The following is a 57,671-nucleotide window of genomic DNA, read 5'->3' on the forward strand; positions in this document are numbered from 1 at the left end:
AGCGGATCAAAACAAAACTGGCCGGGAAAACTCCGGTTCAATACCGAAATCTTTCCGACCAGTTAGCTACTTAAATTCCACTCCAATTTTTGGGGTTCAGTTCAGAGAGACTTTTTAACTATTATTAACTTTTAGGCCCATCATCATACTCGTCTGTCCAAAGGACTACTTTTTCATTAGCCAATGAAGCTGGTACATCAATCATACGTTGATTAGATGATCCCCGAAAACGGAGCTTTAAATCCATTAATGCTTGTATGAATCGACCGTCCACTAACACGTCTATTTCATTCAAAAGTGCCTTTTTGTCGTCAGTTTCATTTAATAATTCATCCCAAGTATAGCCAGTCCACGACCAAATATCCTTAGTTGTACCAAATTCCGCTCTCACACGTCGAGTTAATCGCAAAGCAACCTCAGTATTCAGGAAAGGTTCCCCACCTAATAGTGTCAGCCCTTGAACATATGAATGACTTAAATCCTCAATAATTTTATCTTCTAACTCAGATGTATATTCAAAACCATAATGGAAATTTTGAGCAACAACATTATAACAACCTGGACATAGAAACTTACATCCTGATAAATATATTGAGCAACGTACACCTGGCCCATCTACCATAATAAATGGTTTATAGTCCGAAACGTAGTTAAGTGACAAGTCTGATGCTTGCCATTCCTTACTCTCTGGTACTGTGATGCCATTGGCTAGCTTTTTTGCCATTTGTGTTATTAACCTCCGATTGTGACATATTTTTTACACGTGATGTAATCTCAACATGACGCCCATGAATCATTGGACGTGCCTGAGGATTTCCAAGGTAACCACATGTTCTCTTAACAACATCACAAGTTTTTGGATCATGATTTCCACATTCAGGACAACAAAATCCACGAGCTGTTGGTTTAAAATCACCTTCAAAACCACATTTGAAACATTTATCAATCGGCGTATTGGTACCTAAATAACCAACATGATCATATGCAAAATCCCATACTGCTTCTAAAGCCGCTGGATTTTGACGCAAGTTCGGATATTCGCAATAATGAATGAAACCGCCACTTGCATATTTAGGATAATCCTCTTCAAACAATAGCTTTTCAAATGGATTAGGATGTTTACGGACATCGTAATGGAATGAATTCGTATAATAATCTTTATCCGTTATATCAGGAATTGCTCCAAAACGAGCTTTATCCAGTTCACAGAAACGATCTGTTAAGGATTCAGCGGGTGTTGAATAAACGGAATAATGATAGCCATCTTCTGATTTCCATTGCTTACAAGCATCATTTAAACGACGAACAATTTCCACTGTAAAATCATGCGCTTCCTGATTTTGTTCCCAATCTGGACCAAAGAAATAAGTGCCTACTTCATACAAACCAATATATCCTAATGATATCGTTGCCCGACCATTTTTAAACAGCTCATCAACGTTTTCATTGTCTGTCATCATTTTTCCAAATGCCCCATTTTTGTACAAAATAGGTGCATTTGCGGGAATTGCCTCTTTTGTCCGTGCCAATTTAAATTGTAACGCTTGTTTAGCTAAATCTAAACGTTCATTTAGTATTTTCCAAAATAATGCTTTGTCGCCATGAGATTGCAATGCGATACGTGGAATGTTCAAGGTCACAACACCTAAATTCATACGTCCTTCATTCACCTCAACACCTTGATCATTGCGCCATCCCTGCAAAAATGATCGACATCCCATCGGCGCTTTAAATGAACCAGTTAATTCAACAATTTTTTCATAATTTAAGACATCAGGATACATGCGTTTTGAAGAACATTCAACTGCTAACTTTTTGATATCATAATTCGGATCTGTTGCAGCCATATTAACCCCACGTTTTAGAGAAAAAACCAGTTTTGGGAAAATAGCAGTTCGGTGATCCGGACCAATACCTTGAATCCGAATCTTAAATATTGATTTTTGTATTTCTCGTTGAATCCAATTGGTTCCTAGACCAAATCCAAGTGTCGTAAACGGTGTTTGTCCTTGTGCTGATGCCAATGTATTAACTTCATATTCCAACGCTTGCATGGCATCATAAATATCTTTTTTAGTGGCAGCTTCTGCATATGCTACGCGCCGATCCGCTTGCACATAAATCTCAGCATTTTTGAGATGTTTTTGATAATTCATTTCAGCATACGGTGCTAACAATTCATCAGCACGGTTAATTGATGTGCCGCCATATTGAGAGGATGCAACATTTGCTATAATTTGTGCCATTTGTGCTGTGGCAGTGCCAATAGACTTCGGTGTTTCGACCTGAGCATTGCCCATTGTGTAGCCGTTTTTAAACATGTAATCAAAATCAACTAAACAACAATTTGTCATTGGTCCAAGCGGTGTATAGTCTAAATCATGCCAATGTAGATCGCCACGCATATGTGCTTTGGCAACTATCTCAGGCATCATTGTTAAACCTTTTGATTTACCAACCATGCCAGCTGTTAAATCACGAAAAGTATTAAATACCTGTGAATCTTTGTTAGCATTTTCATGCATGGTTTTATCTTCTTGATTAACTAGTGAACTTAGTTTATTTTCTGGGTCGATTGCCCATTCCCATGCCTGTTTGTTTGTTTCATGCACAGACTTAAAAGATTGTGCAGCTTCTGGTGCTAAACTTTCTAGCTGAGACAAAATAGTCTCATAAACATCTGCCGTAGTTAAATTAAGTTCTTCAGATTGAGATGTGACTGTCGCTATAATGGCCTCATATGTCTCATGATCAATATTGAGCATGTCGAGGACTAATTTAACCTTATACGGCTGAAAATCTACTGTTTTTCCGGAATTTTTTATAATGGTTGTTGTTAAATTAACTGTACTCATATTAATGATATACTTCCCCTTTTTAATACAAAATATGTGGATTTTAAAAAGATAAATTGACATGAATTGTATGGCTGTATTTAGAATTATGCGCGCTTTATGCTATTCTTGTCAAACACCTGTTCTGTGTATAAACATACATTGATAACGACCCTTTTCAAAAAAAATTAGGTAACTAAATACTACAAGGACTATGTTTATTTCAATAATTGATTTCAAACATAATTATTCATTATTTTTTGTAAGCATGAGCAACAGTGTTGTACTAACAGTATTTTAAAATTCATTACTATGTTCAGTAGTGCATAAGCAAAAATATGTCATTTTCTTTACAATTACAGAGAAAATCATATTTAACAAAAAAAGAGCAAGCTTATACATAAGCTTGCTCTTTTTTAAAGTTTGGATACAAAAACAATAGTTAAATTGAGCGTTTAACCTTCTGACTCAATCAATTGTGAAGCTAATTCGTAATTGTGGGAATAATCAACTGGAATGTCGACAACCACGGGACCCTGAGTCGCAAATGCCTCATCTAATACAGCGTCAAGTTCAGCTGGTGTATTTACACGCAATCCCTTGGCACCAAAGCTTTCAGCATATTTTACTAAATCAATATTTCCAAAATCAACACCGGCTGATGCACCATCATACTTCAGTTCTTCTTGGAATTTAACCATATCATAATGTGCATTATCATTCCATACAATATGAACGGTGTTTAGGTTGAGACGGACAGCTGTTTCTAATTCCATTGCTGAAAAGAAAAATCCACCATCACCAGATACAGAAACTGATTTCACATTGGGACGCACCATCGCTGCTGTTAAAGACCATGGTAAACCAACACCAAGTGTCTGCATACCATTTGAAATTAAGAAATGGCGCGCAACATATGACTTGAAATGACGAGCCATCCAAATATAATGTGATCCAATATCAGTTGAAACCGTCATATCATCTGTTACATGTGCTTGAATTGACTTAATAACACTCAAAGGATGATTAAGATTACCTTCGGCTGGTGTATATTTAGGTTCATCTGATAACTTCAAATCTGCTTTTAGAGCACGCAATATTCCTTGGCTAACCTCAGGCAATTGGTACCCTGCAATCCGACTTGTTAACAAACTGATACTTTGTGCTATATCACCAACTAATTGTCGTTGTGGTACGAAATTATTATCTATTTGTACTGGGAATGTATCTAACGCTACAATGTTAAGATTATTTTCTTTATTCCAATTACGTGGCTCATATTCGATGGCATCATAACCTAATGTAATAACCAAATCAGATTGTTGAAGCAACTTATCACCTGTTTGATTACGGAATAGCCCAATTCTTCCAAAGAATGCTGTTTCTTCCAATTCGCGAGGAATAACCCCTGCACCTTGGAAAGTTTCTACAACAGGCAAATTCACTTGATCTAATAACGTGTGCAATGCAGCAACAGATTGATCATCTGAAGCACGCGCACCAACCAATAATACTGGTAACTTAGCTTGCTTAATTTGCTCAGCTAACCAATCCAAATCAGTAATCGCAGCTGCGCCCTGCTTTGCGGCAGGCACCTGCTCTAATGCCTCAATATCAACAGGTGCATCATCGATATCTTGTGGCAATGACACAAATGCCGCACCCCTTTTAACGCCATTAGCAGCAGAAAAAGCATTGGCTAAAATTTCTGAAATATTATTAGGATCTTGTATTTCTGAACTAAAGTTTGTAATTGGACTAAACAACGCAACTGAATTTGTTGATTGATGTGTCAGACGATAAAGGTCTTTACGTGGTACTTGTCCGCCAATGGCTACAACTGCATCACTTTCAGCACTTGCTGTCATCAATCCAGTGACAAGATTACCAACACCAGGACCAGATGTTGCGATGACAACACCGGTTTTACCTGTAATACGTGCAAAAGCTTGTGCCATAAAAGCAGCATTTTGTTCATGACGTGTCACAATTAATTTAGGGACTTTTTGTCCTAAGCTAGGATGTTCCAATGCTTCAAATAAGCGATCTATTTTAGCACCAGGAATACCAAAGACTAAGTCAACACCATGGTTAACCAAACTATTGACGACAATATCTGCACCATATTTTTGTTCTGACATATTACATTAAGAGCGGACGTTTCGTGTGTGATGACAAGACAAGAACGCGTTGCGTCGCTCATTTCCTCCATACTTTATTCAATAAACATATCATAGCACTTTTTAGTATCTTATTGCCAACTAAACATTGTGAAACTTGTCTTTATATCAGCACTTAAAAATTCACAACGCTTCTAAACAATATTTCCGACACAAAAAAAGTTCACTTCAAAGTGAACTTTTTAATTATTTAAATTGCTTAATCACTGAATTCAAAAACAAAATCTGAATCGCTAATACGCACATCGTCGCCATCTTTAGCGCCTGCTTTACGCAATGCATCATCTACACCCATATGTCGTAATTGTCGACCAAAACGCATAATGGTAGCATCACGTTGGATGTTAGTCATCAAGAATAGTTTCTCAACTTCTGCACCACCAACAATCCATTGTTCACTCTCTTCAGACCATTCAACAGTGAAATCATGCTTTTCTGGTTTAAAGCCATATGTCTTTTCGCTAGCAACAGTTTCATCAACCACACGATAGCTTTCAGGAGCTGGTGCAGTTGCTAACATGTCTGCTGTTAATCTCATCAAATCTTGTATACCATCTCGCGTTAGTGCTGAAATAGGCATTATTTCAGGTTGCGCTGGCAAACCAGACTCAGCAGCAACTTCCTCACGGAATTTAACTAAGTTTTCATCAGAATCAGGCATATCCATTTTTGTTGGAACCACAATTTGTGGACGATTCAAAATTGTTTCATCATACTGCTTTAATTCCGCTAATATTTTACGATACTGAGTATATGGATCAGTCCCTTCAATACCTGACATGTCAACTAAATGCAGCACAACTTTTGTTCGTTCAACGTGTCGTAAAAATTGGAATCCTAAACCGATACCTTGTGACGCGCCCTCAATTAATCCAGGCAAATCAGCGACCACAAAATCACGTTCATCATCCAAACGTACCATCCCAATATTTGGCGACAACGTTGTAAAATGATAAGCTGCTACTTTTGGCTTAGCATTTGAAATAACTGATAGTAATGTTGACTTACCCGCTGATGGGAAACCAACTAAACCAACGTCCGCCAGTACTTTTAATTCTAATTTCAAGTTGCGAACAATACCTGGCTCACCATTTTCTGATAGTTCAGGTGCTGGGTTAGCCGATGTCGCAAAATGAATATTTCCGCGGCCACCACGACCACCTTTGGCAACTAAAAGTTCTTGCCCATTTTCAAGTAAATCACCTAAAATTTCGCCTGTATCTGCGTCCTTAACAGTTGTTCCTTGTGGCACTTTGATATAACGATCGTCAGATGATGCACCTGTCATGCCTTTAGTGCCACCGTTACCGCCTGGTTGTGCTTTAAAATGGCGATTATATCGAAAGTCCATTAAAGTACGTAGTCCTTCATCTACCTTAAAGATGATTGAACCACCATTGCCGCCATCACCACCAAAGGGTCCCCCCATTGCAACGAACTTTTCATGACGAAACGATACAATACCGTCGCCACCTTTTCCAGCTTTTACTTCAATTTCTGCTTGATCTACGAATGCCATAGTAGTTAGAGTTCGATATGATTTTAAATCATATCAAACACGTTTCTCCTTGTCTGCTCACACATATGAGCTTGCGATGATTAATACTCTAGTTTACCATATAAACGGTGTTATGCCAATAGAAGCCATATTCGACTAATTACCCGTTATTAAACTCATATGAATTACACGTGCTAGTTTTTCATTAATGCCTATCGCTTGTAACTCAGCTGTTGAGGCAGAAGCAATTTTTGGTAATGAGCCAAACTCACGTAATAATTTTTGACGGGTTTTTGGTCCAACACCACTAATCGTGTCTAACCTTGATGCAAGTGAGTTTTTGCTTCGTAATTGTCTATGGAAATTAATCGCAAATCTGTGCACTTCTTCCTGAACGCGTTGAATTAAAAAGAATCCTTCAGATTGTTTGTTAAGACTGACAATTTCCGCTGTTTTACCATCAATTAAATCAGCCGTTTTATGTTTGTCATTTTTAACCATAGCTGCTATTGGTACACGTGTTAAGCCTAATTCATCAATTAAAACCTCTTTGGCAGCATGCAACTGAATTTCGCCACCATCCATTAAAATCAAATCAGGCATCGTTCCGCCTTCTTTCAAAATACGTGAATAACGACGGCGTATGACTTCTTGTGTTTCAGTCCATTCATCCGCATGATCAACTGATTTTATTTTATATTTACGATACAAATCTTTATTGGGTACACCATCATCAAATACAACCATGGCACTAACAATTTCTGTGCCTTGTGTATGCGAATGATCAAATGCTTCAATACGTTTTCCCATAGGAATGTGCAATGCATCTGTAATTTCTCGCATCGCTCCAGTTGTTTTTTTCTCATTAAGTTGCATTAAACGAAACTTTTCTTCCAACGCAATACGTGCATTTTTCTTAGCCAAATCCATCAAATCTTTCTTTTCCCCACGAACTGGCGTTCGAACAGGTACTTCTAGTATTTCAGTTAAAGCAGCTATATTAATGCCATGCGGCACAAGTACCTCATGTGGTTTTTGAATATTTCGTTGTGCATAAAATTGTTGGATAAAATTCATAACTTCTTCATCTTCTGAACCAACAACTGAAAAAGTTTGTTTGAATTGACGAATTAATCGTGCCTGACGTAGAAAAAACACTTCTACTGTCATCCACCCTTTATCTAAATAGTAATTAAACAAGTCTCTTGGTGTTGTATCTTTAGATAATACACGTTGACTTTCAACTGTTTCATCAATGTACTTCAATTGATCTCTTAAATCTGCAGCACGCTCAAATTCCAATGTTTCTGCAGCACGTTGCATTTTTTCAGTAATAATTTTTTTTACTGCTGCCGTATTACCATCCAAAAAATGTTTGATACGGTTAATCTGTTCGTCATATGTGCTTGTTGGTACTTCGTGCCAACAAGGACCTAAACATTGTCCCATATTATAATACAAACAAGGGCGACCTTGAAAGCCATTACAACGTCGCAAAGGATAATTTTTTTCTAAAAAGCGTAGCGTCTCTTGCGCGGCATAAACGTTAGGATATGGTCCAAAGTAAAAGCCACCATCTTTTTTGACTTCATTAACTAACGCCATTTTAGGATTACGCTCTTTCGTAATCTTAATATAAGGATATCCGGTACCATATTTCAAACGAATATTATAGTATGGCTTATATTTTTTGATCAGCTCATTTTCTAGCAAAAAGGCTTCTTTATCAGAATTTGTAACTATAAAATCAAAATCAACAATGTTTTGAACGAGCTCAGCTGTTTTGCCATTATGGTCTTGCTTAAAATAAGATCGCACACGATTTTTAAGATTTTTTGCCTTACCAACATAAATAATCTTACCGTTGTGATCTTTCATTTGATATGACCCAGGTTCTGCAGGGAGTAACGCGAGTTTTTGTTCAATGTGTTGTGAGGGATTTGCTAACATAATTACATTATACCAAGCTATAGAGATAATTTGTTCGAAAATAAAAACACGCGTTTGCGTGTTTTTAAAATTAACTTTTATGCCTTGTGCTTTAGAGCAGCACCAACAAAGTCACGATACAAGCCTTCTGGTCGCTCTGGACGAGATAAGAATTCTGGATGATACTGTGCTGCCACAAAGAAATCATTTTTTGGATATTCAATAACTTCCATCAAACGATCATCTGGTGATGTTGCTGCAAACACCATACCGGCTGCTTCAAATTCTTCACGATAAGCTGTGTTAAATTCATAACGATGACGATGACGTTGTTGTATTTCTGCCACGTTATCATATGCTTTTGCTGTGACAGTGTTTGGTGCTAACACTGCAGGATAAAGACCTAATCTTAACGTACCACCTAAGTTTTCAACGTTTGCTTGATCCTTCATTAAATCAATGATTGGTGTTGTTGTTTCTGGGTGTAATTCTGTTGAATTAGCATCTGAATAACCCAAAACATGACGCGCAAATTCGACAGATGCCAACTGCATACCTAAGCAAACACCTAAGAATGGCACATTGGATTCACGTGCAAAACGAATTGCTTCAATTTTACCTTCTGTACCACGCTCACCAAATCCGCCTGGTACGATGATGCCATCTGACTCAGAAAGAAGTGATGCAACATTTTCACGAGTGACTGTTTCAGATTTAATATGCTTTATTTTCACTTCAGATTCTTGAGCATATCCAGCATGCTTAAGCGCTTCATTAACAGAAATATAAGCATCTGGTAAGTCTGTATATTTTCCAACCAAAGCAATATTGACAACTTTTTTAGGATTTTTAATATTAGCAACCATCTTTGACCAATCTTTCATATCGGCCTTTGGTGCATCAATTTTCAATTTATTTAAAACAACATCATCCATACCTTGCGCTTGCAAGTTCAATGGAATATCATATAAAGTTTCAACATCGCGGGATTCGATAACTGCATCGGAATTGACATCAGTAAATGTTGAAATTTTCTTTTTCAAGCTATCTTCTAATGGTTCTGATGTTCGTAGAACAATCATGTCAGGTTGAATTCCAAGTGAGCGTAATTGCGCCACAGAATGTTGTGTTGGCTTAGTTTTTGCCTCACCGGCCGCTGTTAAGTAAACAATCAAGCTTGTATGAATATAAAAGACATTTTCACTACCAAGGTCTGATTTCATTTGGCGTAAAGCTTCAATGAACGGCAAGCTCTCAATATCACCAACAGTGCCACCAACTTCAACAATAACAACATCGGCATCAGTTGACTGTGCGGCCTTTTCCATTTTTTCTTTAATGGCATCGGTAATGTGTGGAATAACTTGAACAGTTCCACCATTATAATCACCACGTCGTTCTTTAGCCAACACTTCAGAATAGATACGACCCGTTGTAACGTTAGAATACATATTAGTATTAATATCCATAAAACGTTCGTAGTGTCCCATATCTAAATCAGTTTCTAGACCATCGCCTGTAACGAACGTTTCACCATGCTGATATGGTGACATTGTACCTGGATCAATATTAATGTATGGATCCAACTTCTGGATAGCGAGCTTTAACCCGCGATTTTTAAGCAAACGACCAAGGGATGCGGCCACAATTCCTTTTCCCAAAGATGACACAACGCCACCTGTAACGAAAATATACTTAACTTGTTTATTTACCATGCTGTCTCCTCATGATTTTCAGCGCAGGCGCGCTTGCAACGTTTTAGGGGTAAAAATAAATTAGAAAAGCCCCCAAGAACAACTTGGGAGCTTTTAACGTCTGTCCCATTAAATGGGAGCCCTAATATATAATACAGATTTAACCTGTTTTTGTCAAACTTTTTAATTATTCCGCTACACGCTTGAAAACTGTAATCGTTTCAACATGTGTTGTCTGTGGGAATTGATCAATTGGTTGAATAGCCCCATCAATTTTAAAGCCTTCTGCCAAAATTTGCACAGCATCTCGTGCCAATGTTGCTGGGTTACAACTAATATAAACAAAAGTCTCTGGCTTCATTGCACTAACAGCAGAAATTAATTCACTGGTCAAACCTTTACGTGGCGGATCAACGAAAACAACATTTGGTTTCAAACCATCTTCTGCCCATTGTACCATTTGCTCAGGCGCATCAGCAATGACAAATTCAGCGTTATCAATATGATTATTTTTAGCATTTTTTTCAGCGTCAGCTACTGCGTTTTCAACAACCTCAACGCCATAAATCTTCTTAACTTGATCAGCAATTGACAACGTAATTGTGCCAATACCTGAATAAGCATCAACAACAGTATCTGTTGCTTTTAATCCTGCTTTTTCAGCTGCCAAACGATACAAAGTGGCCGTTGTTTGTGGATTAACTTGGTAAAAAGAATTTGGTCCAATCACAAAATCCTTACCCATTAACTGGTCATGAATTTCATCAGCGCCCCAAATTGTTTCGTTCCATTGACCCATAATAACATTTGTATCACGATTATTGATATTGTGGATAAAGCTCTTTAATTCTGGTAGTTTTACCTGTAATTGTTTTGCAATTTCTTCCGCTTCAGGTAATCGTTTGGTATTTGTCACAATCACAACCATTAACTCATGTGAATAATAGCCACGACGTGCCATGATATGACGAACAACTCCCTTGTTGGACTCTTCGTCATACGCAGACAAGCCTAAGTCACGTAAAACATCACGTGTCGCAATCACGGCTTCATCAACTTTTGGATCTTGAATGTAAAAATCATCCGTAGGTATCAACTTATGAGACCCACGTCGATAAAATCCCGTCTCTAAGCGACCATTAATATTTTGTACCGGTACTTGTGCTTTATTACGATATTTTGTTGGATTTTCCATGCCCAGCGTTGGACTAACTTCAACGTCGAGATTGACCTTTTTAAACATCTGTTCAACTTGATGCTGTTTAAAAGTCAATTGTGCATCATATTTTAAGTTTGCTAAGGGCGCAATTCCTGTTGTTATTGCGACTTTATCCACATTTTTAGCACGATTTGGTGATTCTTGTATGCGAGATAAAACACGTCCAAACGCATAATTTTTAAGAACTTTAGTAATACCTATTTTAACAATTTCACCAGGAATTGCATCAACCACAAAAATGGGGAAATTATCAATTTTAATGACACCCATGCCTTGATAAGTGATATCAATAACTTCACCTTCAAGTTCCTGATTCTTGTTGACGGGTACTGCTGTTTTGTAAATACGGTTAGCTTTTGCCATATATTTATAAATCACGCAACGTTCTAGTCAATACTAGCCATTGTGCGACATATTTCCTTTCTTGGGTCTTTCGACACCCACTATAAAACTTATTTAACGTCGAGTTTTTCGACGTCTGCTACGAATTTTGCCTTATTTTTATCAGAAACTGTCGCTTTCTTTTGCATACCAGAACGATTCGCAACAAATTCAATGTGTTGTTGTAAATCAGTAAATACCATTGGTGCATCCCCACCATATTCGCCATCCAAATTAACTTTTAACTGATCTTCATCAAGAGGCAAAATTTCTACCTGACTTGTTTTTTTATAAATCATTTGTGGATTATCAATATGCTTGCCACCATTTAGCATTTGCGCAACAATTTGCAAAATTTGAGCCAAATTTGATTCCTTAATGATCAACAAGGTAAACTTACCATCATCCAATTTAGCATCTGGAACAATTGATTCAAAACCGCCAACTGAGTTTGTTAAAGCTAAAAATATCATCGAAATTTTTCCAGAATATTCACCACCATCATAGCTAACTTTAGCGTTAACTGGCTTTATTCGTGTGATTAACTCAGCGCCTTTAACAAGATATGCAAGGTATCCGTAAAGAGATTTCATCAGAGATGGCACAGCATAGGTCACTTCACTAACAGTACCAAGCGCTGCAATATTCATAAAATATTTTGTTTCTTTCGCTTGATCAATTTTACCAATGTCCATTTTAATTGTTTCATGTTGGAAAATAATTTTAGCAGATTCTAGCGGTTCGTCGCGAGGTAATTTTAATGCACGTGCGTAGTCATTGGTTGTACCTGCTGGGATAACTGCCATCATTGGGCGCTTTTTTAAAGGTGCTAGTCCATTAACAACTTCGTTAATCGTGCCATCTCCTCCTGCAGCTATAATCAAGTCAAAGCCTGCCTCAGCTGCACGTTTTGCCTCTTTTGCTGCAGACATTGGTTCCGGTGTCGTTGCAAAAGCTGATGTTTCGTAACCAGCCAATTCATATACATGAAGAATATCAAGCATTTCACGTTTAACTGCTTCACGTCCAGACGTTGGGTTATAGATAATTCTCGCTCTCATGTTAGAGTGTGTAGTAATGATTAATGGTACCAATCATTGCAAAACACGTTATCGTGCCACACTTTCCTTTCATAAAAATTATGTACACAGGCGTAACCCTGCATAGATTTACGCTTTATATTGATTTGCACTTTTCAACTAGAAGAATTAACGTTTAGCTAATTCCTCTAGAAGCATTTTATTCATAATACCTGGATTTGCTTGTCCTTTGGACATCTTCATTAACTGGCCAATTAGGTATCCTGTAGCACGATCCTTACCACCCTTGAAATCTTCAATAGACTGTGGATTATTGTCCAAGACTTCAGTAATCCAGCCTAATAAAATAGCAGGATCACTAATTTGTACTAACCCATTCTTTTTAGCAAAAGCTTCTGGATCTTCTCCAACCATAATTGCCTCAAACACTTGCTTAGCTTGCTTTGTAGAAATCGTACCAGCTTCAATTAATTTAATCATACCAGCCAAATGTTCTGGTGTTAACTGTGTTTCTTGTAACTCTATTTGGTGTTTATTCATAAACGCATTAACATCGCCAATCAAATAGTTTGCTGCACGTTTAGCGTCTGCACCAGCTGCAACGGTTGCATCATAAAAATCAGACATCGCAAGTGTCTGCGTCAATACTTCAGCATCATATGCTGCAATACCAAAATCTGATACATACTCATTTTGTCGCTCGCCAGCTGATTTTGGTAATTCATTGGCAACCTTATTTATCCAAGATTGATCAATCACAATTGGTGCTAAATCTGGTTCAGGGAAATAACGGTAGTCATCTGCCCCTTCCTTAACACGCATCAAAATTGTTGATTTCGTTGGTTCATTATATCGACGTGTTTCTTGTTGAATAATGCCACCAGCACGCAATACTTCAGCTTGTCGCTTCTCTTCAAAAATCAATGCGTTACGCACATAGTTGAAGGAATTAATATTCTTCATTTCAACTTTTGTACCATACTCAGAAGATCCAAAAGGTCGAATTGAAATATTGACATCGGCACGCATTTGACCTTCTTGCATTTTAGCTTCTGAAATACCAGTAAACAAAATAGCTTGACGTAATTGTTCCAAGTAAGCATACGCTTCATCAGGTGATGCAATGTCTGGTTCAGAAACAATTTCAATCAGTGGCGTTCCTTGTCGATTTAAATCAACATAAGAATACCCATCAGTACCGTGTGTATTTTTACCGGCATCTTCTTCAACGTGCATTTCTTTAATACGCACACGTTTCACATTACCATCCGGCAATGTCACATCCAAATAACCATTTGTACCCAAAGGTGTTTGCGACTGTGTTGTCTGATAAGCCTTTGGATTATCAGGATAGAAATAATTTTTACGATCCCAACGAATAAATGGTGAGACGGTTGCATGCAAAGCCAACGCAGCACGCATACCAAACTCTATTGCACCCTTGTTAGCTACTGGTAAAACACCTGGATAACCAAAGTCAATGACGTTGGTATTTTCATTTGGTTTGTCACCATAATGCACCGGTGAAGGTGACATAAGCTTTGAGTTTGTCTGCATTTCGACGTGGACTTCAAGTCCAATAGTCGTTTCAAAGTTTCCTGTTGCCATAATTTTTAGCGCGTGAATGGATACAGCTTTTAATTACTGATGTACAAATTAGACATTGTAGTAACCAAACTGTATCTAGAAACGCATTTCCTCCCTCTTAGCTTAATATTGCTTAGCGATATCTGGTAATTGTTCAAATAAACGACTAGCTTGTTCAAATGCATAGCCTGTTTGATAGACTGTTGCTTCATCGAATGGTTTACCAATAATTTGTAATCCAACTGGCAAGCCATCAACAAAACCAGCATTAACTGACAAGCCAGGTAATCCAGCCAAGTTAACTGGAATGGTCAACACATCTGCTAGATACATAGCAGTAGGATCGTCAATTTCTTCTCCTAAACCGTAAGCAACAGTTGGTGCTGTTGGTCCAACAATAACATCATAATCAGCAAAAACCTTGTTAAAGTCTTCTATTAATAATGTTCTGATTTTTGCTGCCTTCTTGAAGAAGGCATCATAAGCACCTGCAGATAATGAGAAAGTACCAAGCATAATACGGCGCTTAACTTCGTCGCCAAATCCTTCTGAACGTGTTTTAATATATAAATCTTCTAGATTTTTAACATCGTCTGCTCTAAAGCCATAACGTACACCATCATAACGTTGCAAGTTTGATGAGGCTTCAGAAGACATAATAATATAGTATGCAGCAACACCGTATTTCGTATGTGGCAAGCTCACTTCGTCAACAATTGCCCCTAATGCTTCAAGCTGAGCAATTGCTGCCTTAACCGTTTTGGCAACTTTAGGATCAATACCTTCTCCAAAATATTCTTTTGGTACTGCAATTTTTAAGCCTTTAACATCCCCTGTCAACTTCGACGTAAAATCAGGGACTTCACGCGTAGATGACGTTGAATCTTTGGCATCAAATCCAGCAATTGTGTTCAATACGAGAGCATTATCTTTGACTGTACGTGTAAATGGCCCAACCTGATCTAAAGATGAAGCCATAGCAAACAATCCCCAACGAGAAACACGACCATATGTTGGTTTCAATCCAACAATACCATTGAAGGCTGCTGGCTGACGAATTGAACCACCAGTATCAGAACCTAAAGCAAACGGTACCAGTCCACCAGCAACAGCTGCTGCTGATCCACCAGATGATCCACCTGGTACTTTTGTTTGATCCCATGCATTCGTTGTTGTTTTGTAATATGATGTCTCTGTTGAACCACCCATAGCGAACTCATCCATGTTAGTTTTTCCAACAGATATCGCACCAACTGTGTTTAATTTATCAACAACTGTGGCATCATAAACAGGCTTAAAATTTTCCAAAATGCGTGAAGCACCAGTAGTTTGAATACCATTTGTAGCTAAATTATCTTTTAATGCCACCGGTAAACCAGATAAAATATTTGTAAAATCACTCTGCTCATCAATTTTTTTAGCTTGTACCAATGCCTCTTCAGGGTTAGTTGTGATAAAAGCATTTAATTTATCGTCAGTTTTGTCAATATTATCCAATGTTGATTGTGCCAAATCGACAGCCGTAATATCTTTGTTAATTAGTTGTTCATGCAAAGAAGTTAAGTCATTATCAAAAAAGTTAATTGTCATGATTATTCTCCCTCACCATCTAAAATCGCTGGTACTTTTATTAAATCAGCGGCCTCTAGTGGTGCATTTTTTAATAATGCTTGTTTCTGATGCCAATTATCCGCCACATCTTCACGTAAATGGTTCACATTTTCAGTAACCGAGTATGTTGGTTCAACATCTTCAGTATTTACCTCACCCAATGTTTCAAAAATATTTAAAATACTATCCAACTGTGTTGTAAACTGTTTGAGATCAGAATCATTAAATGCCAGTTTAGCCAAACTGGCAACGTGTGCAACTTCTTGTTGTGAAATTGTTGTTTCAGACATTTATTTACTCCTTTAAACATGCTTATTATTTGACGACTTGTACAATGAACGCTTTATATATACTCATTCATTTTACCATAAGTTTGAGCTAGTCTACGCTTGCATTTTAGTAATATTAGCGTATAATTAATCTTGTTGTAAAAACAACATGACCGATCACTTTGTTTAGCGTCTCACCGTCGCTTCACACAGTTTTCGGCGACATTTTAGAAAGGTGGATATGATTATGGCCCTTACACAAGAACGTAAGAACGAAATCATCAAGGAATATGCACGCCACGAAGGCGATACAGGTTCAGCTGAAGTACAAATCGCAGTTTTGACTGCTGATATTAACGAGTTGAACACACACATGGCAATTCACAAGCATGATTTCCACTCACAACGTGGTTTGATGAAGAAGATTGGTAGCCGTCGTAACTTATTACGTTACCTCCGCAATACTGACATTCAACGTTACCGTGAATTAATCCAACGCTTAGGTTTGCGTCGTTAATCTTCGGATTACATGAAAGCCTCGTATCAAATTTAAGGAGAAAAGACATATGCCTGTTATTGAATCAGCAATTCAACGTGTTCGTCTTACGAAAAAGCAACACGATCGTAACGAACCTCAACTCAGTGCCTACCGTACAGCTGTTAAGCGTTTTGAAAAAGCCGCAGCTGCTGGTGAAGACAATTTAGCAGAATTATACAAGACTGCTTCTTCAGCAATTGACCACGCCTATTCAAAGGGTTTGATCAAGAAGAACAAAGCTTCACGTGAGAAGTCACGTTTAGCAAAGTATGTTAAGTAATTAAAAATAAAAACGACTGAAGAAATTTCAGTCGTTTTTATTTTTAATTACTTAACTATTGCTTTTTAATATAAATCGTTCAAATAGTAACTCTGGTTCTTGAGTTGTGGACTTCAACTTAACTTCAATGTCTAACATATTCAAATAGTTATCCCGTAATGCCACTAATGCGTATTGTCTTAACATTTGACGCGCTAGCTTAATGCGATAAGGATGCACACCAAGTTGCTTACTGATATCCTGATCCGTACCTTGTAACCCAGCAATCTGTAATAATAATCTGAATTGATTAGTTAACACCGCATTAACTCTTAGTGCTGGTTCACCATTTTGTAATAAATTCCTATATATTGTTAACGCAATTTTATTGCGGCCTGTCATCACTGCATCCACCAAATCAAAAACATTAGCAGTCAACGTTTTAGGTACCAAAGCAATCACATCATTTAATTGAATGCGTTTGATTTGTCTTGCATATGAAATGAGTTTTGGTAATTCATGTTTCATAGCAGTATAGTGTGCATTGGTTCGAAGCGTGAGTTCTTGTAGCGCATCTTGGTCAATACTATAATCTCGGTACTGAAGTTCTGATGAAATTGCCTGTCGTGCTTGAGACTCATTTAACGCAGGTAAGGCAATATTTTCCGCCTTTTTTAAAAGTGCCTTCGTAATTTTTTTACGTTTATCTATTTTTAAATCATTAATAAAAATAACCACAATATTCTCTGAAACTGGATTATCTAGCAATTTTAATAATTGGTCTTGATTTTGTTCAGAAATTTTCCCCTTAGCAGTCAAAAAATCAGGATTTTGAACTAGGACAACACGGCGGTCACCAAAAAAAGGCATAGACATTGCGTCACTAATAACAGCGTCCAAACTCTGTGTCATCATATCAAACTGCGCATAGTTCATATCTCGATCTTCTGGTTGGATCAACTGTCCAAACTCTAACTGCGCACGTTGGATTAAGACTTCCTCATCACCAGTGACGACATAAAAATTAGCTAATGCGTTATTTTCTATTTGTTGTTGCAGCTGCTGTAAATTCATGGATTGACTTTTACCTCAAAATGCCCTTTTTTGTTTTTATACACATATTTTATCATACCATGTGTCTGTGTATTGAGAAGTGTCATATGATTATCTTGTGCTGTTTTTAAAGTTTCAATACTTGGATGATTATAATGATTGTGCCTTCCGGCTGAAACAATACCAATTTTAGGTTGCCACTGCCTGATGACATCAGCATTAGAAGATGTTTTAGAACCATGATGTCCTAATTTTAAAATATCCACTGACATTTTTGGGTATTTAGCAGCAATTGCTGCTTCGCCAACTTGATCTAAATCACCTGCTGTAAAAAAATTTTGTCCACCAATATTACCATACAATGCAATTGAATTTTCATTTTCGGCCTTGCCCGATTGAAAAGGATGAACAATAGTTAATGGTAATTTTGGAATTTTAACGCCTTGTATCACTTCAAAGACTCGAGTATTATTATCGAGGTAAGGCTTCAATTCTCTTGCAAATGCCGGTTGTAGTGACATACCTGCTGGTATCACAACATTACGAACTGTCATTTTCTGTAAAATTATTTTCGCATCCCCAATATGATCATAGTCCTGATGCGTTAAAACAAGATTATCTATTTGACCAATACCACGACTATGCAAATAGTTGACAATAACTGTTTCGCCAGTAGTACGCTGAAAAGCTGTTTCCTGCCATGGTTCTTTTTTCTTAAATACCATTTTCCCACCAGTATCAATTAATGTGACTGTACGATTAAATGGTTCACGAATCAGTGCTGCATCCCCTTGACCAACGTCAAAAGTCGTCAATTCCCCTGTTACCGGGAAATGTGTCCAAATAACAGCTATGCCGATTAAACCAATCCAAACAATCCGTGCCCAATAAGCCAGTCGTTTCTCTGATGCAAACAGTAGTAATGCTGCCAAGAAAAGTAGAATAGTTAACCATGGTGGTATTTTTCCTATAATCACATTCCCAGGTAACAATGCCAAATAATCGACTATTTGAGCAAATAAATCTATCACTGCATTTGTCATATTGGTAATAAATAATATTTTTTGACCAATAAATCCAATCATCACACACGGCACGATTACCACACTAAATAATGGTATAGCAGCAAAATTAACAAATGTTTGCAACACATGCCAAGTATACTGTTGTGCCACAATCAGCGGTAAACTTACTGCACTAAGTAACAAATTGACTTGCCAAAAATTTAACCGTTTAGCAAATAGTAAACAAAATGTCATCACAAAAGATAATTGTCCACCCAAAGTTAATAAAATTCCAGGTTCATAAATTAAACTGCCAAGTAGACTAATCGACCAAATACTCAAAGCATGCACCCGACGAAATCCTGCTAGATTAACCATAGTAAATAATCCGGTAATTAATGCACGTACAAGAACTGCTGGTTCACCGGCAAATACAAAATAAACAATGAGGAGTATTCCCCCAACCCAGGCTGATATTTCCTGTGGTACATAAAGACGGCGAAGCACTGCCATAATAAGCATTAAAACATACGATACATGGAATCCTGATACACTAAACAAATGTATGAGGCCTAAAGTTTGTACACCAGGATTATTACCATAAAGCGATTGTGGCGTGACTCCTAAAATCAGTGCTTGGGCATAATCACTTAATGGTTGCGGTAATTTGGTCGTATTGTGAATCCCCTGTGCATGCCAAGTGTGTAATTGATCCCGCCATTGTTGCCAAATATGTGTTCTTTTTACGGGTACTATTCGCCAAGATGCAACATTTATTTGATGCGTTATATGTTTTGTTTCATAATATTTTTGTGCATCAAATTGATTGAAGTTAGTTGGTGCACTGATACGTGAAAATTCACCTGTTGCATGAAAACGAACAACACGTGTTTCTGCTAACCAATTTTTTTTATCTTTTTCAGAAGTTAATTTGGCGTACAAACGCACTATCTGACCATTATCATCTAATCGTGCATTAGTACGCAGATTATCACCATCAATCATTAAATCATCCGGTAAAATGACACCACTAATTTGCATTGCTTTTTGATTTGGTTGTAATGCTTGTTCACGTAACGCGCCTGCATCAAAAATAAAATATAATAAAAACGGTACGCTTAAAACAAACGTCAGTACTAAACATTTTTTAGTGATATTAAAACATAAAATAATAATGATTAATATCAGTAATGTGATCGTTATAGGATTAAAGCGGTAAATACAAATACCCATGGTCGCAATAAACAAACTTATGATTAATAAATAGCGACTATTCATTATACTATAATATTATCTTTTAACGCATCAAACCGCTTTGTACCAATACCTGAGACTGCTTTGAGTTCGTCTACTTTTTTAAACCCACCGTGCGCTTCTCTATAAGCAATTATTTGATCGGCTTTTTTCTCGCCAACACCATCCAATGTCTGTAGCTCTTCAGAAGTAGCTGTATTTAAATTAACTTTATCATTCTTAGCTTCTACTTCTGATTTTTGCGTCTCAGAGTGATTGGCTGAAACTATCTCACCTTTCACAGGTATATAAATCATTTGCCCATCTGTTAATTTTTGTGCTAAATTAATCTGCATGGCATCTGCTTCGTTAGTTAAACCACCGGCTTTCGCAATGACTGTTTGCGTGCGTGGTTCATTTGTAATATCATAAACACCAGGGTTCTTAATTGCACCTTTTATATCAATCATAATTGCAGATGATGAGGTGCTACTATCAGGCTGCGTAGTTGAAGAGGCACTACTTATTGCATCACTCGTTGTGTATGCAACCGGTATATGCGGTGCCTTCGACTGTTTTAATAAAACAATCATCACACAGGCAACCAGAAAAATACTGCCAACGATTAACCACATTTTATAAGTGGCTACCTTTTCTTTAACTAAATCAAATATATCTATCACACACCTTACCTCCGCTGTTATGATACGTTGTCTGGTGTGAAATCACTAAAAAACACCTAACAAAATGTTAGGTGTTAGTTTGGCATGTAGGATTCGCTCCTACGGGCGACTAATGGTTGTCACACCAATAGTAAAGTCGCGTCACCTCAGTGCAAGCACTGTTAGTCATGGTGAGAAAATGGGGTTCCACAACCACCATTTACATCTGCATCTATACGAGATTCGTGACTGAACACGGCAGACCGCCTTCGGCGCTAATTTTTCAAGCGCTTCGACTCATCGCATAAAGATATTATATCAAATAATTTTATCATAGTCAAAGTTAATCTAATATTGCGTACAATATCATGAAAAAAACGAGAACCTGCTATAATAGATACATGATAAAATTAATAAATTTAACAAAACATGAAATTGCTCGGACTGCTAACCCGAAGTATATAGCGTTGGCTGATATTTTTGTACCAGATTCTAACACCGAAACTAAACAAATGATTGCCAAATACGTTATTGAAACTTACGATTTAGGTGAATTAGATGGTGTTAAGGGACATGTATCGCGACATATACTTGATTTTACCTATCTCGTCGCAGGACAAAGATCACGTGTAACCGGACAAATTGAATATGATGCATAAAAAACAGCCAATAATATGAATTATTGGCTGTTTTTTATGTTATTCGTTTGTATCTGTTGTATTTTGTGCATCTACGATATGAGCTAATTGTTCATTAAACCATTGTGAAATTTTGGCCTTGACACTGTCAGAATCGTCTAGATATGTATCAACAGAGCTTGCAAGGCTAATTTTTAAATTGGATTGACTAACATCAGCATTTTCAATAATCATGTACAAATTAACATCATTATCTTCTTTTTCCGGCCAAATTAATTTTTTCAACTGGTTAGTATACCGTAGTGGTAAATTAATAACATTGGTCTCTAAAGCAATTGTCGTCCCGCCTTCGGCTACGCCACCATTGATATTAATGTCAATATGCATAAATGTGCCATCTGAAATATGCTTGTCTAACTCGGAAAAAAGATTATCTAAGGCAATGTCTTCACCATCGGATAAGACATCTGTATGATAATAAATACTATCATCTGTAATATTAGTTAATGCTTTTTCACCTGTAATTTGCATGTTTTCATCCCTTTTGGCCTTTTTGAAACACTTAATACAATTTGATTTCATTCTAAAAATTATCTATGCTGACTTACTTTTTATGAGGCATTCGCTCCCAAAAATCAGTCTTGTTAATTTGGCGTGTTCTAGCAATTGCCATTGCGTGTGAAGGTACGTCATCTGTAATTGTTGAACCAGCTGCAGTAATAGCCTCAGTGGCAATATCAACTGGTGCAATGATTTTTGTATTCGAACCAATGAATGCATGATCGCCAATAGTTGACGTGAATTTGTTAACACCATCATAATTAACAAAAATAGTGCCTGCCCCAATATTGACATCTTTTCCAACTACCGCATTGCCAATATATGTTAAATGACCAGCCTTTGTATTTGAGCCCAAAGTTGCTTGTTTAATTTCAACAAAATTACCGACATGGACATCATCACCCAAGTTCGCTTGTGGACGTAGATGAGCATAGGGTCCAACTGTTACATTATTTTGTAAAATAGCTGTCTCTACATGTGATGCTGTAATTACGTTATCATTTCCAATTGTACTATCTACAATACGTGATCCTTGTGTAATCACATTGTTTTGGCCAATAACTGTTCGACCTAATATTGTTACGCCACCTTCAATTATGGTATCTGGTCCAATCACCACATCCGCATCAATGTATGTACTCTCCGGATCTAATAATTCAACACCTGCAACCATTAATTGATGATTAATACGTTGATGCATCACACGATTTGCTATAGATAATGCTACACGATCATTGACACCCAAAGATTCAGTAAAGTTTTGTAATGTATATGCGCCAATTTGCATCCCAGCTTGTCGTAAAATATCCAATGTGTCTGGCAAATAATATTCACCTTGCACATTGTTATTTTTAACTAGTGCTAAAGCCTCAAACAATAATTTATTATCGAATATATAGACACCAGTATTAATCTCTTGGATACGACGTTCGGTAATACTAGCATCCTTTTGTTCCACAATCTTTATTACTGTGTCATCATCAGCACGTACGATACGCCCATATCCAGTTGGATCGTCAGTAACAGCGGTTAAAACTGTTACAGCATTATTGGATCGGTTGTGTTCCAAAACAAACTCTGCTAATGTCTCAGGTTGAAACATTGGTGTATCACCTGACATAATCAGTGTCACACCTGTACTTTCTGCCAAATGCTCCTTTGCCTGTTGAACCGCATGACCAGTACCTAACTGCTCTGCTTGTAAAACAAACTCACTACGTGACCCAACATGCTCTTGAACACGTTGTGCACCAACACCAACAATCATAATCGGTTTATTTTTTGAAAGTGGTTCAACCGCATCCAATACCCAATCTATCATCACTTTACCAGCAACATTATGTAACACTTTTGGTGTTTTTGACTTCATACGTGAGCCATTACCTGCGGCCAATACTATAACATTTACTTCATCACTCATTAAAAATTATGCCTCGCGTTTATAAATTTCTTGTAAATAGTTCCCGGCTGTCACTAAAATAGGATCCCCATTTTTGAGATTGGTATCAACATGTAATAGTGATGTAAAACGATCTAATAATCGTGTTGCTGATCGTCCTTCAGCAAATACTGCTGTACCCACAACTGTTCCATCGAACTCACTGACAAGTGTTTGCATGCCTTGAATGGTGCCACCAGCTTTCATAAAATCATCAACGATTAAAACACGTGACCCCGTACGCAAGGAACGACGAGATAATTCCATTTTTTCAACACGTTTGGATGATCCTGTTAAATAGTTCACTGAGACAGTTGGGCCTTCTGTAACTTTAGCATCGTCTCGAACAATTACGAAGGGCACATTGAGTTGTTCAGCAACAGCTTGTGCCAAAGGAACCCCTTTTGTAGCTGCTGTCATAACCGCATCAATATTGTCTCGTAAGTACTGAGTTGCGATTAACCGACCTGCTTGCCGCAAAACATCTGGACGTCCTAACAAATCTGACAAATAAACATAGCCACCTGGTAATACCCGTGTTTCATCATTAACATCTCGACTGATTTCTTCAATAAACGTTTTAGCTTCATCCTCAGTCATATAGGGAACAAAACGCGCACCACCAGCCGCACCAGGGACTGTTTCTAATAAACCAGTACCGCGTTCTCGAAAAGTTCGTTTTAAAATTGACAAATCCTCAGAAATAGATGACTTAGCAGAATCATATCGCTTAGCAAAATATGACAAAGAAATGAGTGTGCGAGGGCGCTCAAGCATATAGCGCGCCATATCGACAAGACGGTCAGAGCGACGTGTTTTCATGATGTATAGACGTGCTAAAAGCATATTAGCACGTACTCTCCTTTATAAATATTAATATTTAACAATAATTATACCACTTTAAAATGGTCAATGTTCGGTATTTAAGCGTTTTTTTGGAATTGCCAGACTGAAAATAAATAAATCAAAACTTCAATAACTGCAATAAAAAAACTTGTAGGTAAATTAGTAAGATAGGCAAGCGATAAGCCAGACCAAGTACCAAACAAAGCAAACAGTATGGCTAATCCCATGAGTTTAGGTGGCGTTGTCATATAATATTTAGCGCTTGCAGCAGGTAATGTCACCAACACAAATATCAATAATGATCCGACAAGTTGAGATGAAATACTAACTGATAAGGCAATCATGACTAAAAAGATATAACGAACCATTTTTTGTCGTGAATTTTGTAAAAAAATACCCGCTTCATCAAATGCCAACTGTCGCAATGCCCGATAATTAATCAATAACGTGACAATAACTACTAGTGCTAAAGTCAACAGCAGCAATAGATTTTGCCGGCTAATCCCTAACACTGATCCAAACAAGATACCTGTTGCTGCTGTTGTACTGGTATGTCCAAGTGCTAAAAATAAGATGCCCAATCCAATAGCCAGCGCTGAAATTGCACTGGTCACATTATCACGTTTGGTGTAACTAGACTCCAGCGCTCCGATTGCTATTGATGCCCCACTCGTTGCTAGCATCATGCCAAGTAATGCTGGCCAACCGGCAAACAAACCAAATGCTGCACCTGCAAAACCAATTTCACTTAAACTATGTGTCAAAAATGCATAGTTACGTGCAACGACAAATGTACCGACAATACCAGCTACAATACTGACCACTGTTCCAGCTATAAAAGCATTTTGCATAAAATCATAACTAAACATGACGCACCTCGTCTTCTTCATGAATATGTGTTATTTTCATAGTTAACGATTGCAGTTCATCTGTATCACCTTGAGTCACCCGACCATTTTCAAAAAATAAGTAACCATCTGCAAATTGTGACACAAGCTTAAGTTCATGTGTAATAAATAATACGGTTAAATTTTGTGTCTTTTGTAATTGTTTAATCGTTTTTAATAACTGTACTTTATGTTCGTGATCCAAACTAGCTGTCGACTCATCTAAAATAAGCAGATTAGGTCGTTGCACTAATGCTTGCGCAACAAATGCACGTTGTTTTTGACCACCTGAAGCTAATCCTAAACGTTTTTCAGCAATGTTAGAAAGATCCATTAGGCGTAATGCTTCTTGGACATCTAATTTTTCCTGTGGATTCAGCCACAATCGCCAACCTTTATTATAGTTTAACGCTACAAATTCATTTATGCTCAACGGATAATCACGTGTGATATCACGAAACTGTGGTACAAAACCAACACGCGTCGTATTTAAATGTAACTCGCCAGTAGTTTGATGATTTTGATGAATAAGCGATTTTACAAAACTTGTCTTTCCCGCACCATTTTCTCCCAATACAGCAAAAAAACGTCCTGCCGGTACGTCAATGTTGGCTTGTGACAATATAATCTTTTCTCCGTAGCGGATTCCAAAGTCTTTTGTATGGATTATGCCCATTATTTATCACTTTCTACTGGTTCTAAAGCATACCGCAGTTGATTCACAAAAGTGAGCTGCCATTGCCATATTTTTTGATCAGAGGGTAGTACTTGATTGAAGGTTATGATTGGTATTTTAGCCGCCCTAGCTAAAGCTACCACGTGTTGGTCTTTTTGTGACTGATCTTGACTCGCTGTCAACACAAAACTAATTTTTTTATCTTGAAAACGTTTTTCTAATGTTTTAAAATCTATTTCCGAGGCAGATTCAACGTCTGATATGTCAGATTTATAGCCTAATTGTGACATAAATAATTGTTGTGCATTATTTGTAGCAATATAGTGCACATCTTTTTTGGCTTTTAATGTCCCAATACCCTCAGATAACGATTTTGTTTGTGCCAGTAAATTTTGGCTATTGTTGATATATTCATTGCGATTACTAGGGTCCAAATCGCTTAATAAGTCTGATAACCGTGTGATTGTTGTTACAGTGATATCAGGGCTTAACCAATAATTAACATAATTTTGATTTTTAATAACATCACTAGCAATCAAAATTTTTGAATGTAACTTCATTTTACGTCGTTGTGTTAGTAGTTGGTTTTGATGGCTGTCAGTAATGACAACCTCAGCTTTTTTGAAAATAGCTTTTTCATTCGCATATGTCAATCCACCAGATAGTAGAGACACATGTCCACTTTTACCAGCAATTGCCTGAGCAAGCTGTTGATAAGCAACATTATCGGTCACAATCTGAACAGGTGTATGTTGTGGCGTCTTTGTTTCGACCGTCATTTTAATACCAATTAAAAATAAACCAATCGGTATTAAAGAAATTGTTAAAATGGCGTACAGGGATTGTTTGTTCATTATTAAATTATCTCATAAATACAAAAAAAGCCCAATAGGGCATTTTATTTATTCGGCAAAAGTAATATCAATATTATTTGTTAAAACATCTGTGTAACTATATGATGCACGTTCAAAATTCGCATCCTCATCTAATTCTACAACAAATAGTGATGGGAACGTCGAACGCAGAACTCCAGTTCGTTCTGTAATTTTTTTGCGACCAGCTTGTGCGACTACAGTCACAGCTTCCCCAACATGGGCATCAAGCTTGGTTTTAATGTCTTGTAAACTACTTGGCATTTTTATACCACCTTTCGTGAAAAACTTATTTAAGTATATCACAAATAGGCATTAATTGCAAATAGCACTGTATACTATGCGCAATTAATGAAAAAATATACAATTAATTGGTTAAACCTTGAGCGCGTAAAGCCAAATATAATGCGGTTAATTCAGTTAAATTTAGCCGTTCAGCACGTATTGACGGTGCAATGTCAGCAGCTTCTAAAGCAGCTTTGATCTTATCCTTAACATCTAAATCTTTACCATATGTTTGTAACATATTGTTCCATAAACTTTTACGTCGATGAGAAAAACTTCCCTTAATGACACCAAATAATCGCTCTGGTTGGTCGACAAGTATTTCTGGTGTCGATGGTGTTAGTTTGACAACTGCTGAATCGACTTTGGGCGCTGGATTAAACGATTCTGCTGGCACTTCTATCGCTAGTTTTGCCTTAGCAAAATATTCTGTTGTTAACGTCAATACACCATACGCTTTTGTTCCGACAGCAGCATTCAAACGATCAGCCACCTCGCGTTGCATCATAACAACTATATTATCCCACGCAATGTTAGTACGTAATAACTGCATCAAAATAGGTGTCGTAATGTAATAAGGTAAATTAGCAACAACTTTAACATGAGCACCTTCGCCGAACTCTTTAGTGATGATTTCTGACAAATGCACTTCTAATATATCAGCTGCAATAATTTTAACATTATCATAGTTTTGCATTGTTTCACTTAATACATGAACCATCTCTGTATCAATTTCAAATGCCACAACTTTTTTTGCCACACGAGCCAATTGTTCCGTTAACGAACCAATTCCTGGACCAATTTCAATGACATAATCATCAGCAGTCACTTCGGCAGCGTCCACAATACCATGTAAAACATTTAAATCTGTTAAAAAATTCTGTCCGAATTTTTTCTTGGCGTGTAAGCCATATGTATTTAAAATTGCTTGTGTCCGCATTGGATCTGCAATATCAATTATGTCTACCATGAATCATTTCCTTCCAATATTTTTAATATTTGTTCCTGCATAATACCAAACTGTTCTACGCGTTTTAATAATTGTTTGCCATTCGTATATCCTATGTGTAATGATTCACCAATTAACTCACGTCGGTATTTTGCATTTTTTCCACTTAACAAGCCATTTTGCAACAAAAAATGCTGATCAACATCAGTCATAACGTCAATTTTTGGCGTTATGACATGCTTCAAAGCTGCACGTAATACATCTGGGGTGGCATGTTCCACACCTAATGATTTATGCGGATTATCTTTATTAGCACGACCTTCGTTTTGTGTGATATATGCTTGTTTCGCGGTAGGTACGGCAGAAGTTACAATTTGACGGATACGTTGTCCATTGAAATCTGGATCCGTTAAAATAATAATTCCTCGCGTCTTTTCAGCATATTTTGCACGTAAAACAACATCCTTGTCTATGGCACTACCGCCAGTTTCAATCGTATCAGCAATGACTGCGCGCGCCAAATTTTGTGTATCGGAACGTCCTTCAACAACAATTAATTCATTAATACGTGGTAGATCATTCATGATTTAAAAAAAGACGATGCGCATTTTTACGCGTTGCATCAGCCACCTCTGTTGCGCTCAAACTAAGCGTTTCGGCCAATGAATCAACAATATATTTTACAAGTGCTGGTTCATTATCTCTACCGCGAAAAGGTGTCGGTGTTAAGTATGGTGCATCAGTTTCAACCAGAATACGATCCAAAGGTACAGCTTTAGCAGCATCACGGACATCTTCAGCCTTTTTAAAGGTGACAACACCACTAAATGAAATATGCATGCCTAACTCGACAAAAGCCATAGCTTGTTCAGGTGTACCGGAAAAACTATGCATAACACCCTTCGTGACACCACTTTCTTTTAAAATAGCATATACATCGTCAAATGCATCACGATTATGAATAATAACAGGTAGATCATATTTTTTGGCTAATGCCAAATGTTTTTTAAAGGCTGATACTTGAACATCGCGTGGTACAGTGTCCCAATAATAATCTAAACCTGTCTCTCCAACACCAACAACTTGTTGCTGTTGTAGCTGTTCTTCGAGTTTTTCGGCGGCTGCAGCATCAAATTCAGCTGTATCTTCTGGTTGAAAACCAAGTACCGCATAAATATTATCATATGCTTGTGCAATTTCTAGTGCACGCTCATTGCCTTGTGCATCATAACCAACAATATTCATCTCCATGACACGAAATTCATGCGCACGACCAATATAAGCTGGTACATCGTGAAATAATTTATCATCGTTCAAATGCGTATGTGTATCATAACTATCCGCAGGTGTTTTTGTTAAATCATAAATTGCCATATTTTTAAGCGTACAAAGGACCGTGTATTACCGACACATCTAGATAATTAACATTATTCATTCTAGACGTTATCTCATACGCAACACTTAGCACTTTTCCTCCAATTTAAACTATCCTATTATTATGAAAAAAAGCCGCCTAGCGACTTTTAACTATTTACTCGACTTTATTTTCAGATGATGGGGTGAAATTCTTTAATACACCATTAATAAATTTGCGACTTTCTTCGTCGGAAAAAGTTTTTGCCAATATCAAAGATTCATCAATTGCAACTTTATAGGGAACCAAGCGATTTAACAATTCATAAATTGCTAACCGCAAGATAATCAAATCAGCTTTATTAATACGATTAATTGCCCAACTTTCAGCTAAATGTGCCGAAATTTGTTCATCTAAATCTGATTTTGTACCTAAAATACCATTAACTAAACGCGGTAAATAGTCATCATATTCTTTACCCTCTAAAACAATATCATAAAGTCTATCAATATTATTATTTTGCGGGTCTTTTTCTAAGGCAAACAGAACTTGAAAAGCTGCTTGACGAGATTCGTGCCTAGTCAATTGAGACATTAATCGTCCACCTCTGCTGTTTGTGTCTCTCCAAAGAGATTATCTGGGTCAATTTTATTCGTAACTTTTTCTGGTACAATGCCAGTTACATGCACATTGATTTGTGAGAGATGTAAGTCTGTCATTGATGAAATCTGAGATTGAATCGCGTTTTGAATTTCAAGAGCGACTTTTGGTACAACAACACCGTACTGTAGGAAGACATAGGCATCAATTACCAAGCCTTCATCACTATGCGTTAATTCAACACCTTTTCCACGTGCGCTAGATCCAAAAGCATTTGTAAAACGATCGGATAATGTGCCACGCATCGAATAAACACCTGACACTTCTTGCGTTGCAATTTGTGCAACTACTTCTATGACTTCAGGCGTAACTTGGGTTGTACCACCAACAACTGAATTACCAGTTGCCAAGATAATGTTTTTTGTAGCTTGTTTACTATGCTTCGTTTCTCTGGGCATTATTTAATCCTCGAAAATATTCCTTAAAAATAAAAAGTTCCACAAGGGAACTTTTTGAAATATGTTCCCTACCACTCAAACAGCTAAAGTTCGCATGAGTTCACACTTATTATTACGCGCGGCCTTTGTACGAACCGTCTTCTGAGTTCACAATGATAGTTTCACCTTCATTAATAAAATCTGGTACTGTAATCGTTGCGCCTGTTTCAACAATAGCTGGCTTTCCTGAACCTGTGGCAGTTGCACCTTTAATTCCAGGCTGTGTTTCAGTTACTTTTAATTGTACAGTTGATGGTAATTCAGCACCTAAAATTTCGTTACCATACATAGTAATTTTTACTTCCATACCTTCAAGCAAAAACTTCAACGCTGAGGCAATCTTATCATCTGGCAAATTCACTTGTTCGTATGTTTCAACATCCATGAATACACGACCATCGTTTTCAGCAAACAAGTAAGACATAGGACGTGTTGTAATATCAGCTTGTTCAAACTTGTCACCAGGACGGAATGTTACTTCGTTGACAGCACCAGTACGTAGGTTCTTCAACTTTGAGCGAACAAAGGCTCCGCCCTTTCCAGGCTTAACATGTTGGAAGTCCAAAACACGCCAAATTGAGTTCGAATACTCAATTGTCAAACCATTTTTTAAATCATTCATGCCAATTGCCATGATTAATATCCTCTTTTATTAATAATATAGTTTATTATACCAGAAAACCACCATATATGCAGTCTTCACACAAGATAATATTCTATCACAAATCATGATTAAACTCAATATGCTTTTTATTGAGTTCTGGTTGAACGATTAATTCTTGAAAGCGCCTTAACGTTACTAGAAAAGCTTTTCCTTCCTCCACACCAAAAACCTCTAACCACTTATTAAAACGTTGATGAACTTTCTCAGTCATTTGTTTTTCAATTTGCAAACCTTCCGGCGTCAAAACTAACAGCACGCGTCGATGGTCCTTTTCATCCGTTAAATGTCTCAAATACCCACAGGTAAACAATGGTTTTAATTGACGAGCAACTGCACCTTTTGTGACACCACGTTCTTTTGCTATTTGTGTCATCGTGAGTGGTTGCTCACTTTGTGCTACTGCAGACATAATCAACCACTGCTCAAAAGATGCCCCATATTCACTTGTTGGCTGTGAAATTAATTTTTCAAGGTTTTTTAATGCTGACATATAAACATTAATAGACTCATTTAATAATTCTGGATCTTTCATTTTTTAACCTTCACCATCCCTCAAATATTCAAAAATACCATTGATTGAATCAAAATGTGTATACATCTCACGTTATTTCAATATCGAGTCAGTATGTCCCCAGGTTATTATGATTTTTATAATCATATCCACCTAAAAATTACTGTAATAATGGTCTATTCTTCCATATCTTATCATGATTTATTTTAGTCATCAAGTTATGAGGCCTGTTAAATTTACCATCTTAAAAAATTAAAATATTCAACTTCTTAATATCTTAGAACGATTTTTTATATTTTATGGATATCTTTTACTGAAGTAAAATGAAACAAAGCTTTTTATTAGTATAATATTTGATATTTTTAATAAAACACCCAAGGAGGTTTTAAATGGGCCAAGAGGATTATAAATTTAACGATTACGGCGATGCTGGTGTATTAATTGAGTTTTCAAAAACATTCACGATGGCGGCATGGCAAAAGGTTCACTATTTGGCAAACCAGTTTCTTGAAGAATCTATCCCCGGAATTTTAAGTATCATTCCAACTTATACCACACTATTCATAAGTTATGACTATCTTATTATTGAACGAAATGAGCTTAAAAAAATAATTGATAGTTACATCAAAAAAAGTACACAACAACAAATAAATATAACTGGGCGCACTTTTAAAATCCCAGTTGTTTTCGGTGATGAATACGGTCCTGACTTAGAATTTATTGCACAAAGCCAACAACTATCTGAAGCAGATATTATCAATCAGTTTTGTTCAAAACCGCTACCAATTATGGTTATAAATCGTGGACCAATGTTTGGTACCAATTTTAAAAAAGAAGTACCTCGTTTAGAAACACCACGAACAGAGGTACCAGCAGGTGCAATAACTGCGGCTGGAGAACAGATTTCTATCATGATACAAAAATCACCAGGTGGCTGGCGTATTTTTGGGCAAACACCCATTCAAATGAACATGACATTTGAAGAAAATCCGCCAGTATATTATAAACCCGGTGATATGATGCTTTTTTACCCTATCAATAAATCTGAGTACTCTAAATTTGAAGGCCTAACAATTAGTGATACGGAGCTTAAATTATGAAAGAACCTCAAATTACGATTAATTCCGCTAAACTCTCTAATATTCAAGATAGCGGTCGTTATGGTTTTGAACAGTTTGGTATTTCTGCCAATGGCGCAATCGATATGTATGCTTATTTGAAAGCAAATGAATTAGTTGGCAACAAAACGTCACAGCCTACCATAGAAGTAACGGCTTTTGGTCTATCCTTAACAAGCAACGTCGATATTCCAATCGCAATTACCGGCGGTGAAGCAGATCTTAAAATCGACAATCAGACAATTAAGTCATGGCAAACTGTTATTTTGCCGGCAAAAAAAGAATTGACCATCGGCATGATAAAAAAAGGGTTACGTGTTTATGTTGCATTTGCTGGAGGCATTCACGCAAAAACAACTTTGAATAGTACTTCTCGAGATACAATTCTTGATTTAGGAACACAATTAACCGATGGCATGATACTCCCATTAAACGGTTCAACTGAAGCAACAGATATGAAAATAACTCAACTAGAAGATCGACCTACTTATGGCTCACCTTGGCATATCAGAGTTTGTGATGGACCTGACACCAATATTTTTACAGAAAGCACGGCACAATTTTATAAGAATAAATATCGTGTTTCGCCTGTTAGTAACCATGTTGGCATTCGATTAAAAGGACCAGCCGTTGAAAATTTCAAAACACCAGAAATATTATCACGTGGGGTTGGCGTTGGTTCAATAGAAATATTTCCAACAGGACAGGCGGTTGTTTTGCACCGCGGTCGCACAGTGACTGCAGGTTATCCAATTATTGGTGTTGTCTCGTTAATTGACTTAGATATGATTGGTCAGGCACGACCTGGAGACGAAATACATTTTGAACACATTAGTATCGATGAGGCACGTGAACTATACAAGCAACATTTTAATAAATTACCATACAGACGCTAACTAGGAGGATAAGGCATGTTTAATAAAGTATTAATCATTAACCGCGGTGATTCAGCAAGCCGTGTTATTCGAACACTAAATAAAATGAAAATCGCATCCGTAGTGGTTTATTCAGAGATTGATGCCGATTTACCTTATATAAAAGAAGCAACAGAATCTTATGCAATTGGTCCATCACCTGCCCAGAAAAGCTATTTAAATCAGGATGTATTATTAGATGTACTTCAAAAATCCGGTGCAGATGCGGTTCATCCTGGATTTGGATTTTTATCAGAAAATGCAGATTTCGCCCAAAAGGTAGAAAATACTGGTGCTAAATTTATTGGTCCATCCCCAAAATGGTTATCCAAAATGGCTAATAAAAATGTTGCCCGCGCAATCATGTCAAAATATGGCTTACCCATTGGCAAAGGTTCAGGCAAACTATCTGACAACCCAGATGAAATCAAAAAAGCTGGACGTGACATTGGTTTTCCCGTTTTGGTCAAACCTGCTGGTGGTGGTGGCGGTATTGGTATGCTACCAGCCTATAACGAAGAAGAATTACTCAAAGTAGTTCAAGAAGCTCGAACAATGGCGCAACGAGCGTTTGACGATGGTGAACTTTACTTAGAAAAATATTTCGAAAAACCGCGTCATATTGAATTTCAAGTATTAGCTGATCAGCACGGCCATGTAACGCATTTTTTTGAACGAGATTGCTCAATTCAACGTCGGCATCAAAAGCTCATCGAAGAATCCCCTGCCGTTGGTCTTGATCGCAACGAAATCAATCAATTAGCTGATAAAATTACTGAAATTTTAGCCGATATAGGCTATGACAATATTGGCACAGTCGAGATGTTACGCGATTCTCAAGGCCATTATAGTTTTCTTGAAATGAACACTCGATTACAAGTTGAACATGGTGTTAGTGAAGAAATTAATGGCATAGACCTGGTTGAAGCACAAATTCGTTGTGCAGCCGGTGAGCAATTAGAGACCATCGTTGATAACCAAAAAGCACCTAATGGTCATGCCATTGAAGTGCGTATATATGCCGAAGATCCAAAAACTTTTTTCCCGTCACCTGGCAAACTACTCAAATTTTCAGCACCAACAATAGACGGTATTAGGATTGAAACTGGCTTTGCACAGGGCACTACAGTATCACCATTTTATGATCCCATGGTTGCAAAAGTCATTGCCCATGCAGAAACAAGACAAGAGGCTATTGCAAAACTATTAATCGCATTAAAACATTTTGAAATTGTTGGTATTAAAACTAATATCCCATTCTTAATCGATGTCTTAAATTCAGACAAATATCAACTCGGTCAACTAGACACCGGCTTTGTGAAAGAATTTTTAAACACAATAGGAGAAAAACATGCCCATTCATAAAGTAATATCCCCATTAACAGGTTCGATTTGGAAAATTGAGCTTACAGTTGGACAAGCTGTTACAGCCGGTCAATCTGCTGTCATTTTAGAATCAATGAAGGCTGAGTTTTCAATTGATGCGCCAGTTACTGGAATAGTTCAGGAAATAGTGTTATCTGAGGGTGATGAAGTTTACGAAGATGATGTTATTTTCACAATTGAAGCAGACGACTGAAAGGTGACTAGCTATGACTGAAAAACAAACAGATGAAAGCGAACTAAACGCAGTTGCCGTCAAAATAAATTCCGGCATTAAACATGAAAATCCTTATGTTTATGACATGCTTTCAACGTATGGCCGTGAAGTTTATTTTTCAAAAGACGGTAATGTTAAACAAATTGCTGACGCAAAAAAATACTCCGAGGAATTCAACGCCACTTCTGGATTTGCAACAGAACATGGTCAACCCATGTACCTACCACTTTTAGCAGAAACATTATCCACATATGATCCCGCTGACATTTTTCTCTACTCATCAACCCTGGGTACACCTGAATTACGTGACAAATGGCAAGAAAAAATGTACATTGAAAATCCAAGTCTAACAGGTAAAAAGATATCTAAACCTATCGCAACAATAGGTTTAACACATGGTTTAAACTTGGCTGCAAACCTCTTTGTAGACGAAGGAGATACATACATTCTGCCCGATAAGCAGTGGGAAAATTACAAAATGATTTTCAGTGAAACAAAAAAGGCTCATATGATTACGTACCCTATGTATGATAATGATTTTAAATTCAATACTAGTGCTTTCAGAGAAACCTTACTATCTCAACGTGATAAGAAAAAGATAATTATTATTTTGAATTTTCCAAATAATCCGACCGGCTATACACCGTTAGCCCATGAAGCTGATGAACTCGCAGCAGCAATCAAAGAAGTTGCTGACATTGGTGTCAATGTTGTTGTCATTTCCGATGATGCATACTTTGGTCTGTTTTATAAAGACTCCATCACAGAGTCACTATTTGGGCGGTTAGCAAATATTCATCCACGCGTTTTGGCAATTAAAGTCGATGGTGCAACAAAAGAAGAATACACTTGGGGATTTCGTGTTGGTTTTTTAACTTTTGGCATTAATAGCGATGCTATGAACACCTATTTGGAAGAAAAAGTGATGGGCGTTATTCGCACAACCATCTCTAACGGGCCGACCCCATCGCAAACATTCATTTTACATGCTCTTAAGTCTCCTGAATTAGCTAAACAAAAAGCCGATAAATACGAAATTATGCACCAGAGAGCTAACAAAATCGACACGATTCTGTCATCAGGAAAATATGATGATGCCTGGGATTTATATCCCTTTAACTCTGGCTATTTTTTTGCTATTAAAGTTAAAGGTGTTGATGCGGACACTGCAAGAATACACTTACTTCAAAAATATCATGTTGGCACAATCGCACTCGGTAATACGGATTTACGCGTTGCATTTTCTCGTGTGGATATTGAACATTTAGAAGAATTGATTAAACGATTATATGAAGGTATTAAAGACCTTCAATAGCATTAGAGCTAAATTGCAACAAATTTAGCTCTTTTTCAGAGGGGTTATTTTGTGATAAATAATAAGAAAAAACAAATATATTTCGTAGTTTTACTTGCCTTGTTGTTTCAAACTGCATATCAAGGCAATATTATGTTAACAACACTTTATGCTGTTCATTTACATGCACATTCTGCATTTTTGGGTGTTATCGTGGCACTAAGTGCACTGTTTCCAATGTTTTTAGCCATATATTCTGGCAAAGCAACTGATAGAGTGGGTTTTAAACTACCTTTAGCACTTGGCATGATTGGCTGTGGTACAGCTCTTCTACTACCCTTTATCGTTCACAATCAACTTTGGATACTATTAGTATCCCAATCACTTTTTGGTTTGTTTCAAATTTTTACTATTGTCACAATTCAAAACTTAGTCGGCGCACTAAGTGATACAAAAAACTACTCTAAAAATTATGCTATTTTATCGCAAGGTACTTCTATTGGTGAATTACTTGGAAATGTTTTAACTGGCTTCGCTATTGATCATATAGGTTATGGTTTCACGTACGTTCTTTTAGCTACTTTAGCCGTTATATCTGGATTAGCATTTTTATTTAACTTCGTCAAAGTACCAAAATATAAGAAGAAAAAACAAGTTCAATCTGATAAGTTTATTGATTTATTAGCTTCAAGAAATTTACGTAAAACATTTATTACGTCAGGAATCATATTAACTGGTGTATTCTTATTTTCGTTTTATTTTCCAGTATATGGTCGTAGTATTCATCTTTCAACATCATTAATTGGATTAGTTTTAGGTGCCAATACAGCAGCCTATTTCATTATTCGTTTAGTGATGCCACGTTTGAATGCCGCATTTAGTGATATGCATTTACTAGGTATATGTTTGCTACTTTCTTCGATTGGATTTATTTTAATACCACTTATTACTAATTTTTATTTCTTAGTAAGTTTGTCATTTGTTATGGGCCTTGGTCTTGGTTGTTGTCAACCACTCTCAATGTCAATGGCCTATCTTTTCTCCCCTAAAAACAGAACCGGGGAAGTTCTTGGTATCCGCTTAGCTGTCAACAAGTTTGCTCAAGTGATTGTCCCAATTATTTCTGGTCCATTAGGTGGCACATTGGGAACTTTACCAGTTTTTTGGACAAACGCAGCACTATTTATATATGGTGGTGTATCAATGTTTACACCTGAATTGACTGACAAAAACAAAAAACCAAACCAAACATCTTAATAGTAAAAACATAAGTAAATTGCTAATTAGCCGTTCGATTGGTAAATAATTCATATATTTCTGAATTAACCTGTTCTCGACGAAGAAAGTCAACACAAGCGTCAAAAATTTGTAATCCTTCAGCAGCAGAACTTGTTGGATCTTTCTTTCTAATTTGATAAGTAATGCGATTTGGTGGCATATTTTGCAGATAATAAATATGACACTGACTCGTTTCTTTCAGGTGGTTAGCAATTGAAAATGGCACAATAGCCCATTTCTTGTCATCATCTAAAAAAGTATTTAATAGGTTTGCCGTGTCAATTTGAATTGTTGGATACGGACGATTTTCGATCCAACGATCATACCATGATTGAAAAAAAACATTAAAACCAAAGAAAACTTGTTCTGTTGTATCTAATTCAGCATCAACAAGTTTATTATTTTCTTCTTTCAGTACACCCTTGCAAACAACAACCATTTTTTCTCCAGAAAATTTATTATTAATCATCCCCTGGTCAGGTTGTTCAAAATGGCCAATAGCAATATCAATTTTCCGACTATTCAAGGCATTATAAAGATCTGTAGATTGACCAGTAATGATATGCATATCAATCGTTTCTTTAAACTGCTTAATCATAGAATAGATTGGCGGCAAAATATAGGACTGAGCTGAATCAATAGCCCCAATTGATAATGTTATTTTTTGTTGTTTGTATTTAATTGCCCTCGTTTCATGAACTAAATCTACCCAATGACGCGCAATATTTAAAAACTTTTGCCCATCGGGTGTTAAATTTAAGGTTCTAAATCCCCTACCTCGTTCAATCAAATCCATACCAACATCCTTTTCAAGTTTCGCAATATGATAACTTAATGTTGACTGGGAAATAAACAACGTATCGGCTGCCTCTGTTAATGTACCAGCATTAACTACTGCTAAAAATATCTCAATATCTACTGAATTCATGAATTCCTCTTTCTCTTTTATGAAAACTACATATTGGAAAATTAGTCATCATTCACATTTTTTGTGCATACATCATAAAAAAGAACCACAATTTGTATACTTAGAACTATTTTACACAATAAAATAAGAAATATATTGCAATTTGTTAATTAATCTGACATTTAAATAAAAATCTATTTTGTTGATATTTATTATCAGTTCATTGAATTTTATTTTTTAAATAATAAGATGTAGTGTATTTCATAAGAAAGTTTGTCTATTAATAAGCAAATCATTATAAAACAGCGTGCTTTTTATAATGATTAACAAATTTTCATGAAAACTATGGAGGATATGTCATCATGAATGCTTTAACACGGTATGGTATTGAAATTGGCGGATTTAAATTTGAAAGGGGTCTACCAGAACCTGAAATCACTGAAAATGATATTTTAATCGAAATAAAAGCAGCTGGTATATGTGGTGCTGACTTCAAACATTTTGGCATTGAAAATGGCGCAACCGATAACAAACGTATTGCTGGACATGAGTTTGCTGGTGTTATCGTCAAGGCAGGAAAAAACATCACCGACTGGCATGTTGGCCAACGTGTTGTTTCAGAAAACACAGCTTACGCTTGTGGAAAATGTCACGCCTGTGAAATTGGAAATTTTCTAGTTTGCCCATATAAACGTTCATTTGGTTTAAGTCCACATACTGATGGTGGTTTTACCAAATATGTCAAAGTACCTGGTTACATTCTGAATCTTTACAAAAACTGTTTGTTTGAAATTCCAGACAATGTTTCATTTGAAGAAGCCTCAATGTTAGATCCCATCGGAAACGCCTACATGGCAGTAGCTCAACGTTCAAATTTATTACCTGGAGATAATATTGTTGTATTCGGGGCTGGTACTTTAGGCCTAGGTTGTGTGCAAATGGCAAAAATTATGGGCGCCGCAGAAATTATTGTTATTGCCTCTAGTGCCAACGAAGCTGTTCGATTCCCCGTGGCCAAAAAATTTGGTGCCACACACTGTATTTCTTACGATAAAGAAAATGTCGAAGACAAAATTATTGAACTCGTTGGCGAAAATAATATCCCCATTGTTTTTGATTGTGCCGGATCCCCTTCAGTTCTAAACCAATCACTTAATATTTTACGAACAAATGGACAAATTATTCGTGTTGGTATGAGTTTCTTACCGTTAAATTTTTCAATCAATGATTTATCTATGAAAGCCATTGATTTAGTTGGTCACATGGCATACAACACCGTTTCATTGAAACATGTATTGACCCTGCTAGAACGAAAAATGTTTGATGCAAAATCTATGATTACACATACTTTACCTTTATCAGAATGGCAAGAAGGCTTTGAACTCATGAAAAGCCGACAAGGTATCAAAGTAATTTTGAAGTATGACGAATAACAAATATCAACGTTCAGACCTCAAAACAAATCACATTGTACATGCAAGAGGAGATTTCAATGGTTATTAAAAATTACGAAATAGGTGCTCGCCTTGACAGACTACCAGTATCAAAATGGCATCGTAAATTACTATGGCTAATCGGATTAGGATTAATCATAGATGGTTTTGACAACTATATTGGTGGCGTAGTTCTCGCCCAATTAACCAAAATTGGTTGGTCAAATGATTATTATAATGCTGCCTTTTCATCCGCAACATTAGCTGGTTTATTTATAGGTAGTTTATTAGCAGGGTTTTTAGGTGACAAATTCGGTCGTAAAACAACTTATCAAATTAACTTATTAATCTTTGGAATTGGATCAATCATTGCTGCTTTCTCTGTAAACATGACAATGTTAATTGTTATGCGTGCCATTATTGGTATCGGTTTAGGCGCTGAAATTGTTGTCGGATTTTCAACTTTTACTGAATTTTTGCCATCAAAAACACGCGGAAAATGGGTTAGTACGCTATCGTTAATTGGAAATAGTGCGCCACCAGTAGCTACTCTGATTGGTTTCATTGTTATTCCAGCATTGGGACCAACATATGGATGGCGGGCAATGTTTTTAATCGCTGGTATTGCAGCTTTTGCTGTCTGGTTCCTGCGAAAGGCTATGCCTGAATCCCCTCGTTGGCTAGCAACTAAAGGTCGAACTGATGAAGCAAATAGAATTGTCACCGACGTAGAGCACGAAATTGAAACTGAAATGAAAGTACCACTACCAACTGTTAATGATGTTTATCATGAAGAAGAAGAGCAAGTTAAAATTCCATTTTCAACCTTATTCAAAAAGCCTTTATTACTTCGCACCATTGTTGGTATTTCCGTTTTAATTGGTATGAATATTTCGCTTTATACGATTACAACTTGGATCCCTACTCTTTTTGTTAAACGTGGTATTTCCGTGACAACTTCAATCTTTATGACAACATTGATTTTGTTCGGCGCACCCGTTGGTGTTTTTATCGCCACAAAAATCATTGATAAATTTCCAAGAAAATGGTTTGGGACAGTTATGCTTGTTTTGATAGCCATATTTTCCGTCATCTATGCAATGCAAAATAACGCAATTGCCATCGTTATTGTCGGATTTTCCTTGATTTCATTCCTGTACATTTATGTCTGTTTTGCCAGTGCTGTCTACGTCCCAGAATTATGGCCAACAGAGATTCGTTTACGTGGTGCCGGCTTTTGTACAGCTATTGGTAGAGGTTTTGCAATATTTACACCATATGGTGTGGCATTCTTATTATCAAAATATGGCGAAATATCTGTTTTCCTAACAATTGCTATCATTATGCTAGTTGTTGCCATTATATTAGCATCTATTGGTATTGAAACACGTAATAAATCTGCTGAAGAAATAGCCTATGATGCATTATCTAAAAAAGATGTCGCAGAAATATTTGCTAATAAAATAGACGCTGATATTCCAGAAATTTAAAAAATAATTGGAGCATATATATGATAAAAAGTTTAGATATTGTATCAGATTTGGGCGAAGGCTTTGGTAGTTATCAAATTGCAGATGATGATAGTCTTTTGCAAATTGTTTCTTCAGCAAACATTGCTTGTGGCTTTCATGCAGGAGATCCGCGAACAATGGCTAGCACTGTTCAAAAATGCATCGCTAACAACGTTGCTATTGGTGCACACCCTAGTTTTCCAGATCGCGTTGGTTTTGGTCGTCGTGGTATGGATTTATCAGCGTTAGAAGTTGAAACAGATATGTTGTATCAAATTGGTGCTTTAAATGGCTTTGCTCAGGCATTCGGTACGAAATTACAACATGTCACACCACATGGCAAATTAGGCAACTATGTTGTAGAAGATTCAAAATATGCTAATGCCGTTGCAGAAGCAATTGCAAAATTTGATGACTCATTAATAATTGTTACCTTACCAGGAGAACTCGCAGAAGCAGCCAAGAAAAAAGGACTACGTATCGCTTATACCATTTTTGCCGATCGTGCCTACAACACCGATGGATCATTAGTTAGTAGAAATCAACCAGGTGCTGTGTTACATGATATTGACCTCATTACAAGTCGCGTACTTCGTATGGTTAATGAAGGCAAAGTGACGTCTATAACAGGTCAAGATATTACTGTCAAAGGTAGTTCCCTCCTGCTACATGGTGACACAGCCGGTTCAGTACAAATGGCCACAAAAATACGTGATTCACTAATTGCTAATGGTATCATCATTAAAAGTTTAAATGCAACTAAATAACGTTCAAAAAAACAAGGTAATAATTAAGAAGATACATACTAGGTACACTTTTTGACCACAAATGTTACAAGGTGTACTTAGTATTTTCATTATAAAATTGAATTCTAAACGTAAAGCCCCTAGACCAACCAAAGTTAAGGTGGCTTTTTGTTTAACCATGTTTTTAGTCTTGTTGATTTCTTTGAGTAGCTTAACTATTTTGATAATCAAAGTAACCAAAAAATGTAATCAAATACATTTACTGTGGTCCAGAAGGCCATATTGGTGTTATAATACAGCAATTCCCTATAAAATTTCCGTACTCTAAATTAACCTATTATGGTTACATTTTATTTTTAACTTTACAAATTATTTAGTGTGTAGTAGACTTATAAACATCATTTTTCATTTCATGACTCACGAGGCAAATAATGAATAACATACTTATTGGGGAAATAAATATGATTACTAATAAAGAACAAACAAACGATAAAATATTTGACATAGCATTAGGCCTATTACTTATTAGTTCAATGCTTTTAGAGGGGAGTTTATCAACTATAGGAATGACCGTTGCAGTGCTGCTTGCTATTTACAGTGTGGAGAATTAAACTATGAAAAAGTGGTTATACAGATACAATCCATTGCTAATGTTTATTTTAGGTGCCTTATTGCTGACTGATGCACTAATTAATAATAATGTGGTCAATATGATATCACCAATTATACTCATGATTTTAGCTATATATATTGTGATCATTAGAAAAATACGCAATAAGTAGCCCTAATCATTCATACAGGCGTTTATTAAATCCAATAATCATCCTCCCTTTTCATAAAGATTGCACAAAAAAGCCCTACAATTAAGTAAGGGCTTTTTTTAGTTACCAAAATAGGCATAAATTCTCAATCTCAAAAATTCTCTAGATAATCAAATATATCGTCAATTTCATCAAAAATTTGAATACATTTCATATCATGTTCGCTAACAAAACCATCTTTATAAATTTCATTCAGCCATACCCAGAATGTATCATAAAAACCGTTGACATTAAATAATGCCAAGGGCTTATCATGTAAATTAATTTTTGACCAACTAATAACTTGAGCAATTTCTTCCAACGTACCAAAACCACCTGGTAATACAATAAAAGCATCTGAATAATCCATTAATAGTTGTTTGCGCTCTGTCATTGTATCTACTTCTATTAACTGTGTGATTTCATCAGGTTCAACAGCCTCTTCAGCAAGGTTACGTGGTGAAATGCCCAAAACTTGACCACCTGCATTAATAGCACTACGCGCTGTAACACCCATTAAACCATCTTTACCCGCACCAAAAACTAACTTACTTTGATTCTGCGCAATTCTTTGACCAAGTGCCTTTGCTGCATCTACATAGTGTGGATCATTGCCTGCTTGAGATCCCATAAAAACGCCAATTGATGATATTTTCATATTATTTTCCTCAATATTAATCTATCAATTCTTACTTTATTAATCAAGCAAGTGGTTGAAATATCAGTTTATGTGGTAAACTAGAAAATAAGGTTTTGTTCGTGACAAATTACTACACTATTTTAATGGAGGCATTTATGATTTATAAAGTTTATTACCAAGAACACCCAGAACGTAATCCTAAGCGTGAAACAACAGTTTCACTTTACTTGACGGCAGATAGCCTGCCCCAAGCACGGGAAATTATTGAAGAAAACACAGCTTACAATGTGGAAGCTATCGAAGAACTATCCGACAAGGCCTTAACTTATGAAAAGGCTAATCCGAGCTTCGAGATTACAACATTTTAACTATGACATATTCTGTAGATATCAAACCTAATGAAGTCGCAGTATATGCGCTAGGCGGACTAGGAGAAATCGGTAAGAACACATACGGTATTGAGTACCAAAATGAAATTATCGTTGTTGACGCGGGTATTAAGTTCCCGGAAGACGACTTACTCGGTATTGATTATGTTATTCCTGACTATACTTATTTAGTTGACAACATCGATCGCGTAAAGGCACTGGTTATTACTCACGGACACGAAGACCACATCGGTGCTATCTCTTATTTTTTACAATCAGTTAATGTGCCAGTTTACGCTGGTCCACTGGCTATGGCTTTAATCAAGAATAAACTTGAAGAAAAGCAAATGTTAAACCGTGTTGAATTACACGAAATCACTGATGGATCAATACTTGAATTTGACAAGTTAAGTGTTGAATTTTTCCGTACAACTCATTCAATTCCCGATGTATTTGGTGTTGCTATACACACACCCGTTGGTACAATTGTTGAAACTGGTGATTTCAAGTTCGACCTGACACCAACAACTAAGCAGCCACCTAACCTATGGTCAATGGCACGTATAGGTGAAAATGGTGTCTTACTTATGATGAGTGATTCAACCAATGCTGAACGTCCTGAATGGACTAAGTCAGAAGCGTGGGTTGCTAAGTCTGTCGAACGTATTTTTGACAAAATCGAGCATGGTCGTATTATTTTTGCTACATTTGCTTCTAATATGAATCGTGTACGTATGGCAACAGATGCAGCCATCGCACATGGTCGAAAAATTGCTGTCTTTGGTCGTTCAATGGAATCAGCTGTAACCAACGGTCGTGCACTTGGTTACTTAAATATTCCAGATGACATGCTTGTTGAACAATCAGAAATCAAACATATTCCAGACGATGAACTACTGATCCTTTCAACAGGTTCTCAAGGTGAACCAATGGCGGCTTTAGCTCGTATAGCTGCAGGAACACACAAACAAATTCGTTTGAAGCCAAAAGATAATGTTATTTTCTCGTCTTCACCTATTCCCGGAAACACAGCATCTGTTAATCAAGTGATTAACAAATTAGAAGAAGGCGGCGCCAATGTTATTTATGGTAAAGTCAATAACATTCATACATCTGGGCATGGTGGTCAAGAAGAAGAAAAACTCATGATTGCTTTGATGAAACCTAAGTTTTTCATGCCTGTCCATGGTGAGTATCGTATGTTGAAAGTACATGCATCGTTGGCACACGAATTAGATGTTCCCAAAGATCATACATTTATCTTAGAAAATGGTGACGTCTTAGCATTAGATGGTGAAAGCGCACGTGTCGCTGGTCATTTCCCTGGTGATGATACTTATGTTGATGGTTCAGGTATTGGTGATATTGGATCGGTTGTTTTACATGACCGCAGAAAGTTATCGCAAGATGGCTTGGTTGTTGTTACTGCAACAATTGATATAAAGAAAAAAGAAATTTTATCTGGCCCAGATATTTTGTCACGTGGATTCGTTTACATGCGTGAATCTGGTGAATTAATTAATGAAGGTCGACGTATTATTTTTGGAACAATGCGTCGTGTTATGAATAATGCTAATGTCAGTGAAGCAGACATCCGACAAGCTGTAATTGATGATTTATCACGATTTTTGTTTAAAGAAACTGCTCGCAAGCCAATGGTTCTACCAATGTTAATTATGGTCTAACAATATACTACTAAAGTCACATTTATATCGGGTAGCCCCTTTGTATATGCGACTTTTTTTATGCTCTGCTTCCAATTCTGACTGATACTTAATCCATATAGTAAATTCCGAACAATTACTCATATTTTTTATGACTTTTAATATAAAACTTGATATTAATATTTTTAAACTGCTATCAATATGCTAGAATGGTATAAGTACAAAACAAAGGAGCTATCATGACACAACGAAAATTCCCTACTATTATGGGTACACAACATCCCGACAATGCTAACGCACCTTTCTGGGACGCTTCACAACAACCATTCATCAGTGCTTACCGCGAAATGAATGAAGCATTTGAAAATTTTAGTGAATTAGAAGTTGACGAGTATATGTGGGACTGGGAAGGTAAACATGCCGATGCAGCTGTCATTGATCGCCTATTTAGCACAGAATATGACTATTTTAAAGACCATCAGATTGGTCGAGATAAGTTTTTAACATTCCGTTTCCCAAATATTTGGGAGGAAAAAGGTTATAGCTTAATGCAAGCCATGACAGCCATTTTAAGCTCTGAAGATTTTGCCCACGATCTTGGTTTTGATCAACGCCCTTTGTTTGAGGCTATTCTACCAATGGCCCAACGCGCAGATCAATTGATTGAAATGCAAACTTTATTTGAAAAATTGGCTAATTTCAAATCAGTAGAATTCACAAAAACTGATAAAAACACACCTTATATTGAAATGATTCCATTGTTTGAAGATTTCAATACACAACTTCATGCACCTGAAATTCTAAAAGAATATCTAAATCTTCATGAAAAGCACTTTGGATTCCGTCCAAAGTACCTCCGCGTATTCTTAGCCGGTTCTGATTCAGCTTTAACAGCTGGCTTCATGAGTTCGATAACTGGTAATAAACTAGCCATTGCACGCCTACACGAATTTGCAAAAGAAGAAAATATTGAAGTGTATCCAATTTCTGGTACTGGCTCTGCTATTTTCCGTGGCGGATTATCACCACTCAGAATTGATCGTTATGTCAAGGAATTTCCAGGTGTGCGGACTGCTACTGTCCAATCAGCTTTCCGCTATGATTTTCCGCTTGAAAACGTACAATCTGCCATTAAAGAATTAAAAGAAGAATTACCAACTGCAACACCACTTCAAATCTCTGCCGATGATCAAAAAATATTAGCAGAAGTGGCTGAAGAATCTGCTAGATTTTATGCAGATACGCTTGACCAACTCATTCCGGATATGCAACCAATATTTAAAGCATTTCCTAAACGACGAGATCGACGTCAACACGTTGGTGTTCTAGGCTACTCACGTTCCGTTGACGGCATTGAATTACCACGTGCTATTAACTTTACAGGATCATTTTATTCTATCGGTATCCCACCAGAATTTATTGGTTTCGGCCGTGCGTTGGCTAACTTGAATGCTGATCATCTTTCTATTTTTGTGCGGAATTACCCTAGCATGAAAAAAGATTTCCGCGAGTTAGCTGGCTATATTAATCTTGATGCACTGCAAATATTAAAAACACAAAACCCAGCATGGGGTGAAGTAGAACAAGATATTATGACGCTCAAAGAAATTTTCAATCTTGAAATTGGACCTCAAAATAGAGAAGAACAACAACATGCTGAAATTGCATTACAAGTCGTTCAAATTAAAGAAGGTGCACCAGTCGCACTGACTGCCTTAATCAACCGTATGGCACAGCTCAGACACTTCTTAGGATAATTTCCATAGCCCAAGTGGGCTTTTTTTGTTACAATAAGTTTAGTTTATTGTCGAAAGAAATTATTAATCATGCCTAATTTTTATGTCATTCATAATCCTCGCGCTGGCCGAGGTGCACACAAAAGCATTATCACCACTATTAAAAAAATGCCAAACATAATGGCCTGGTATGAATCTAATTACGCTGGTCACGCGATATACCTAGCTAAAAATTTAGCAAGACATGTTGATGCCTCAACTTCAGTTATCCTAGTTTTGGGAGGTGATGGTACATTAAACGAAGTATTAAATGGTTTACTTCAAATTAAACATGAACCAAAAATACCTATCGCTTATATACCAACAGGTTCTGGCAATGATTTTGCCCGTGGTAATCATCTTGGTACAGCAAAACAAGCACTAGAACATCTACAACGTGTTACTCAGAGTCAGATGCTTAACATTGGTGAAATTCATGGTGATGCACCCCATCATACGACGAAATACTTTGTTAATAGTATTGGTATTGGACTTGATGCTGCTGTTGTTGCTCATGCAAATGAGACAGCTTGGAAAAAACGATTCAACAAAATAGGACTTGGATCACTCAGTTATTTAATTGCTGTTTTAACCATTTTTTTCAAACAAAATGCTTTTCAAATGACTATTACCAATGGAAAAAACTATATTCAAATTCCTAATGCATTTCTTGTCACCTTGACAAATCAACCTTATTTTGGCGGTGGCATTGCTATTTTGCCAAATGCGAATTTTCATAAGCATGAACTTGACCTTATAATCAGTGAAAAAACATCTTTTTTTAGATTTTTAATGATGTTTGCCGCCTTAAAGAAAGACGGTAGCCACTTGAAGTTTAAATCTATACATAAGATTCCACTCGTTCGCGGCGCACAAATACATGTGCGTGACTTTCAACCGGGACAAATTGATGGTGAAAATCTTGGTTCAGGCACATATGCCTTTAAAATTGACTATCTAAACTATCCTTTTTGGCTATAATAGTGAAAATAAAAAGTGAACGTCCGTAACTGAATAAATCCAGTTACGGACGTTCACTTTTTTAGTTAAAACGACCTAATCGTTCTGCCTGATGTGTTACACTGACAATTAACTTGCCAGATGTTAATTGTTTGCTAGCTTGTAATATTAAATCGTCTTTATAAAACACGGCTGCAATAGCACTAACTGCTGTTGGTATAATACTACTTGCATGTCCATGCAGAAAAGCATTTTGCATAGCTTCAACATAACTGTTGCTGTTAAGTAATGACCATATAATAGCTTCTAGGGCACTAGCACTGCGGCCGTCAAGGTTAATATGACTGATTGGAATGTTAGCAAAGTCTGGTAAATTTAATTCTTCAAACGCCACTAATTCTGATTCAAACACTTTATGTCGTGAATAGTATTCAAATCCAAACGCTAAGCCATTTTCCACAGCGTCACGCATGAGATGGCCCTCTAATATTTGGCTCATAATGAGACTTAACATGCCCACACTAACTAGTGCGCCTTCATCATTGTGCGTTAGTCCAGCAATACGATGTAGTGTCAACATAGCTGCCTCATCATTGATAAATGATATACCATACTCATGATGTAAGTACAGAGCTACTGGCAACATTCTAACCAAAATATTTTCACTATCAGCTACATCTTCTAAGATACCTGAAGCTAAAGTGTCTCTATTTTTAGCATAGTTATCAATTGCTTTTTTAGTAATGCTGTCAATTCGTTGCCGTGTATTTTCTGGTGCGAAGTGCCGCCTTCTATACCAATTTTGAAGATGATTCATAACATCTGTCAGCTGATATCCTCGTGATAAGCTGGCAATGGTTGTGAGAGATTGACTTGTTTGCGCACCCCAATTTAACTCACCACTAAAATCTACAGGATTATTTAACAAATCTTCTTGCTGACTATTAGACAACTGTGTCATACTTTCACCAAGTGCCATGCCAAACATTAAAAGTTGTATTGTTGATTGCTTTTTTGCCATATCTTATTTTAACATATATGACATTCTTTAAATTATAGCAATGCTTTAATTTCGCTAACTTTATCTAATGCTTCCCAAGGTAAATCAACATCTGTACGACCAAAGTGACCAAAAGCAGCAGTTTGTTTATAAATCGGACGACGCAAATTCAAGTGATTGATAATTGCCAATGGTCGGAAATCAAAGAGTTGTGAAGTAATTTCTCGAATTTTTTCTTCATCAATTTTTGCTGTACCAAACGTTTCAATGTTAAGTGAAACAGGTTGAGCAACGCCAATAGCGTACGCAGCTTGTAATTCCAATTTATCAGCAACACCAGCTGCAACCAAGTTTTTAGCAACATATCTCGCAAAATAAGCAGCTGAGCGATCAACCTTCGTTGCATCCTTACCAGAAAAGGCACCACCACCATGATGTGCAGCACCACCGTAAGTATCAACAATAATCTTACGACCCGTAAGTCCTGAATCAGCTTGTGGTCCTCCTAATACAAAACGACCAGAAGGGTTGATATAATAAACTGTTTCGTCATCAACCAAGTCCTGTGGTAATACTTCATCAATCACCAATTTACGCACATCATCACGTAATTGGTCGAGTGAAACTGTTTCGTCATGTTGTGTTGATAAGACAACTGCAGCAATACGTGTCACTTTGTTATTGTCATCTAGTTCAACACTCACTTCTGCTTTTGCATCAGGACGCAAATAAGACAAAGTTCCTGCTTCACGAACGTCACGAATTTTACGCATTAAGCGATGTGATAACGCCAACGTCAAGGGTAAATAACTGTCTGTTTCATTTGTTGCATAACCAAAGACCATTCCCTGATCTCCAGCACCCAATTGTTCTGGATCATCATCAGCATTGTCAACTGCTTTTGAAATTTCATCTGATTGTTCAACAATTTTGTTTGAAACGTTAACAGAATCAGCTGTAAAACCAAGATCTGCTTTGTCGTAGCCAATCTCACGAATGGTGTCAGTAGCAATTTGTCGAATATTAACATATGCTGATGTCGACAACTCACCAAAGATGGACACATCACCAGTTGATGTTGTCACCTCAATTGCTGAACGTGCATATGGATCTTGAGTAAGTACGGCATCCAAAATAGCGTCAGCGATTTGATCTGCTATTTTGTCTGGGTGCCCTGCGGAAACTGATTCTGATGTAAAGTATTTTGTCATGTTACACATGACCTCCTTAAAAATTCAAAATAAAAAGCTACTGGTCGCAAATTAAAAGCGCACACCAACGATTAGTCGGTACGCGCTAACGTGACGACTATCTGTACAGATGGACCACCGTGCTGAAACATGTTGCCATGTTCCACCGGTTGGTGTAGGGTCATTGTGCTGTATCACTCGCCTACTCTTGATAGCTGTTTTAAATTGTAACTTAAGAATAGCAGAGGTTTTCCTAAATTGCAAATTTAATTATTATCATTAAATATATCCACAACTAACATCTGCTAATAAATAACACGCAACAGCATAAAATTAAGGTACAATACTAATTATGGATTATAATTACCAACAACAATCAAATCGACTGCCCGATGGTCGTCAAATTCCTAGGCGTATCACAACAAATCCGCAAGAACGACGTAGTTATGAAAATTTCACGCCCGCAGGACTTTTCGACTGGCGACGCTGGGTGCCACTAATAGTTATCGTTACCAGTTTAAATATTGTTTGGTGGCGACAACCACTTTTACATACCAAATCATTGACTGGTGCTGCCATCACATGGCAAATTATGCCATTATTTGGCTATACACTTGCAATCGCAATTGCAATGACACTGCTGATGACTCAAAATTTCCGTAGTATTCTAAGCTATTTATTCTTAGGTTTCAGCATTTTATTCACGTTTAGTGCACTCATTCAAACACGACACGAAATTTTTATTCTCCTTCTACTCCTAAGTAGTTTTTTCGTTGCTATCCAACAAAACTGGCTTGGCTTACAAAATTGGCTTGGTCTTGTTTTATTGAGTGTTCTGGCAACTTTTACTGTCCCTGTTAGTATTTTCTATGTCACAAATGATTTCGTCACACAACGTTTTATCTGGCAACTTTTCCCTATGTTATTTGGTTTTGGTTTTTACTTTACGCCAATCTTGATGCCAAATCCTGATGGTCGCAAACTCAGTATTTTAACACTCGGATTATTTTGGGTAACTGTTTTCAGCCAAAGCATAGGCATTAGTACATTATTTATCATTATTTTTAGTTTATTTGCTTTTATTTTACAATTTGTCAAAGCAAAAATTGGTAATTGGCAACATATGGGATATATTCTCATGTTGGCTTTGTCAATGTTATTAATTTACCATTAAAAAAGTTCACCTCGGCCCTGAGGTGAACTTTTATTTTATTATTTCATAAATTGGCAATAAATTTTCTATGACTTCTGTGATAGCTAATAAATCTTTCCCAGACTCAAATCTGCTATCGCCACGTGAGAGTTTCATACCAATTAATATTTCGCTATGCTTTATTTCTGAAAACCGTGTAATAGCTTCTCTATAGGCAGTCACTGATAGTTGGTGAGATACATTAACCATATGATCTAGGCTTATCACAAAGTCACTTGGTAATTCAGACACAGCTGTTTGGGCTGTCAGGAGTTTTTCAACAGCTTCTACTGTATGTTTAGGTTTCATATTTTCCTCTACGGCTAGGTAGATGTATACATGATCTGACCAGATACCCAATTCAAAATGTGGCATCATCTTGTAGCCACGCTTATTTGGTGAAAAAGCGACCCAAGTATTATCTGGCGCATTAGTTGTACGACGTAAATGTTTCGCAACATGTGCATACCATGTTTGACCCGAAGCATTTAATATTGGCAATATTGCTTTTGCTGCTAGTTCAAATTTTAAATCAATAACCGTCTTAATGAGTTGCATCCGACTCTCTAATGAGTCGACATTAAATATGTTAAAATCACTATCTTCAAACATTTATTAAAATCCTTGTCTATATTCTATATGAATGACACTTACTCAGCCTTCAAAACAGTTAACCATTGAATCAAAATATACCCCGTAACTAAAATAGTCGCAATAAGATTTAACCAAATTAACAGGACAATTATCGAGCTCATTGATTGATAAAAGCTATACTGTTTTACAGCAAAATTAGTATACAAAGTAAACCCACTGTTTAATAAATTCAAAGCACCGACTTCTACCAGGCTTCCTACGGTTACAAATAATATTGGTGCTCGACCTTCTTTTGTTGGTAATAGATAATTCAACATGATCAATGCTAACCACATACCAAGCCAAATGAACCACCGCGTTTGGTGCTGTAAAAATGAAGTCCATTGACCATCAGGAAGTTGTTGTAGCACAATTGTCAAAATATTATTACCAACCATTAAAGCACCAAAAGCAGCAATAATAATTAATAACCAGACAAATGACCAAAATCGCGTCAATAGATTGCTAATACGGTCCTCTACGTTAGCTATTCGGTTAAATGACATCCGAAACACCGCAATCACTCTGGAAACCGTCCATAAAGTAAATAGGACAGAAAAGGAAAGTAAGGATGTACTTTTGGATGATAAGACAGAACGCAAAATTGGGGTCACTATTTCCTCTATATTTTGCGGTAACGTGTTATGTATCACGGCAATCAAACTTGCTTGACTCACATTAGTTATCGATATAATGCTAGCAATCGCAATTAGCACTGGAAAAACAGTTAATAATGCATAATAAGCGAAAGTTGGTCCAACATAGCCAACTTGTGCACGTGAAAACAATGCCATCAATGTCGATAATTTGAATTTTTTATCAAGTGTATGCCAATATTGTTTAATTTGATTTAACATACCTCTATTATGCCAAATTTTCGCAACAAGTGTACTAAAGATTTATTTTAGAATAGTTTTCCAATGCCGTAATGTATTGCAATAGTTAGCAACCCAATAATCACATTACGAATCATCGCGCGCTTTACTAAGCCGTTTGACATTTTTGCACTTAATAATCCAGTTAATCCAACAGCAACTACTGTGGCCAGGATGGTTGCAGCAAATTGATATCGTACAGGAGATAAAATTAGTGCTGCTAGAGGAAATACACCACCAATTGCTGCACTAAACAACGATGCCCACGCAGCTGACCAAGGATTCATGTAATGTCCTAAAGTGATATCATATTTAATGCTCAGCATTGTTTCAAGTGGTTTTTTACTTAATAGTTCGTCAGCAATTTCCTTAGCAGTTAAACTTGTTACGCCACGGTCAACATAAAATGCTTCAACAACTTGATGTTGCCCTGAAAAATCTGTTTTTAATAACTCCCGTTCCTCTTCTACAACAACTTTTTCACTATCAGATTGTGAACTAACTGATGCATATTCTCCTGAAGCCATTGACAGCGCACATGCCATCAAGTCAGCTAAACCAGCAATGAAAATAGCAAAATTATTTGTCGTTGCTGCTGCGACCGAAAACAAAACACCAACAACAGTCAATATACCATCATTGGAACCTAAAACCCCTGCACGAATGGCATTTAATTTTTCATCCATTGTTGCTTGTTCTTTTTTTACATGTGCTTTTTTTAATTTTATATCCATTTTTAATTTGCGTTTATAATACATCAAGTATCATAAACATACCCCCTTTTATCTAAATAACGATCCAATTGCATATGTGGCAATCATAGTAAAAATTCCTGCAACAACATTTCTTAATGCTACACGTTTTTTATTTGATCCATTGAGAATGGCAGATGCATATCCTGTTAACGCCAGTGCAATAATAACCGAGATAAATGTCGCAATTTCACGCATATCTTTAGGTGCAGTTGAAATAGCTAACATTGGTAAAATTGAACCAATCGGAAAACTAATAAGCGAAGCTAACGCTGCCCCACCAGCACTTAACTCGTGATTTAAAGAAAAACCATATCTTTCACGAACAGTAGTTGTCAAAGCATCTTTACTCATCATCTCTTTTGTTGCTTGTTGTGCTAGATGTGGTGAAATGCCATCTGCAACATACTTATCTTCAACATATGAAAATTCTTCATCATAATTGGTCGCTAGTGCATTTGTTTGAATTTGTCTTACTTTTTCTTGTGCATCGTGTTGTGAACTAACTGAAACATATTCTCCCATAGCCATAGACACAGTACCAGCAAGCATCCCCGCAAATCCTGCCAATAGTATCGTACCAGTGTCACTAGTTGCCCCAGCTACACCTAAAATAATACCCGACACCGATAAAATACCATCATTTGCACCCATAACTGCTGCTCTAATTAAGTTATTACGCTGCATTAAACTTTGTTTATCCATTGTTTCCCTCTTTTAGAATTATTCTAATTTAGTTATACCAAAATTTAGATTAAAAATCAAGTTAATTAGAAACATTCTATATTACGTGGTATAATATTTATAACTTCAGGAGGTTATATATGATCAACCAGACATTACGTGACATGTTGCAAAGTCACGGCTTAAAGGCGACCTTTCAACGATTAACAATTTTAGAATATCTAATGACCCATGAAACACATCCCACTGCAGAAATGATTCATGATAATCTTCCAAGTATCAGTCTAGCCACCATATATAATACGCTAGACAAATTGGTCGATGTTGGTATTGTCATTGTTATCGACACCCTAAAAGATGACAAACGACACTATGATTATTATGGTGAACCACATTATCATATTATTAACAGCAACACGAGTGAAATAATTGATGCAGATAATTTTGATGTGACACAACTCTTTGAAGCAGCACGTCAAGCTAGTGGTCTTAACATTACAGGTTTCCACATTGAAGTTTATGGTGTGGGTCCCAATCAAGCAAAATAATAACAAAAAAAGTGTTAACAGAATATTCATTCTGTTAACACTTTTTATTATCATGACATCCTTAAAGCTAATTAATCTTACATACTTGAGTTCATAATTTTAGACACTGCAATTTGAATTTTTTCAAGATAAATTGCTTGGTCACTTTCTGACTTTTCATAGCTAGCTTCATCAATACTTTGATTTTCAACTATCACAGCATTTGCCATTAATTCCGTTGCATCAGCATATTGAGAATACGCTGACGACAATGATTTATGCATGCCTAACATACGAATAGGAGCAGACGCATCTTTAAGTTGTTGTGCATTATTTTTATAATTTTCTACTGTATCTTCAAATTCTGCTTTAATTTCAGCAAGTTCCGCAGTTGGTATTTCAGAAACCTTACCTGCTTGTTTTGCATCGTCTAATTTTGTGAAGAATGGCGTCACACGTTCAGCCGTTTCTTCTGTATTTGATAGAACATTTTGCAATGTTTGTATATAAATTTGTGCTTGCTTTGGATTAAATTTTGCCAATGTTCTCGTTATCCTTTTTTGAAAATTCTACGTTGTATCAATTTCACAATTTCCACAATGATTATAATGCTGATTCCTGCAACCAATACAATAAACCACTGGTAACTATCTAAATGAGAAACATGGAATACAGGATTAAGTGCTGGAATGACAACTACAGCTGCCATAACCAATAATGAACCTAGCAAAGCCCAGTTAAACATTTTGTTTTGGAAGGCTTGAGGTCCAAGCATCGAACCATAAACTGACTTCACGTTAATCGCATTAAACATCTGCATCAAACCAAGCGTCATAAATGACATTGTTAATGCATCACGATGTGCTTCAGCCTCAGCAATATGAACTGGATAAGCCAATGCAAAGCCGTAAACTGATAAGACAATCACAGCTTGCAAAACACCTTGCCAAATAACTGCTGCACCAACACCACCTGATAAGAAGCTTGCGCTACGTCCTCTAGGTTGACGTGTCATAACATCTTTTTGTGCTGGTTCAATACCCAATGCAATCGCAGGTAATGTATCTGTTACTAAATTAATCCACAAAATCATGATAGGTGCCAAGATATTCCAGCCTAACAACGTCATAACAAAAATCGAAATAACCTCAGCTAAGTTAGAAGCTAACAAATATTGCAAAGCTTTTTGTATATTGGCAAAGACTTTACGTCCCTCTTCAACAGCATGAACAATTGTAGCAAAGTTGTCATCTGCCAACACCATATCTGAAGCACCTTTAGATACTTCAGTACCAGTAATTCCCATGGCAATACCAATATCAGCTGTTTTCAGAGCTGGTGCATCATTGACACCATCCCCTGTCATGGCAACAACTTTACCCTTCTTTTGCCAAGCCTGCACAATTTTAACTTTGTGTTCAGGTGCAACACGTGCATAAACACTATACTTGTGTACGTTTTCAGCAAATTCTGCTTCAGTCATACTATCTAAATCAGAACCTGAAATAACAGCCGTATCTTTGTCTTTTTCATCCAATATTCCTAGACGAATAGCAATCGCTGCAGCGGTATCACGATGATCACCTGTGATCATCATAGAACGAATACCTGCTATTTTAGCTTCGGCAACGGCTTGCGCAACTTCAGGTCGTTCTGGATCAATCAATCCAGTAAATCCGGTAAACACCAAATCGTTTTCAACTTTTTCAGACACCATATCTTCTGGTATTGTCTCTGATAATTTGTAAGCAAATCCTAACACACGCAATGCTTGTGTCGCCAATTCAGAGTTGATGGACAATAACTTGGCACGTATATCCTCAGATAATACAATTACCTCACCATTCATCTCAATTTTAGTTGCACGCTTTAACAATTCATCTGGTGCACCCTTAACTGTAATAATATAACCGTTTTCCAAAGGATGAACAGTTGACATCAACTTACGTTCAGAATCAAAAGGTATTTCAGCTAAACGTGGCTTTTCGCTAAATAATTTATCAATATCACGTTGATGATTATCATTAAACGCGATTAAAGC

At 36.8% G+C, this 57,671-nt stretch carries 58 protein-coding genes and 1 riboswitch (1 of these 59 running past the window's edge); of the genes, 20 read left to right on the forward strand and 38 right to left on the reverse strand.

The window, feature by feature from the left end; all coding sequences use genetic code 11:
- Positions 1-124: 124 nt before the first annotated feature.
- From nrdG to gatC, 11 genes are all read right to left on the reverse strand, one after another.
- Positions 125-724 (reverse strand): anaerobic ribonucleoside-triphosphate reductase activating protein, encoded by a 600-nt coding sequence (gene nrdG, locus K5Q13_RS06015; RefSeq protein ID WP_220740811.1) that lies wholly within the window; start codon positions 722-724, stop codon positions 125-127.
- A complete protein-coding gene (gene nrdD, locus K5Q13_RS06020) occupies positions 681-2,855 on the reverse strand; it encodes an anaerobic ribonucleoside-triphosphate reductase (protein ID WP_220740812.1) in 2,175 nt (724 codons plus the stop codon). The genes nrdG and nrdD overlap by 44 nt, the downstream gene beginning before the upstream one ends.
- A gap of 434 nt (positions 2,856-3,289) precedes the next feature.
- Positions 3,290-4,975: an acetolactate synthase AlsS gene (alsS, locus tag K5Q13_RS06025; RefSeq protein WP_220740813.1), complete on the reverse strand. Its 1,686-nt coding sequence runs from the start codon at positions 4,973-4,975 to the stop codon at positions 3,290-3,292.
- A 238-nt stretch (positions 4,976-5,213) separates the two neighbouring features.
- Positions 5,214-6,533 carry a GTPase ObgE gene (obgE, locus tag K5Q13_RS06030; RefSeq protein ID WP_220740814.1) on the reverse strand — a complete coding sequence of 440 codons (1,320 nt, stop codon included), beginning with the start codon at positions 6,531-6,533 and terminating at the stop codon, positions 5,214-5,216.
- Positions 6,534-6,668: 135 nt separating this feature from the next.
- Complete coding sequence (uvrC, locus tag K5Q13_RS06035) at positions 6,669-8,462, reverse strand: excinuclease ABC subunit UvrC (protein ID WP_220740815.1); 1,794 nt, start codon at positions 8,460-8,462, stop codon at positions 6,669-6,671.
- 77 nt (positions 8,463-8,539) lie between these two features.
- Entirely contained in the window at positions 8,540-10,156 is a 1,617-nt protein-coding gene (gene pyrG, locus K5Q13_RS06040) for a CTP synthase (protein ID WP_220740816.1), read from the reverse strand.
- Positions 10,157-10,322: 166 nt separating this feature from the next.
- The gene (gene rlmD / locus K5Q13_RS06045) at positions 10,323-11,717 is read right to left on the reverse strand and encodes a 23S rRNA (uracil(1939)-C(5))-methyltransferase RlmD (protein WP_220740817.1); all 1,395 of its coding nucleotides are present in this window, start codon (positions 11,715-11,717) and stop codon (positions 10,323-10,325) included.
- 89 nt (positions 11,718-11,806) lie between these two features.
- A complete protein-coding gene (locus K5Q13_RS06050) occupies positions 11,807-12,796 on the reverse strand; it encodes a diacylglycerol kinase family lipid kinase (RefSeq protein ID WP_220740818.1) in 990 nt (329 codons plus the stop codon).
- Between the two features lie 147 nt (positions 12,797-12,943).
- Entirely contained in the window at positions 12,944-14,383 is a 1,440-nt protein-coding gene (gene gatB, locus K5Q13_RS06055; protein WP_220740819.1) for an Asp-tRNA(Asn)/Glu-tRNA(Gln) amidotransferase subunit GatB, read from the reverse strand.
- A 102-nt stretch (positions 14,384-14,485) separates the two neighbouring features.
- Positions 14,486-15,952, reverse strand: coding sequence for an Asp-tRNA(Asn)/Glu-tRNA(Gln) amidotransferase subunit GatA (gene gatA / locus K5Q13_RS06060; RefSeq protein ID WP_220740820.1), 1,467 nt, complete (start codon positions 15,950-15,952; stop codon positions 14,486-14,488).
- Positions 15,953-15,954: 2 nt separating this feature from the next.
- Positions 15,955-16,263, reverse strand: a complete 309-nt coding sequence (gene gatC, locus K5Q13_RS06065) for an Asp-tRNA(Asn)/Glu-tRNA(Gln) amidotransferase subunit GatC (protein WP_220740821.1) — start codon at positions 16,261-16,263, stop codon at positions 15,955-15,957.
- 226 nt (positions 16,264-16,489) lie between these two features.
- Between gatC and rpsO the strand changes: the two genes are divergently transcribed.
- Together rpsO and rpsT are read left to right on the forward strand one after the other, a co-directional pair.
- The gene (rpsO, locus tag K5Q13_RS06070) at positions 16,490-16,759 is read left to right on the forward strand and encodes a 30S ribosomal protein S15 (RefSeq protein ID WP_220740822.1); all 270 of its coding nucleotides are present in this window, start codon (positions 16,490-16,492) and stop codon (positions 16,757-16,759) included.
- A 49-nt stretch (positions 16,760-16,808) separates the two neighbouring features.
- The gene (gene rpsT, locus K5Q13_RS06075; RefSeq protein WP_220740823.1) at positions 16,809-17,060 is read left to right on the forward strand and encodes a 30S ribosomal protein S20; all 252 of its coding nucleotides are present in this window, start codon (positions 16,809-16,811) and stop codon (positions 17,058-17,060) included.
- Positions 17,061-17,111: 51 nt separating this feature from the next.
- Here the strand turns inward: rpsT and holA are convergent, their stop codons facing one another.
- Genes holA through K5Q13_RS06090 form a run of 3 tightly spaced genes read right to left on the reverse strand, consistent with a single transcriptional unit; the run spans position 17,112 to position 21,012 of the window.
- Entirely contained in the window at positions 17,112-18,113 is a 1,002-nt protein-coding gene (holA, locus tag K5Q13_RS06080; RefSeq protein WP_220740824.1) for a DNA polymerase III subunit delta, read from the reverse strand.
- Entirely contained in the window at positions 18,110-20,374 is a 2,265-nt protein-coding gene (locus K5Q13_RS06085; protein ID WP_220740825.1) for a DNA internalization-related competence protein ComEC/Rec2, read from the reverse strand. Before K5Q13_RS06085 ends, holA begins: the two co-directional genes overlap by 4 nt.
- Positions 20,374-21,012 (reverse strand): helix-hairpin-helix domain-containing protein, encoded by a 639-nt coding sequence (locus K5Q13_RS06090; protein ID WP_220740826.1) that lies wholly within the window; start codon positions 21,010-21,012, stop codon positions 20,374-20,376. Before K5Q13_RS06090 ends, K5Q13_RS06085 begins: the two co-directional genes overlap by 1 nt.
- Positions 21,013-21,392: 380 nt before the next feature.
- On the opposite strand from K5Q13_RS06090, the gene K5Q13_RS06095 reads away from it, so the two are divergent.
- A complete protein-coding gene (locus K5Q13_RS06095; RefSeq protein ID WP_220740827.1) occupies positions 21,393-21,650 on the forward strand; it encodes a hypothetical protein in 258 nt (85 codons plus the stop codon).
- A 39-nt stretch (positions 21,651-21,689) separates the two neighbouring features.
- On the opposite strand, the gene K5Q13_RS06100 is transcribed toward K5Q13_RS06095, so the two are convergent.
- From K5Q13_RS06100 to K5Q13_RS06165, 14 genes are all read right to left on the reverse strand, one after another.
- The gene (locus K5Q13_RS06100; protein WP_220740828.1) at positions 21,690-22,160 is read right to left on the reverse strand and encodes a hypothetical protein; all 471 of its coding nucleotides are present in this window, start codon (positions 22,158-22,160) and stop codon (positions 21,690-21,692) included.
- Positions 22,161-22,233: 73 nt separating this feature from the next.
- The gene (gene glmU, locus K5Q13_RS06105; protein WP_220740829.1) at positions 22,234-23,610 is read right to left on the reverse strand and encodes a bifunctional UDP-N-acetylglucosamine diphosphorylase/glucosamine-1-phosphate N-acetyltransferase GlmU; all 1,377 of its coding nucleotides are present in this window, start codon (positions 23,608-23,610) and stop codon (positions 22,234-22,236) included.
- Between the two features lie 6 nt (positions 23,611-23,616).
- Complete coding sequence (gene purR / locus K5Q13_RS06110; protein ID WP_220741071.1) at positions 23,617-24,450, reverse strand: pur operon repressor; 834 nt, start codon at positions 24,448-24,450, stop codon at positions 23,617-23,619.
- 101 nt (positions 24,451-24,551) lie between these two features.
- Entirely contained in the window at positions 24,552-25,343 is a 792-nt protein-coding gene (locus K5Q13_RS06115) for a metal ABC transporter permease (protein WP_220740830.1), read from the reverse strand.
- Complete coding sequence (locus K5Q13_RS06120; RefSeq protein WP_220740831.1) at positions 25,336-26,037, reverse strand: ATP-binding cassette domain-containing protein; 702 nt, start codon at positions 26,035-26,037, stop codon at positions 25,336-25,338. Before K5Q13_RS06120 ends, K5Q13_RS06115 begins: the two co-directional genes overlap by 8 nt.
- Entirely contained in the window at positions 26,037-26,891 is an 855-nt protein-coding gene (locus K5Q13_RS06125; RefSeq protein ID WP_220740832.1) for a metal ABC transporter solute-binding protein, Zn/Mn family, read from the reverse strand. The genes K5Q13_RS06120 and K5Q13_RS06125 overlap by 1 nt, the downstream gene beginning before the upstream one ends.
- A 48-nt stretch (positions 26,892-26,939) precedes the next feature.
- Positions 26,940-27,173 carry a Veg family protein gene (locus tag K5Q13_RS06130; protein WP_220740833.1) on the reverse strand — a complete coding sequence of 78 codons (234 nt, stop codon included), beginning with the start codon at positions 27,171-27,173 and terminating at the stop codon, positions 26,940-26,942.
- Positions 27,174-27,276: 103 nt separating this feature from the next.
- A complete protein-coding gene (gene rsmA, locus K5Q13_RS06135) occupies positions 27,277-28,164 on the reverse strand; it encodes a 16S rRNA (adenine(1518)-N(6)/adenine(1519)-N(6))-dimethyltransferase RsmA (protein WP_220740834.1) in 888 nt (295 codons plus the stop codon).
- A complete protein-coding gene (gene rnmV, locus K5Q13_RS06140) occupies positions 28,158-28,727 on the reverse strand; it encodes a ribonuclease M5 (protein ID WP_220740835.1) in 570 nt (189 codons plus the stop codon). Before rnmV ends, rsmA begins: the two co-directional genes overlap by 7 nt.
- Complete coding sequence (locus K5Q13_RS06145; protein WP_220740836.1) at positions 28,720-29,517, reverse strand: TatD family hydrolase; 798 nt, start codon at positions 29,515-29,517, stop codon at positions 28,720-28,722. Before K5Q13_RS06145 ends, rnmV begins: the two co-directional genes overlap by 8 nt.
- 157 nt (positions 29,518-29,674) lie before the next feature.
- Positions 29,675-30,091 (reverse strand): transcription antitermination factor NusB, encoded by a 417-nt coding sequence (gene nusB, locus K5Q13_RS06150; RefSeq protein ID WP_220740837.1) that lies wholly within the window; start codon positions 30,089-30,091, stop codon positions 29,675-29,677.
- Positions 30,091-30,555: an Asp23/Gls24 family envelope stress response protein gene (locus K5Q13_RS06155; protein ID WP_220740838.1), complete on the reverse strand. Its 465-nt coding sequence runs from the start codon at positions 30,553-30,555 to the stop codon at positions 30,091-30,093. Before K5Q13_RS06155 ends, nusB begins: the two co-directional genes overlap by 1 nt.
- Before the next feature lie 112 nt (positions 30,556-30,667).
- Positions 30,668-31,228, reverse strand: coding sequence for an elongation factor P (gene efp / locus K5Q13_RS06160; protein WP_220740839.1), 561 nt, complete (start codon positions 31,226-31,228; stop codon positions 30,668-30,670).
- 85 nt (positions 31,229-31,313) lie between these two features.
- The gene (locus K5Q13_RS06165; RefSeq protein ID WP_220740840.1) at positions 31,314-31,790 is read right to left on the reverse strand and encodes a MarR family winged helix-turn-helix transcriptional regulator; all 477 of its coding nucleotides are present in this window, start codon (positions 31,788-31,790) and stop codon (positions 31,314-31,316) included.
- Between the two features lie 368 nt (positions 31,791-32,158).
- Between K5Q13_RS06165 and K5Q13_RS06170 the strand changes: the two genes are divergently transcribed.
- From K5Q13_RS06170 to K5Q13_RS06195, 6 genes are read left to right on the forward strand one after another with little or no spacing between them, the layout of a single operon-like run.
- Positions 32,159-32,869: a 5-oxoprolinase subunit B family protein gene (locus K5Q13_RS06170; RefSeq protein WP_220740841.1), complete on the forward strand. Its 711-nt coding sequence runs from the start codon at positions 32,159-32,161 to the stop codon at positions 32,867-32,869.
- Positions 32,866-33,783, forward strand: a complete 918-nt coding sequence (locus K5Q13_RS06175; protein ID WP_220740842.1) for a 5-oxoprolinase subunit C family protein — start codon at positions 32,866-32,868, stop codon at positions 33,781-33,783. Before K5Q13_RS06170 ends, K5Q13_RS06175 begins: the two co-directional genes overlap by 4 nt.
- Before the next feature lie 15 nt (positions 33,784-33,798).
- Positions 33,799-35,166 carry an acetyl-CoA carboxylase biotin carboxylase subunit gene (locus tag K5Q13_RS06180; RefSeq protein ID WP_220740843.1) on the forward strand — a complete coding sequence of 456 codons (1,368 nt, stop codon included), beginning with the start codon at positions 33,799-33,801 and terminating at the stop codon, positions 35,164-35,166.
- Positions 35,153-35,380 (forward strand): acyl-CoA carboxylase biotin carboxyl carrier protein subunit, encoded by a 228-nt coding sequence (locus K5Q13_RS06185; protein WP_220740844.1) that lies wholly within the window; start codon positions 35,153-35,155, stop codon positions 35,378-35,380. Before K5Q13_RS06180 ends, K5Q13_RS06185 begins: the two co-directional genes overlap by 14 nt.
- 13 nt (positions 35,381-35,393) lie before the next feature.
- Complete coding sequence (locus K5Q13_RS06190; protein ID WP_220740845.1) at positions 35,394-36,716, forward strand: aminotransferase class I/II-fold pyridoxal phosphate-dependent enzyme; 1,323 nt, start codon at positions 35,394-35,396, stop codon at positions 36,714-36,716.
- A gap of 51 nt (positions 36,717-36,767) precedes the next feature.
- Positions 36,768-37,952: an MFS transporter gene (locus K5Q13_RS06195; protein WP_220740846.1), complete on the forward strand. Its 1,185-nt coding sequence runs from the start codon at positions 36,768-36,770 to the stop codon at positions 37,950-37,952.
- Between the two features lie 22 nt (positions 37,953-37,974).
- Here K5Q13_RS06195 and K5Q13_RS06200 read toward each other — a convergent pair whose 3' ends face one another.
- Positions 37,975-38,901: a LysR family transcriptional regulator gene (locus K5Q13_RS06200; protein WP_220740847.1), complete on the reverse strand. Its 927-nt coding sequence runs from the start codon at positions 38,899-38,901 to the stop codon at positions 37,975-37,977.
- A gap of 341 nt (positions 38,902-39,242) precedes the next feature.
- Between K5Q13_RS06200 and K5Q13_RS06205 the strand changes: the two genes are divergently transcribed.
- The 5 genes from K5Q13_RS06205 to K5Q13_RS06225 all read left to right on the forward strand — a co-directional run bounded on the left by K5Q13_RS06205 (position 39,243) and on the right by K5Q13_RS06225 (position 43,352).
- A complete protein-coding gene (locus K5Q13_RS06205) occupies positions 39,243-40,313 on the forward strand; it encodes a zinc-dependent alcohol dehydrogenase (protein ID WP_220740848.1) in 1,071 nt (356 codons plus the stop codon).
- Between the two features lie 59 nt (positions 40,314-40,372).
- The gene (locus tag K5Q13_RS06210; RefSeq protein ID WP_220740849.1) at positions 40,373-41,803 is read left to right on the forward strand and encodes an MFS transporter; all 1,431 of its coding nucleotides are present in this window, start codon (positions 40,373-40,375) and stop codon (positions 41,801-41,803) included.
- A 20-nt stretch (positions 41,804-41,823) separates the two neighbouring features.
- Positions 41,824-42,591 carry a LamB/YcsF family protein gene (locus tag K5Q13_RS06215; protein WP_220740850.1) on the forward strand — a complete coding sequence of 256 codons (768 nt, stop codon included), beginning with the start codon at positions 41,824-41,826 and terminating at the stop codon, positions 42,589-42,591.
- A gap of 410 nt (positions 42,592-43,001) precedes the next feature.
- On the forward strand, positions 43,002-43,181 hold the full coding sequence (locus tag K5Q13_RS06220) for a hypothetical protein (RefSeq protein WP_220740851.1): 180 nt from the start codon (positions 43,002-43,004) through the stop codon (positions 43,179-43,181).
- A 3-nt stretch (positions 43,182-43,184) separates the two neighbouring features.
- Positions 43,185-43,352: a SoxR reducing system RseC family protein gene (locus K5Q13_RS06225; protein WP_220740852.1), complete on the forward strand. Its 168-nt coding sequence runs from the start codon at positions 43,185-43,187 to the stop codon at positions 43,350-43,352.
- A 130-nt stretch (positions 43,353-43,482) separates the two neighbouring features.
- Here the strand turns inward: K5Q13_RS06225 and K5Q13_RS06230 are convergent, their stop codons facing one another.
- On the reverse strand, positions 43,483-44,028 hold the full coding sequence (locus K5Q13_RS06230) for an LOG family protein (RefSeq protein ID WP_220740853.1): 546 nt from the start codon (positions 44,026-44,028) through the stop codon (positions 43,483-43,485).
- A gap of 137 nt (positions 44,029-44,165) precedes the next feature.
- Between K5Q13_RS06230 and K5Q13_RS06235 the strand changes: the two genes are divergently transcribed.
- The 4 genes from K5Q13_RS06235 (at position 44,166) to K5Q13_RS06250 (ending at position 48,798) form a co-directional block, all read left to right on the forward strand.
- Positions 44,166-44,378, forward strand: coding sequence for a DNA-dependent RNA polymerase subunit epsilon (locus K5Q13_RS06235; protein WP_220740854.1), 213 nt, complete (start codon positions 44,166-44,168; stop codon positions 44,376-44,378).
- Positions 44,379-44,380: 2 nt separating this feature from the next.
- Positions 44,381-46,063: a ribonuclease J1 gene (rnjA, locus tag K5Q13_RS06240; protein ID WP_220740855.1), complete on the forward strand. Its 1,683-nt coding sequence runs from the start codon at positions 44,381-44,383 to the stop codon at positions 46,061-46,063.
- 218 nt (positions 46,064-46,281) lie between these two features.
- Positions 46,282-47,799, forward strand: coding sequence for a phosphoenolpyruvate carboxylase (gene ppcA / locus K5Q13_RS06245; protein ID WP_220740856.1), 1,518 nt, complete (start codon positions 46,282-46,284; stop codon positions 47,797-47,799).
- 69 nt (positions 47,800-47,868) lie between these two features.
- Positions 47,869-48,798, forward strand: coding sequence for a diacylglycerol/lipid kinase family protein (locus tag K5Q13_RS06250; RefSeq protein WP_220740857.1), 930 nt, complete (start codon positions 47,869-47,871; stop codon positions 48,796-48,798).
- A gap of 61 nt (positions 48,799-48,859) precedes the next feature.
- Here the strand turns inward: K5Q13_RS06250 and K5Q13_RS06255 are convergent, their stop codons facing one another.
- Positions 48,860-49,798 (reverse strand): ADP-ribosylglycohydrolase family protein, encoded by a 939-nt coding sequence (locus K5Q13_RS06255; protein ID WP_220740858.1) that lies wholly within the window; start codon positions 49,796-49,798, stop codon positions 48,860-48,862.
- A gap of 32 nt (positions 49,799-49,830) precedes the next feature.
- Positions 49,831-50,988 carry a methionine adenosyltransferase gene (gene metK, locus K5Q13_RS06260; protein WP_220740859.1) on the reverse strand — a complete coding sequence of 386 codons (1,158 nt, stop codon included), beginning with the start codon at positions 50,986-50,988 and terminating at the stop codon, positions 49,831-49,833.
- A 94-nt stretch (positions 50,989-51,082) separates the two neighbouring features.
- A riboswitch (SAM riboswitch) is annotated at positions 51,083-51,185 on the reverse strand.
- A 134-nt stretch (positions 51,186-51,319) separates the two neighbouring features.
- On the opposite strand from metK, the gene K5Q13_RS06265 reads away from it, so the two are divergent.
- On the forward strand, positions 51,320-52,141 hold the full coding sequence (locus K5Q13_RS06265; RefSeq protein WP_220740860.1) for an RNA-binding protein: 822 nt from the start codon (positions 51,320-51,322) through the stop codon (positions 52,139-52,141).
- Between the two features lie 30 nt (positions 52,142-52,171).
- Here the strand turns inward: K5Q13_RS06265 and K5Q13_RS06270 are convergent, their stop codons facing one another.
- From K5Q13_RS06270 to K5Q13_RS06285, 4 genes are read right to left on the reverse strand one after another with little or no spacing between them, the layout of a single operon-like run.
- Positions 52,172-52,771 (reverse strand): DUF1054 family protein, encoded by a 600-nt coding sequence (locus K5Q13_RS06270; protein ID WP_220740861.1) that lies wholly within the window; start codon positions 52,769-52,771, stop codon positions 52,172-52,174.
- 38 nt (positions 52,772-52,809) lie between these two features.
- Positions 52,810-53,649 (reverse strand): YihY/virulence factor BrkB family protein, encoded by an 840-nt coding sequence (locus tag K5Q13_RS06275; protein ID WP_220740862.1) that lies wholly within the window; start codon positions 53,647-53,649, stop codon positions 52,810-52,812.
- Positions 53,650-53,696: 47 nt separating this feature from the next.
- Positions 53,697-54,401: a VIT1/CCC1 transporter family protein gene (locus K5Q13_RS06280; protein WP_220740863.1), complete on the reverse strand. Its 705-nt coding sequence runs from the start codon at positions 54,399-54,401 to the stop codon at positions 53,697-53,699.
- 48 nt (positions 54,402-54,449) lie between these two features.
- A complete protein-coding gene (locus K5Q13_RS06285) occupies positions 54,450-55,124 on the reverse strand; it encodes a VIT1/CCC1 transporter family protein (protein WP_220740864.1) in 675 nt (224 codons plus the stop codon).
- Between the two features lie 119 nt (positions 55,125-55,243).
- On the opposite strand from K5Q13_RS06285, the gene K5Q13_RS06290 reads away from it, so the two are divergent.
- Positions 55,244-55,651, forward strand: coding sequence for a Fur family transcriptional regulator (locus tag K5Q13_RS06290; RefSeq protein ID WP_220740865.1), 408 nt, complete (start codon positions 55,244-55,246; stop codon positions 55,649-55,651).
- Positions 55,652-55,728: 77 nt separating this feature from the next.
- Here the strand turns inward: K5Q13_RS06290 and K5Q13_RS06295 are convergent, their stop codons facing one another.
- A complete protein-coding gene (locus K5Q13_RS06295) occupies positions 55,729-56,172 on the reverse strand; it encodes a chemotaxis protein (protein ID WP_220740866.1) in 444 nt (147 codons plus the stop codon).
- 8 nt (positions 56,173-56,180) lie between these two features.
- Positions 56,181-57,671, reverse strand: the 3' portion of a protein-coding gene (locus K5Q13_RS06300) for a cation-translocating P-type ATPase (RefSeq protein WP_220740867.1). 1,173 nt of this gene lie beyond the right edge of the window; the window shows 1,491 of its 2,664 coding nt (coding positions 1,174-2,664); its start codon lies beyond the right edge, outside the window; it ends in the stop codon at positions 56,181-56,183.

Source organism: Leuconostoc miyukkimchii (assembly GCF_019656055.1).
GTDB classification, from domain to species: domain Bacteria; phylum Bacillota; class Bacilli; order Lactobacillales; family Lactobacillaceae; genus Leuconostoc; species Leuconostoc miyukkimchii.

What these genes read in the sequence shown, in the direction of transcription:
- nrdG (WP_220740811.1), bottom strand. Translation starts at nt 724, where the DNA reads ATGGCAAAAAAGCTAGCCAATGGCATCACAGTACCAGAGAGTAAGGAA.
- nrdD (WP_220740812.1), bottom strand. Translation starts at nt 2,855, where the DNA reads ATGAGTACAGTTAATTTAACAACAACCATTATAAAAAATTCCGGAAAA.
- alsS (WP_220740813.1), bottom strand. Translation starts at nt 4,975, where the DNA reads ATGTCAGAACAAAAATATGGTGCAGATATTGTCGTCAATAGTTTGGTT.
- obgE (WP_220740814.1), bottom strand. Translation starts at nt 6,533, where the DNA reads ATGGCATTCGTAGATCAAGCAGAAATTGAAGTAAAAGCTGGAAAAGGT.
- uvrC (WP_220740815.1), bottom strand. Translation starts at nt 8,462, where the DNA reads ATGTTAGCAAATCCCTCACAACACATTGAACAAAAACTCGCGTTACTC.
- pyrG (WP_220740816.1), bottom strand. Translation starts at nt 10,156, where the DNA reads ATGGTAAATAAACAAGTTAAGTATATTTTCGTTACAGGTGGCGTTGTG.
- rlmD (WP_220740817.1), bottom strand. Translation starts at nt 11,717, where the DNA reads ATGGCAAAAGCTAACCGTATTTACAAAACAGCAGTACCCGTCAACAAG.
- K5Q13_RS06050 (WP_220740818.1), bottom strand. Translation starts at nt 12,796, where the DNA reads ATGAGAGCGAGAATTATCTATAACCCAACGTCTGGACGTGAAGCAGTT.
- gatB (WP_220740819.1), bottom strand. Translation starts at nt 14,383, where the DNA reads ATGGCAACAGGAAACTTTGAAACGACTATTGGACTTGAAGTCCACGTC.
- gatA (WP_220740820.1), bottom strand. Translation starts at nt 15,952, where the DNA reads ATGACAATTAACTTTTTTGATAATGACTTAACTTCTTTGCATGAACAA.
- gatC (WP_220740821.1), bottom strand. Translation starts at nt 16,263, where the DNA reads ATGTCTGAAACAACAATTTCACAACAAGAAGTTGCACACGTTGCCAGT.
- rpsO (WP_220740822.1), top strand. Translation starts at nt 16,490, where the DNA reads ATGGCCCTTACACAAGAACGTAAGAACGAAATCATCAAGGAATATGCA.
- rpsT (WP_220740823.1), top strand. Translation starts at nt 16,809, where the DNA reads ATGCCTGTTATTGAATCAGCAATTCAACGTGTTCGTCTTACGAAAAAG.
- holA (WP_220740824.1), bottom strand. Translation starts at nt 18,113, where the DNA reads ATGAATTTACAGCAGCTGCAACAACAAATAGAAAATAACGCATTAGCT.
- K5Q13_RS06085 (WP_220740825.1), bottom strand. Translation starts at nt 20,374, where the DNA reads ATGAATAGTCGCTATTTATTAATCATAAGTTTGTTTATTGCGACCATG.
- K5Q13_RS06095 (WP_220740827.1), top strand. Translation starts at nt 21,393, where the DNA reads ATGATAAAATTAATAAATTTAACAAAACATGAAATTGCTCGGACTGCT.
- K5Q13_RS06100 (WP_220740828.1), bottom strand. Translation starts at nt 22,160, where the DNA reads ATGCAAATTACAGGTGAAAAAGCATTAACTAATATTACAGATGATAGT.
- glmU (WP_220740829.1), bottom strand. Translation starts at nt 23,610, where the DNA reads ATGAGTGATGAAGTAAATGTTATAGTATTGGCCGCAGGTAATGGCTCA.
- purR (WP_220741071.1), bottom strand. Translation starts at nt 24,450, where the DNA reads ATGAAAACACGTCGCTCTGACCGTCTTGTCGATATGGCGCGCTATATG.
- K5Q13_RS06115 (WP_220740830.1), bottom strand. Translation starts at nt 25,343, where the DNA reads ATGTTTAGTTATGATTTTATGCAAAATGCTTTTATAGCTGGAACAGTG.
- K5Q13_RS06120 (WP_220740831.1), bottom strand. Translation starts at nt 26,037, where the DNA reads ATGGGCATAATCCATACAAAAGACTTTGGAATCCGCTACGGAGAAAAG.
- K5Q13_RS06125 (WP_220740832.1), bottom strand. Translation starts at nt 26,891, where the DNA reads ATGAACAAACAATCCCTGTACGCCATTTTAACAATTTCTTTAATACCG.
- K5Q13_RS06130 (WP_220740833.1), bottom strand. Translation starts at nt 27,173, where the DNA reads ATGCCAAGTAGTTTACAAGACATTAAAACCAAGCTTGATGCCCATGTT.
- rsmA (WP_220740834.1), bottom strand. Translation starts at nt 28,164, where the DNA reads ATGGTAGACATAATTGATATTGCAGATCCAATGCGGACACAAGCAATT.
- rnmV (WP_220740835.1), bottom strand. Translation starts at nt 28,727, where the DNA reads ATGAATGATCTACCACGTATTAATGAATTAATTGTTGTTGAAGGACGT.
- K5Q13_RS06145 (WP_220740836.1), bottom strand. Translation starts at nt 29,517, where the DNA reads ATGGCAATTTATGATTTAACAAAAACACCTGCGGATAGTTATGATACA.
- nusB (WP_220740837.1), bottom strand. Translation starts at nt 30,091, where the DNA reads ATGTCTCAATTGACTAGGCACGAATCTCGTCAAGCAGCTTTTCAAGTT.
- K5Q13_RS06155 (WP_220740838.1), bottom strand. Translation starts at nt 30,555, where the DNA reads ATGCCCAGAGAAACGAAGCATAGTAAACAAGCTACAAAAAACATTATC.
- efp (WP_220740839.1), bottom strand. Translation starts at nt 31,228, where the DNA reads ATGGCAATTGGCATGAATGATTTAAAAAATGGTTTGACAATTGAGTAT.
- K5Q13_RS06165 (WP_220740840.1), bottom strand. Translation starts at nt 31,790, where the DNA reads ATGAAAGATCCAGAATTATTAAATGAGTCTATTAATGTTTATATGTCA.
- K5Q13_RS06170 (WP_220740841.1), top strand. Translation starts at nt 32,159, where the DNA reads ATGGGCCAAGAGGATTATAAATTTAACGATTACGGCGATGCTGGTGTA.
- K5Q13_RS06175 (WP_220740842.1), top strand. Translation starts at nt 32,866, where the DNA reads ATGAAAGAACCTCAAATTACGATTAATTCCGCTAAACTCTCTAATATT.
- K5Q13_RS06180 (WP_220740843.1), top strand. Translation starts at nt 33,799, where the DNA reads ATGTTTAATAAAGTATTAATCATTAACCGCGGTGATTCAGCAAGCCGT.
- K5Q13_RS06185 (WP_220740844.1), top strand. Translation starts at nt 35,153, where the DNA reads ATGCCCATTCATAAAGTAATATCCCCATTAACAGGTTCGATTTGGAAA.
- K5Q13_RS06190 (WP_220740845.1), top strand. Translation starts at nt 35,394, where the DNA reads ATGACTGAAAAACAAACAGATGAAAGCGAACTAAACGCAGTTGCCGTC.
- K5Q13_RS06200 (WP_220740847.1), bottom strand. Translation starts at nt 38,901, where the DNA reads ATGAATTCAGTAGATATTGAGATATTTTTAGCAGTAGTTAATGCTGGT.
- K5Q13_RS06205 (WP_220740848.1), top strand. Translation starts at nt 39,243, where the DNA reads ATGAATGCTTTAACACGGTATGGTATTGAAATTGGCGGATTTAAATTT.
- K5Q13_RS06210 (WP_220740849.1), top strand. Translation starts at nt 40,373, where the DNA reads ATGGTTATTAAAAATTACGAAATAGGTGCTCGCCTTGACAGACTACCA.
- K5Q13_RS06215 (WP_220740850.1), top strand. Translation starts at nt 41,824, where the DNA reads ATGATAAAAAGTTTAGATATTGTATCAGATTTGGGCGAAGGCTTTGGT.
- K5Q13_RS06220 (WP_220740851.1), top strand. Translation starts at nt 43,002, where the DNA reads ATGAATAACATACTTATTGGGGAAATAAATATGATTACTAATAAAGAA.
- K5Q13_RS06225 (WP_220740852.1), top strand. Translation starts at nt 43,185, where the DNA reads ATGAAAAAGTGGTTATACAGATACAATCCATTGCTAATGTTTATTTTA.
- K5Q13_RS06230 (WP_220740853.1), bottom strand. Translation starts at nt 44,028, where the DNA reads ATGAAAATATCATCAATTGGCGTTTTTATGGGATCTCAAGCAGGCAAT.
- K5Q13_RS06235 (WP_220740854.1), top strand. Translation starts at nt 44,166, where the DNA reads ATGATTTATAAAGTTTATTACCAAGAACACCCAGAACGTAATCCTAAG.
- rnjA (WP_220740855.1), top strand. Translation starts at nt 44,381, where the DNA reads ATGACATATTCTGTAGATATCAAACCTAATGAAGTCGCAGTATATGCG.
- ppcA (WP_220740856.1), top strand. Translation starts at nt 46,282, where the DNA reads ATGACACAACGAAAATTCCCTACTATTATGGGTACACAACATCCCGAC.
- K5Q13_RS06250 (WP_220740857.1), top strand. Translation starts at nt 47,869, where the DNA reads ATGCCTAATTTTTATGTCATTCATAATCCTCGCGCTGGCCGAGGTGCA.
- K5Q13_RS06255 (WP_220740858.1), bottom strand. Translation starts at nt 49,798, where the DNA reads ATGGCAAAAAAGCAATCAACAATACAACTTTTAATGTTTGGCATGGCA.
- metK (WP_220740859.1), bottom strand. Translation starts at nt 50,988, where the DNA reads ATGACAAAATACTTTACATCAGAATCAGTTTCCGCAGGGCACCCAGAC.
- K5Q13_RS06265 (WP_220740860.1), top strand. Translation starts at nt 51,320, where the DNA reads ATGGATTATAATTACCAACAACAATCAAATCGACTGCCCGATGGTCGT.
- K5Q13_RS06270 (WP_220740861.1), bottom strand. Translation starts at nt 52,771, where the DNA reads ATGTTTGAAGATAGTGATTTTAACATATTTAATGTCGACTCATTAGAG.
- K5Q13_RS06275 (WP_220740862.1), bottom strand. Translation starts at nt 53,649, where the DNA reads ATGTTAAATCAAATTAAACAATATTGGCATACACTTGATAAAAAATTC.
- K5Q13_RS06280 (WP_220740863.1), bottom strand. Translation starts at nt 54,401, where the DNA reads ATGGATATAAAATTAAAAAAAGCACATGTAAAAAAAGAACAAGCAACA.
- K5Q13_RS06285 (WP_220740864.1), bottom strand. Translation starts at nt 55,124, where the DNA reads ATGGATAAACAAAGTTTAATGCAGCGTAATAACTTAATTAGAGCAGCA.
- K5Q13_RS06290 (WP_220740865.1), top strand. Translation starts at nt 55,244, where the DNA reads ATGATCAACCAGACATTACGTGACATGTTGCAAAGTCACGGCTTAAAG.